Annotated in this window: 47 protein-coding genes and 1 pseudogene (2 of these 48 running past the window's edge); 26 read left to right on the top strand and 22 right to left on the bottom strand. The window is 74.0% G+C overall.

Translation table 11 applies throughout. The annotated features are described in order from the left end of the window. Window positions 1-1,824, top strand: partial view of a bifunctional [glutamine synthetase] adenylyltransferase/[glutamine synthetase]-adenylyl-L-tyrosine phosphorylase gene (locus tag ACSUPT_RS07475; protein ID WP_399217268.1) — the 3' portion only. Its footprint begins 1,164 nt before the window's first position; the window shows 1,824 of its 2,988 coding nt (coding positions 1,165-2,988); its start codon lies off the left edge, out of view; the stop codon is at window positions 1,822-1,824. 45 nt (window positions 1,825-1,869) lie between these two features. Here ACSUPT_RS07475 and ACSUPT_RS07470 read toward each other — a convergent pair whose 3' ends face one another. Genes ACSUPT_RS07470 through ACSUPT_RS07460 form a run of 3 tightly spaced genes read right to left on the bottom strand, consistent with a single transcriptional unit; the run spans window position 1,870 to window position 5,716 of the window. Then, the gene (locus ACSUPT_RS07470) at window positions 1,870-2,787 is read right to left on the bottom strand and encodes a phosphatase PAP2 family protein (protein WP_361660457.1); all 918 of its coding nucleotides are present in this window, start codon (window positions 2,785-2,787) and stop codon (window positions 1,870-1,872) included. A gap of 36 nt (window positions 2,788-2,823) precedes the next feature. After that, entirely contained in the window at window positions 2,824-3,894 is a 1,071-nt protein-coding gene (locus tag ACSUPT_RS07465; RefSeq protein ID WP_351967316.1) for a LacI family DNA-binding transcriptional regulator, read from the bottom strand. A gap of 25 nt (window positions 3,895-3,919) precedes the next feature. Then, window positions 3,920-5,716 (bottom strand): glycoside hydrolase family 13 protein, encoded by a 1,797-nt coding sequence (locus ACSUPT_RS07460; protein ID WP_436943793.1) that lies wholly within the window; start codon window positions 5,714-5,716, stop codon window positions 3,920-3,922. A gap of 350 nt (window positions 5,717-6,066) precedes the next feature. Here ACSUPT_RS07460 and ACSUPT_RS07455 point away from each other — a divergent pair, with 350 nt between their 5' ends. The 15 genes and pseudogenes from ACSUPT_RS07455 (at window position 6,067) to ACSUPT_RS07385 (ending at window position 25,422) form a co-directional block, all read left to right on the top strand. After that, window positions 6,067-7,347 carry an extracellular solute-binding protein gene (locus ACSUPT_RS07455; RefSeq protein WP_351967314.1) on the top strand — a complete coding sequence of 427 codons (1,281 nt, stop codon included), beginning with the start codon at window positions 6,067-6,069 and terminating at the stop codon, window positions 7,345-7,347. An 86-nt stretch (window positions 7,348-7,433) separates the two neighbouring features. Continuing rightward, window positions 7,434-8,420 (top strand): carbohydrate ABC transporter permease, encoded by a 987-nt coding sequence (locus ACSUPT_RS07450; protein WP_399217272.1) that lies wholly within the window; start codon window positions 7,434-7,436, stop codon window positions 8,418-8,420. Beyond that, window positions 8,417-9,358, top strand: a complete 942-nt coding sequence (locus tag ACSUPT_RS07445; protein ID WP_436943790.1) for a sugar ABC transporter permease — start codon at window positions 8,417-8,419, stop codon at window positions 9,356-9,358. Before ACSUPT_RS07450 ends, ACSUPT_RS07445 begins: the two co-directional genes overlap by 4 nt. Window positions 9,359-9,495: 137 nt before the next feature. Next, complete coding sequence (locus tag ACSUPT_RS07440) at window positions 9,496-11,148, top strand: glycoside hydrolase family 13 protein (protein WP_361660470.1); 1,653 nt, start codon at window positions 9,496-9,498, stop codon at window positions 11,146-11,148. Continuing rightward, a complete protein-coding gene (locus tag ACSUPT_RS07435; protein ID WP_436943788.1) occupies window positions 11,136-12,203 on the top strand; it encodes a LacI family DNA-binding transcriptional regulator in 1,068 nt (355 codons plus the stop codon). Before ACSUPT_RS07440 ends, ACSUPT_RS07435 begins: the two co-directional genes overlap by 13 nt. A 152-nt stretch (window positions 12,204-12,355) precedes the next feature. Continuing rightward, window positions 12,356-12,829 (top strand): hypothetical protein, encoded by a 474-nt coding sequence (locus tag ACSUPT_RS07430; RefSeq protein ID WP_399217275.1) that lies wholly within the window; start codon window positions 12,356-12,358, stop codon window positions 12,827-12,829. Between the two features lie 12 nt (window positions 12,830-12,841). Continuing rightward, entirely contained in the window at window positions 12,842-14,329 is a 1,488-nt protein-coding gene (locus ACSUPT_RS07425; protein ID WP_436943785.1) for a hypothetical protein, read from the top strand. Window positions 14,330-14,338: 9 nt separating this feature from the next. Beyond that, window positions 14,339-14,968, top strand: a complete 630-nt coding sequence (locus tag ACSUPT_RS07420; RefSeq protein ID WP_399217277.1) for a hypothetical protein — start codon at window positions 14,339-14,341, stop codon at window positions 14,966-14,968. A 43-nt stretch (window positions 14,969-15,011) separates the two neighbouring features. Further along, window positions 15,012-15,131, top strand: a pseudogene (locus ACSUPT_RS07415) (YdcF family protein); the annotation flags it as partial. Between the two features lie 74 nt (window positions 15,132-15,205). Next, window positions 15,206-15,526 (top strand): putative quinol monooxygenase, encoded by a 321-nt coding sequence (locus ACSUPT_RS07410; RefSeq protein ID WP_436943783.1) that lies wholly within the window; start codon window positions 15,206-15,208, stop codon window positions 15,524-15,526. A gap of 11 nt (window positions 15,527-15,537) precedes the next feature. Continuing rightward, window positions 15,538-16,092: a GNAT family N-acetyltransferase gene (locus ACSUPT_RS07405; protein ID WP_399217280.1), complete on the top strand. Its 555-nt coding sequence runs from the start codon at window positions 15,538-15,540 to the stop codon at window positions 16,090-16,092. A gap of 254 nt (window positions 16,093-16,346) precedes the next feature. Next, a complete protein-coding gene (locus ACSUPT_RS07400; protein WP_436943781.1) occupies window positions 16,347-17,051 on the top strand; it encodes a hypothetical protein in 705 nt (234 codons plus the stop codon). A 524-nt stretch (window positions 17,052-17,575) separates the two neighbouring features. After that, complete coding sequence (locus tag ACSUPT_RS07395) at window positions 17,576-19,288, top strand: carbohydrate-binding module family 20 domain-containing protein (protein WP_365727762.1); 1,713 nt, start codon at window positions 17,576-17,578, stop codon at window positions 19,286-19,288. A gap of 163 nt (window positions 19,289-19,451) precedes the next feature. Further along, on the top strand, window positions 19,452-24,872 hold the full coding sequence (gene pulA, locus ACSUPT_RS07390; protein WP_436946180.1) for a pullulanase-type alpha-1,6-glucosidase: 5,421 nt from the start codon (window positions 19,452-19,454) through the stop codon (window positions 24,870-24,872). Between the two features lie 199 nt (window positions 24,873-25,071). Continuing rightward, on the top strand, window positions 25,072-25,422 hold the full coding sequence (locus ACSUPT_RS07385) for a 5-carboxymethyl-2-hydroxymuconate Delta-isomerase (protein ID WP_351967913.1): 351 nt from the start codon (window positions 25,072-25,074) through the stop codon (window positions 25,420-25,422). On the opposite strand, the gene ACSUPT_RS07380 is transcribed toward ACSUPT_RS07385, so the two are convergent. Continuing rightward, on the bottom strand, window positions 25,407-26,180 hold the full coding sequence (locus ACSUPT_RS07380; RefSeq protein ID WP_351967914.1) for a TetR/AcrR family transcriptional regulator: 774 nt from the start codon (window positions 26,178-26,180) through the stop codon (window positions 25,407-25,409). The two genes, ACSUPT_RS07385 and ACSUPT_RS07380, sit on opposite strands and share 16 nt — an antisense overlap. Window positions 26,181-26,243: 63 nt before the next feature. Here ACSUPT_RS07380 and ACSUPT_RS07375 point away from each other — a divergent pair, with 63 nt between their 5' ends. After that, window positions 26,244-26,579, top strand: coding sequence for a hypothetical protein (locus ACSUPT_RS07375; protein WP_404142570.1), 336 nt, complete (start codon window positions 26,244-26,246; stop codon window positions 26,577-26,579). A 205-nt stretch (window positions 26,580-26,784) separates the two neighbouring features. Here the strand turns inward: ACSUPT_RS07375 and ACSUPT_RS07370 are convergent, their stop codons facing one another. Then, window positions 26,785-28,689: a hypothetical protein gene (locus tag ACSUPT_RS07370; protein ID WP_436946179.1), complete on the bottom strand. Its 1,905-nt coding sequence runs from the start codon at window positions 28,687-28,689 to the stop codon at window positions 26,785-26,787. A 136-nt stretch (window positions 28,690-28,825) separates the two neighbouring features. Further along, window positions 28,826-31,975, bottom strand: coding sequence for an alpha-N-acetylglucosaminidase (locus tag ACSUPT_RS07365; RefSeq protein ID WP_436943778.1), 3,150 nt, complete (start codon window positions 31,973-31,975; stop codon window positions 28,826-28,828). Window positions 31,976-32,053: 78 nt separating this feature from the next. On the opposite strand from ACSUPT_RS07365, the gene ACSUPT_RS07360 reads away from it, so the two are divergent. Then, window positions 32,054-32,518, top strand: a complete 465-nt coding sequence (locus ACSUPT_RS07360; protein ID WP_399217286.1) for a hypothetical protein — start codon at window positions 32,054-32,056, stop codon at window positions 32,516-32,518. A gap of 73 nt (window positions 32,519-32,591) precedes the next feature. Here ACSUPT_RS07360 and ACSUPT_RS07355 read toward each other — a convergent pair whose 3' ends face one another. The 5 genes from ACSUPT_RS07355 to ACSUPT_RS07335 form a co-directional block, all read right to left on the bottom strand. After that, complete coding sequence (locus ACSUPT_RS07355) at window positions 32,592-34,133, bottom strand: DUF1996 domain-containing protein (protein WP_404142564.1); 1,542 nt, start codon at window positions 34,131-34,133, stop codon at window positions 32,592-32,594. Window positions 34,134-34,299: 166 nt separating this feature from the next. Continuing rightward, entirely contained in the window at window positions 34,300-35,295 is a 996-nt protein-coding gene (locus tag ACSUPT_RS07350) for an NAD-dependent epimerase/dehydratase family protein (RefSeq protein WP_399217289.1), read from the bottom strand. Window positions 35,296-35,460: 165 nt separating this feature from the next. After that, entirely contained in the window at window positions 35,461-36,492 is a 1,032-nt protein-coding gene (gene glnII / locus ACSUPT_RS07345) for a glutamine synthetase (protein WP_351967920.1), read from the bottom strand. A 243-nt stretch (window positions 36,493-36,735) separates the two neighbouring features. Next, a complete protein-coding gene (locus ACSUPT_RS07340) occupies window positions 36,736-38,001 on the bottom strand; it encodes an ARPP-2 domain-containing protein (RefSeq protein ID WP_436943775.1) in 1,266 nt (421 codons plus the stop codon). Further along, window positions 37,998-39,413, bottom strand: coding sequence for a hypothetical protein (locus ACSUPT_RS07335; RefSeq protein ID WP_436943774.1), 1,416 nt, complete (start codon window positions 39,411-39,413; stop codon window positions 37,998-38,000). Before ACSUPT_RS07335 ends, ACSUPT_RS07340 begins: the two co-directional genes overlap by 4 nt. A gap of 205 nt (window positions 39,414-39,618) precedes the next feature. On the opposite strand from ACSUPT_RS07335, the gene ACSUPT_RS07330 reads away from it, so the two are divergent. The 3 genes from ACSUPT_RS07330 (at window position 39,619) to ACSUPT_RS07320 (ending at window position 43,458) form a co-directional block, all read left to right on the top strand. Then, a complete protein-coding gene (locus tag ACSUPT_RS07330; protein ID WP_436943773.1) occupies window positions 39,619-40,512 on the top strand; it encodes a Gfo/Idh/MocA family protein in 894 nt (297 codons plus the stop codon). 211 nt (window positions 40,513-40,723) lie between these two features. Further along, window positions 40,724-42,658 carry an aminotransferase class I/II-fold pyridoxal phosphate-dependent enzyme gene (locus ACSUPT_RS07325; protein WP_436943771.1) on the top strand — a complete coding sequence of 645 codons (1,935 nt, stop codon included), beginning with the start codon at window positions 40,724-40,726 and terminating at the stop codon, window positions 42,656-42,658. Continuing rightward, window positions 42,655-43,458, top strand: a complete 804-nt coding sequence (locus tag ACSUPT_RS07320; protein WP_436943770.1) for a phosphatidate cytidylyltransferase — start codon at window positions 42,655-42,657, stop codon at window positions 43,456-43,458. The genes ACSUPT_RS07325 and ACSUPT_RS07320 overlap by 4 nt, the downstream gene beginning before the upstream one ends. A gap of 161 nt (window positions 43,459-43,619) precedes the next feature. On the opposite strand, the gene ACSUPT_RS07315 is transcribed toward ACSUPT_RS07320, so the two are convergent. From ACSUPT_RS07315 to ACSUPT_RS07305, 3 genes are all read right to left on the bottom strand, one after another. Next, window positions 43,620-44,360, bottom strand: coding sequence for a class I SAM-dependent methyltransferase (locus ACSUPT_RS07315; RefSeq protein WP_436943769.1), 741 nt, complete (start codon window positions 44,358-44,360; stop codon window positions 43,620-43,622). A gap of 296 nt (window positions 44,361-44,656) precedes the next feature. Next, on the bottom strand, window positions 44,657-45,397 hold the full coding sequence (locus ACSUPT_RS07310) for a hypothetical protein (protein WP_436943768.1): 741 nt from the start codon (window positions 45,395-45,397) through the stop codon (window positions 44,657-44,659). Between the two features lie 133 nt (window positions 45,398-45,530). Further along, window positions 45,531-45,893 (bottom strand): arsenate reductase family protein, encoded by a 363-nt coding sequence (locus tag ACSUPT_RS07305; RefSeq protein ID WP_351967928.1) that lies wholly within the window; start codon window positions 45,891-45,893, stop codon window positions 45,531-45,533. 133 nt (window positions 45,894-46,026) lie between these two features. Between ACSUPT_RS07305 and ACSUPT_RS07300 the strand changes: the two genes are divergently transcribed. Continuing rightward, on the top strand, window positions 46,027-46,302 hold the full coding sequence (locus ACSUPT_RS07300) for a hypothetical protein (protein WP_351967929.1): 276 nt from the start codon (window positions 46,027-46,029) through the stop codon (window positions 46,300-46,302). A 133-nt stretch (window positions 46,303-46,435) separates the two neighbouring features. Next, on the top strand, window positions 46,436-46,957 hold the full coding sequence (locus tag ACSUPT_RS07295; protein ID WP_436943766.1) for a hypothetical protein: 522 nt from the start codon (window positions 46,436-46,438) through the stop codon (window positions 46,955-46,957). 1 nt (window position 46,958) lies between these two features. Here ACSUPT_RS07295 and ACSUPT_RS07290 read toward each other — a convergent pair whose 3' ends face one another. Continuing rightward, window positions 46,959-47,183: a hypothetical protein gene (locus ACSUPT_RS07290; protein WP_436943764.1), complete on the bottom strand. Its 225-nt coding sequence runs from the start codon at window positions 47,181-47,183 to the stop codon at window positions 46,959-46,961. A 158-nt stretch (window positions 47,184-47,341) separates the two neighbouring features. Beyond that, window positions 47,342-48,751: a type I glutamate--ammonia ligase gene (gene glnA / locus ACSUPT_RS07285; protein ID WP_361660532.1), complete on the bottom strand. Its 1,410-nt coding sequence runs from the start codon at window positions 48,749-48,751 to the stop codon at window positions 47,342-47,344. Window positions 48,752-48,991: 240 nt separating this feature from the next. On the opposite strand from glnA, the gene ACSUPT_RS07280 reads away from it, so the two are divergent. After that, window positions 48,992-49,462, top strand: a complete 471-nt coding sequence (locus ACSUPT_RS07280) for an RDD family protein (RefSeq protein ID WP_351967936.1) — start codon at window positions 48,992-48,994, stop codon at window positions 49,460-49,462. 112 nt (window positions 49,463-49,574) lie between these two features. Here the strand turns inward: ACSUPT_RS07280 and ACSUPT_RS07275 are convergent, their stop codons facing one another. The 4 genes from ACSUPT_RS07275 to lipB form a co-directional block, all read right to left on the bottom strand. After that, complete coding sequence (locus ACSUPT_RS07275) at window positions 49,575-50,282, bottom strand: DUF4191 domain-containing protein (RefSeq protein ID WP_351967937.1); 708 nt, start codon at window positions 50,280-50,282, stop codon at window positions 49,575-49,577. 10 nt (window positions 50,283-50,292) lie between these two features. Continuing rightward, entirely contained in the window at window positions 50,293-50,550 is a 258-nt protein-coding gene (locus ACSUPT_RS07270; RefSeq protein WP_351967938.1) for an SCO2195 family GlnR-regulated protein, read from the bottom strand. A gap of 241 nt (window positions 50,551-50,791) precedes the next feature. After that, the gene (gene lipA / locus ACSUPT_RS07265) at window positions 50,792-51,760 is read right to left on the bottom strand and encodes a lipoyl synthase (RefSeq protein WP_351967939.1); all 969 of its coding nucleotides are present in this window, start codon (window positions 51,758-51,760) and stop codon (window positions 50,792-50,794) included. A gap of 117 nt (window positions 51,761-51,877) precedes the next feature. Then, window positions 51,878-52,771: a lipoyl(octanoyl) transferase LipB gene (gene lipB / locus ACSUPT_RS07260; protein WP_351967940.1), complete on the bottom strand. Its 894-nt coding sequence runs from the start codon at window positions 52,769-52,771 to the stop codon at window positions 51,878-51,880. A gap of 290 nt (window positions 52,772-53,061) precedes the next feature. Between lipB and ACSUPT_RS07255 the strand changes: the two genes are divergently transcribed. Beyond that, window positions 53,062-54,852: a regulator gene (locus tag ACSUPT_RS07255; RefSeq protein ID WP_436943761.1), complete on the top strand. Its 1,791-nt coding sequence runs from the start codon at window positions 53,062-53,064 to the stop codon at window positions 54,850-54,852. A 150-nt stretch (window positions 54,853-55,002) separates the two neighbouring features. Here the strand turns inward: ACSUPT_RS07255 and ACSUPT_RS07250 are convergent, their stop codons facing one another. After that, complete coding sequence (locus tag ACSUPT_RS07250) at window positions 55,003-56,292, bottom strand: NAD(P)/FAD-dependent oxidoreductase (RefSeq protein ID WP_436943759.1); 1,290 nt, start codon at window positions 56,290-56,292, stop codon at window positions 55,003-55,005. Window positions 56,293-56,650: 358 nt separating this feature from the next. Continuing rightward, a complete protein-coding gene (locus ACSUPT_RS07245; RefSeq protein ID WP_351967943.1) occupies window positions 56,651-57,604 on the bottom strand; it encodes a TIGR01777 family oxidoreductase in 954 nt (317 codons plus the stop codon). Window positions 57,605-57,638: 34 nt separating this feature from the next. On the opposite strand from ACSUPT_RS07245, the gene ACSUPT_RS07240 reads away from it, so the two are divergent. Beyond that, window positions 57,639-57,671, top strand: the beginning of a protein-coding gene (locus ACSUPT_RS07240) for a GNAT family N-acetyltransferase (protein WP_361664462.1). 465 nt of this gene lie beyond the right edge of the window; 33 of the gene's 498 nt are visible here — the first part of the coding sequence; its start codon is at window positions 57,639-57,641; the stop codon falls past the right edge of the window.

Raw genomic sequence — 57,671 nt, 5'->3', positions numbered from 1 at the left:
GACGCGCTCGCCGCGCTCGCCGCCGGCGGGTACGTCGGCCGCGCCGACGCCGCGCAGCTGGACGCCGCCTACCGCTTCCTGCGGGCCATGGAGCACCGCATCCAGCTCCACCGGCTGCGCCGCACCCACCTCGTCCCGGAGGGCGAGGAGGACCTGCGCCGCCTCGGCCGGTCGCTCGGCATCCGCACCGACCCGGTCGCGGAGCTCAACCGGGAGTGGAAGCGGCACGCGTCGGTCGTGCGGCGCCTCCACGAGAAGCTGTTCTACCGGCCCCTCCTCGACGCCGTCGCCCAGCTCGCCCCCGGCGAGATCCGGCTCAGCCCCGAGGCGGCCTGGCAGCGGCTCGAAGCCCTCGGCTACGCCGACCCGGCCGCCGCCCTGCGCCACCTGGAGGCCCTGTCGTCCGGCGTCAGCCGCAAGGCCGCCATCCAGCGGACGCTGCTGCCGGTGCTGCTCGGCTGGTTCGCGGACTCCGCCGACCCCGACGCGGGGCTGCTCGGCTTCCGCAAGGTGTCCGACGCGCTCGGCGCGACCCCCTGGTACCTGCGGCTGCTGCGCGACGAGGGCGCCGCCGCCGAGAACCTGGCCCGCGTCCTGTCCGCCGGGCGCCTCGCCCCCGATCTGCTGCTGCGCGCCCCCGAGGCGGTCGCCATCCTGGGCGCGCGCGAGGGCCTGGAGCCGCGCGGGCGACGGCACCTGGAGCCGGAGATCCTCGCGGCGGTCGGCCGCGCCGACACCCCCGAGCAGGCCGTCGCCGCCGCCCGCGGGGTGCGCCGCCGCGAGCTGTTCCGCACCGCCGCGGCCGACATCATCGCCTCGTACGGCACCGAGGAGGAGCCCGCCCACGCCGACGCGGGCGCCCTCGTGGACCGGGTGGGGCAGGCGGTCACGGACCTGAACGCGGCGACCGTCGCGGGCGCCCTGCGGGCCGCCGTCCGCGCCGAGTGGGGCGAGACGCTCCCCACCCGCTTCGCCGTCATCGGCATGGGCCGCTTCGGCGGCCACGAGCTGGGCTACGGCTCCGACGCCGACGTGCTGTTCGTCCACGAGCCGCGCGACGGCGTGGACGAGCAGGAGGCCGCCCGCGCCGCGAACCGGGTCGTCGCCGAGATGCGCCGCCTGCTGCAGCTGCCGACCGCCGACCCGCCGCTGCTGATCGACGCCGACCTGCGCCCCGAGGGCCGCAGCGGACCCCTGGTGCGCACCCTCAAGTCGTACGAGGCGTACTACCGGCGCTGGTCCCACGGCTGGGAGAGCCAGGCCCTGCTGCGGGCCGAGCCAATGGCGGGCGACACCGACCTCGGCCGCCGGTTCATCGAACTGGTCGACCCGCTGCGGTACCCGGCGAAGGGCCTCGACGACGCCGCCGTACGGGAGATCCGCCGCCTCAAGGCCCGCATGGAGAACGAGCGGCTGCCCCGCGGCGCCGACCCGACCCTCCACACCAAACTGGGCCGCGGCGGCCTGTCCGACGTGGAGTGGACCGTGCAGCTGATGCAGCTGCGCCACGGCCACGAGGTGCCGGGCCTGCGCACCACCAGGACCCGCGCCGCGCTGGCCGCCGCGCGCGACGCCGGGCTGATCGGCGAGCACGACGCGCGGACCCTGGACGAGGCGTGGGTGCTCGCGACCCGCGTCCGCAACGGCGTGATGCTCGTACGGGGCCGGGCCGGCGACACCTTCCCCGCGGGCGCCCGCGAACTGGCCGCCGTCGGCCGCTACCTGGGGTACGGGCCCGGTCACGCGGGCGAGATGGTGGACGACTACCGCCGTACGACGCGCCGCGCCCGCGCCGTGGTGGAGGAGCTGTTCTACGGGGCGTGAACCCCACAGGACGTGAACGGCCCGTACATCGGCCTGAACTCGCCGTTACGGCACGCGTGCCGCGCCCGCCACCGGGGCCGCCGGGTCGGCCGCGCCCAGGGCGGGCACGGCGGCGGGCTCCGCCGCAGGACCGGCCGCGCCGGCCGCCGCGCCGTCCCGGGCGCCGCGCCCCAGCACGTACCGGGGCAGGTGGTGCGGGAGTCTGCCGTACCAGGCGCACACCAGGCCCGTGCCGAACGCCAGGCAGAGGATGCCGCCCACCGCGTCTAGCCAGAAGTGGTTGGCCGTCGCCACGATCACGACCAGGGTGGCCGCCGGGTACAGCAGTCCCAGGATCCGCGCCCACGGCGCCCTGGCCAGGGCGTAGATGGCGAGCCCGCACCACAGGGACCAGCCGATGTGCATCGACGGCATCGCGGCGTACTGGTTCGACATGTTCTTCAGGTCGCCCGACGCCATCGAGCCCCAGGTCTGGTGGACCAGCACCGTGTCGATGAAGTTCTCGCTCTCCATCAGCCGCGGGGGAGCGAGCGGATACAGGTAGTAGCCGAGCAGGGCCACGGCCGTCGTGGAGAACAGGATCATCCGGATCGCCGCGTAACGGCCCGGATGCCAGCGGTAGAGCCACACGAGCACGCCGATGGTGACGAGGAAGTGCAGTGTCGCGTAGTAATAGTTCATCGACACGATGAGCCATTCCACCGAGTGCGCCGCGTGGTTGACGGTCTTCTCGAAGGCGAGGCCCAGGCTGTGCTCGGCGCGCCAGATCCAGTCGGCGTTGCGCAGCGCCTGCGCCTTCTGCTCCGGCACCGCGTTGCGAATGAGCGAGTACACGCCGTAACTGACGGCGATGAGCAGGATCTCGAACCAGATACGCGGATGGCGCGGGGCCCGCAGCCGGTGCCACGTGGCCCGGCGTGGCGCCGAACGGCCTTCCGACGTGGTCAAAATCCTGTCACCCATGAGCGGAGAGTCTGCCAGAAAGGTGCTGCTGTTCGATCATCCTTCAATCGGATTCTCGCCGCCATTGGTCCGCCTTTCGGAGGACCGCTGACCCTGGGGTCCGGAGGCCGTCGAACCCCGCACCACGAGCTCCGGCATGAAGACGAACTCGCTGTGCGGGGCGGGCGTACCGCCGATCTCCTCCAGCAGCGCCCGGACCGCCGCCTGACCCATGGCCTGCACCGGCTGCCGGATCGTCGTCAGGGGCGGATCGGTGAACGCTATGAGCGGGGAGTCGTCGAAGCCGACGACGGACACGTCCCGCGGCACCGCGAGCCCCCGCTGCCGGGCCGCGCGGATCGCGCCGAGCGCCATCATGTCGCTGGCGCACACGATCGCCGTGCAGCCCCGCTCGATGAGCGCGCCCGCGGCCGCCTGACCGCCCTCCAGCGTGTACAGGGAGTGCTGGATCAGCTCCTCGACCTCCTCGGGGGCCAGACCCAGCCGCTCCCGCATCCCGGCGTGGAACCCCTCGATCTTCCGCAGCACGGGCACGAACCGCTTCGGGCCGACCGCGAGGCCGATCCGCGTGTGCCCGAGGGAGGCGAGGTGGGTGACCGCCAGCTTCATCGCCGCCCGGTCGTCGGGGGAGACGAACGGCGCCTGGATCTCCGGGGAGAAGCCGTTGATCAGGACGAACGGCACGCCCTTGCCGCGCAGCTGGTCGTAGCGCTGGGTGTCGGCGGTGGTGTCGGCGTGCAGCCCGGAGACGAAGATGATGCCGGAGACGCCGCGCTCGACGAGCATCTCGGTCAGCTCGTCCTCGGTGGACCCGCCGGGGGTCTGCGTGGCGAGGACGGGCGTGTATCCCTGCCGGGTGAGCGCCTGGCCGATGACCTGCGCGAGCGCGGGGAAGATCGGGTTGTCCAGCTCCGGGGTGATCAGCCCGACGAGTCCGGCGCTGCGCTGGCGGAGCCGTACGGGACGTTCGTAGCCGAGGACGTCGAGCGCGGCCAGCACGGACTGGCGGGTGGCAGCGGCCACACCCGGCTTGCCGTTGAGCACGCGGCTGACTGTGGCTTCACTGACCCCCGCCTGGGCTGCGATATCGGCTAGCCGCGCGGTCATGTGGTGGGACTGTACCGGGCGCACGTCAGATTGCCCACCAGGAGCAGGAGTCGGGGGCCACGGCGACCGTGCCGTCCGGGCCCTCCGGGGCGGGGTCCTCGCCCGCGGGGGAGCCCAGCAGGAGCCGCCCGCGCGGCCCGCCGGGGCGGGGGATCGCGACGGCCCGGCCCGTGGTGTTGGCCACGCACACCACACCCGCGCCCGGTCCATCCGCGTCGGCGCCGGCTACGGGGCCGCTGCCGTCTCCCGTCCCGCCCGCGCCCGCGCCGCCTACGGGGCCGCTGCCGTCTCCCGTCCCGCCCGCGCCCGCCCCGTCCGAGCCGGCGCCGCCCGCCGGGCCCTCCGCGGCGCGCCGGAACGCCAGCAGGCCGGGCGGTACCGGCAGCCACTCCACGGGGCCGCCCGCGCCCAGGGCCGGGTGCTCGCGCCGTACGCGCAGTGCCGCCCGGTACAGCTCCAGCGTGGACGCCGGGTCGCCGGTCTGCGCCTCGACCGACAGCGCGCCCCACCCCTCCGGCTGCGGCAGCCAGCTCCCGCCGGGCCCGAACCCGTACGACGAGCCGTCCCGGGTCCACGGGATCGGCACCCGGCAGCCGTCCCGCAGCCCGTCCTGGCCCTCACCGCGGTGGAACGCCGGGTCCTGGCGCAGCTCGTCCGGCAGGTCCGCCACCTCCGGCAGCCCCAGCTCCTCGCCCTGGTACAGATACGCCGAGCCCGGCAGCGCCAGCATCAGCAGCGCGGCCGCCCGCGCCCGCCGCGGTCCGCCGAGCCGGGTCGCGTGCCGGACGACGTCGTGGTTGGACAGCACCCAGGTCGCGGGCGCGCCGACCGACTCGGTCGCCCGCAGTGACTCGTCGATCACGCGCCGCAGCGCATCGGCCTCCCAGGGGCAGCGCAGATAGTGGAAGTTGAACGCCTGGTGCAGCTCGTCGGGGCGTACGTAGAGGGCGAGCCGCTCCGGCGTCGGGGCCCACGCCTCGGCCACCCCGATCCGCTCCCGGCCGCCGTCCCCTTCCCCGTACGCGTCCAGGAGGCGCCGCCACGCGCGGTGGATCTCGTGGACGCCGTCCTGGTCGAAGAACGGCAGCTGCTGCGCGCCGATCAGCCGGGCCTGCTCGCGGCGGCCGATGTCGGGCAGCCCCGGCGCCTTCACCATCCCGTGCGCCACGTCGATCCGGAACCCGTCGACGCCCAGATCCAGCCAGAACCGCAGCACGGACGCGAACTCGGCCCGCACCCGCTCGTTCTCCCAGTTCAGATCGGGCTGCTCGGGCGCGAACAGATGCAGGTACCAGGAGCCGTCCGCGACCCGCGTCCACGCCGGGCCGCCGAAGACGGACTCCCAGTCGTTGGGCGGCAGCGACCCGCCGGGGCCCCTGCCGGGGCGGAAGTGGTACCGGTCCCGGCCCTCGCCCGCCAGGGCCTCCTGGAACCACGGGTGCCGGTCCGAGGTGTGGTTCGGCACGATGTCCACGATGACCCGCAGGCCCAGCCGGTGCGCCTCCCGCACCAGCGCGTCGGCGTCCGCCAGGTCCCCGAAGACCGGGTCGACCGCGCGGTAGTCCGCGACGTCGTAGCCGCCGTCCGCCTGCGGTGAGGCGTAGAAGGGGGTGAGCCACACCGCGTCGGCGCCGAGCCGCGCCACGTGCGGCAGCCGCTCCCGCACGCCCCGCAGGTCGCCGATGCCGTCGCCGTCGCTGTCGGCGAACGAGCGGACGTACACCTGGTAGATGACGGCGTCCCGCCACCAGCCGGGGCGGGCGGGCGGCGCGGGCCGCCGGTCTCGCGGCGTCCGGGCGGGGGTGGTCAGCTCATGGGCCATGGCGCGAATGCCTCTCGTCCGGAACGCGACGTTCTGCAAGCGTTCTGAAAAGGCTTGCAGAGCTTTCGGCGGTCCCGCAAGGTCGTGGGCGGGGGCGCGTGGAAGCAGACGCGAGACGGGCGAGGAGCGGCTGTGCCTGCTGTGTCAAGCGATGCGTTGGCAACTGTAGGGACACGTGGATGTAACGATCCCCTGGCCTTGCAGAAATTTGCCGCAAGGTCTTTCGGCGCGTTTTCATCCCTGTTACGTTCCTGGCAACCCGGCGCGCCGCGAAGGAGCGGTCGGCAGGTGGCAAGTGATCGCGAGATCTTCCGCCTCGGTCTTCCCCGGGATCAGTTGAAGGAGTTCACATGCGGCGTGGCATAGCGGCCACCGCGCTGGTCGCGAGCCTGGCCCTCGCGGCGACGGCCTGCGGCGGCGGTAGTGAGGACAAGGCGGCGACCGGCGGCCCGGTCACCATCACGTGGTGGGACACCTCGGACGCCACGAACGAGGCTCCGACGTACAAGAAGCTGATCGAGAAGTTCGAGGCCGCCAACAAGGACATCAAGGTCAAGTACCAGAACGTCCCGTTCGCCGAGGCCGAGCAGAAGTACAAGACGGCCGCCCAGGCCGGCAACGCCCCCGACGTCCTGCGCGCCGACGTCGGCTGGACGGCCGGTCTCGCCGAGAACCAGTACCTCGCCCCGCTCGACGGCACCCCCGCCGTCAAGGAGATCGACTCCTTCAACCAGGGCCTGGTGGAAGGCGCCAAGGTCAACGGGAAGCTGTACGGCGTCCCGCAGGTCACCGACGCCCTCGCCCTCCTGTACAACAAGGAGGTCTTCGCGAAGGCCGGCGTCCAGCCGCCGAAGACCTGGGCCGAGCTGTCCGCCGCCGCCAAGACCATCAAGCAGAAGACCGGCGTCGAGGGCATCTACCTCAACCCGGACAGCTACTTCGCCCTGCCGTTCCTCTACGGCGAGGGCGGCACGATGGTCGACACCGACAAGAAGAAGATCACCGTCAACGACGCGGCCGGCAAGAAGGCCATCCAGACCGTCGTCGACATGATCAAGAGCGGTGTCGCCGTCAAGCCGGACTTCACCGACGGCTACAACAACATGCAGGCCGCCTTCAAGGACGGCAAGGTCGCCATGGTCATCAACGGCCCGTGGTCCACGGCCGACGACCTCACCGGCAAGGCCTTCAAGAAGAAGGAGAACCTGGGCGTCGCCCCGGTCCCGGCCGGCACCTCCGGCAAGGCCGGCACGCCCACCGGCGGCCACAACCTCGTCGTCTACAACGGCGCCGACGCCCCGCACAAGGCGGCCGCGCAGAAGTTCGTGGCGTTCATGACGTCCGCCGCGTCGCAGGAGTTCGCCGCCACCGAGACCGGCGTCCTGCCGACCCGTGACGACGCCTACACCGTCAAGGTCGTCGCCGACCCGATCCGCGCCTCCTTCAAGAACGTGCTGGCCGACTCCACCGCCCGCCCCGCCGTCGCCGGCGTGAGCGACATGTTCTCCGAGTGGACCAAGCAGTACGTCGAGACGCTCAAGGGCAGCACCACCGTCGAGAAGGGCCTCGACACCACCGCCCAGAAGTGGAAGACCAACATCAACTCCCTCAAGGAGTACTCGGTCGACTGAGCCCCCGCGGCCCGGACCGGCGCCCCCGCGAAGACGGGAAGCCGGTCCGGGCCGGACCCGTACAGACCCGAGGGAAAACACCTTCCATGAAGACAGCCACCGCAGACCCCGCCACGGCCGAGCGGCCGGCCCGGGCCGGGCTGCTCACCCGCATCAAGCGTTCGTACGACCGGCACTGGTACGCCTGGGCCATGGTGCTGCCGGTGGTGCTGGTCATCGGCGTGCTGATCGCCTACCCGCTGGGCCGGGGCGTCTACCTGTCCTTCACCGACGCCAACGAGCTCAACGTCGCCAAGCAGCTCGGCGCCACCGAGATCCCCGCCACCTACCAGTTCGTCGGCCTCGACAACTACTGGCGGGTGCTGTCCGGCGCCGACGGCGAGTTCTACCCCAAGCTCCTGTGGACCGTCGTGTGGACCGTGTCCTGCGTCTTCTTCCACTACACCATCGGCCTGGGCCTCGCCCTGCTGCTCAACCGCAAGGTCAAGGCCCGCTCCCTGTACCGGGTGCTGCTCATCCTGCCGTGGGCCGTGCCCGCCTTCGTCGCCACCTACATCTGGCGCATGATGTACAACTCCGAGTCCGGCATCTTCAACGCCGTCCTCGGCCAGCTCGGCATCGGACCCGTCGACTGGCTCGGCGACACCTTCATGCAGAAGGTCGCCGTCATCGGCGTCAACGTCTGGCTCGGCGTGCCCTTCATGATGGTCGCCGTGCTCGGCGGCCTCCAGGCCATCTCCAGCGAGCAGTACGAGGCCGCCGAGATGGACGGCGCCAGCCCCTGGCAGCGGTTCCGCCACGTCACCCTGCCCGGCCTGCGCCCGGTCAGCGCCACCGTGATCCTGCTCGGCACGATCTGGACGTTCAACATGTTCCCGATCATCTACCTGATGCTCGGTGAGGCGAACTCCCTGCACAGCGAGATCCTCGTGACGTACGCCTACCGCCTCGCCTTCGGCTCCGTCCGCGACTACGCGGGCGCCGCGACGTACGGCATCCTCATCCTCTCCATGCTGCTCGTCTTCGCCGTCTTCTACCGTCGGATGCTCAACCGTCAGGAGGTCGCCCGATGAGCACGGTGACCCAGCCCCGCAAGAACGCCCCGGCGGCCCACGCCGCCGCCGGCAGGCGCGGCACGGCGGGCGCCGGCGCGGGCTCCGGCCGCCGCCGCAAGGTCCGCGGCCGCGAGGAGCGCTCCCCGCTCGCCTCGATCGGACTGCACGGCGCGCTGATCATCGCCAGCCTCGTCGCCGTCTTCCCCATCGCGTACATGGTCTTCATCTCGCTGCGCGGACGGGACGGCTGGACCAAGCCCACCAGCGCCGAGGGCGGCCTGGAGATCAGCAACTACACGTACGTGTTCACGGAGACCGCGTTCCCGCAGTGGTTCGCCAACTCGGTGCTCGTCGCCGCCGGCACGACCGTGATCGGCGTCTTCGTCGCGGCCTCCACCGGCTACGCCATCTCCCGGATGCGCTTCCCCGGCCACAAGTCGCTGATGTGGGTGCTGCTCGTCACGCAGATGTTCCCCGTCGCCGTGCTGATCGTCGCCCTGTACAACATCCTCGGCAGCCTCGGCCTGCTCGACTCGTACCTCGGCCTGATCCTCACGTACTGCTCGGTGTCGGTGCCCTTCTGCGCGTGGATGATGAAGGGCTACTTCGACACGATCCCGCACGAGATCGACGAAGCCGGCCGCGTCGACGGGCTCACCCCGTTCGGCACCTTCTACCGGCTGATCCTGCCGCTGGCGAAGCCCGGCCTCGCCGTGACCGCGTTCTACTCCTTCCTCACCGCGTGGGGCGAGGTCGCCTTCGCCCGCGCGTTCCTGTCCACGGACTCGATGCTCACCCTCTCCGTCGGCCTGCAGAGCTTCATCGGCCAGCACAAGGCGGAGTGGGGCTACCTCACGGCCTCCGCGGTGATCATCACCGTGCCGGCGGGCCTCGTGTTCCTCCTGGTCCAGCGCAACCTCGTCGCCGGGCTCACGGCGGGCGGCACGAAGGGCTGACGGCCGGCCCCAGCGCCGTACACCCCTCGTCCCACGCCAGGCGCCCCGCGCGCCCCCAGACGGCGGTGCCGGTCCGGCCCGACAAGCCCCGTTGCCGGACCCGGCACCGCCCCCATTCCACTCCACCCAGGGAAGACATGACCCAGCACCTTGCCGCCCCCGCCGCCCCGACCACCGGCACGGACACCGGCTGGTGGAGAGAAGCGGTGATCTACCAGGTCTATCCGCGCAGCTTCGCCGACGGCAACGGCGACGGCATGGGCGACCTCCAGGGCATCCGCAGCCGCCTGCCGTACCTGAAGGACCTCGGCGTCGACGCCGTGTGGCTCAGCCCCTTCTACGCGTCGCCGCAGGCCGACGCCGGGTACGACGTCGCCGACTACCGGGCCATCGACCCCATGTTCGGCACCCTCCTCGACGCCGACGCCCTGGTGCGCGAGGCCCACGAACTGGGCCTGCGCATCATCGTCGACCTCGTCCCCAACCACTCCTCCGACCAGCACGAGTGGTTCCAGCGCGCCCTGCGCGAGGGCCCCGGCTCCCCGCTGCGCGAGCGCTACCACTTCCGCCCCGGCAAGGGCGTCGACGGCGAACTGCCGCCCAACGACTGGGAGTCCATCTTCGGCGGCCCCGCCTGGACCCGTGTCGCCGACGGAGAGTGGTACCTCCACCTGTTCGCGCCCGAGCAGCCCGACTTCAACTGGGACCACCCCGCCGTACGCGACGAGTTCCGCTCCATCCTGCGGTTCTGGCTCGACATGGGTGTCGACGGCTTCCGCGTGGACGTCGCCCACGGCCTGGTCAAGGCCCCGGGCCTGCCCGACATCGGCGCCCACGACCAGCTGAAGCTCCTCGGCAACGACGTGATGCCGTTCTTCGACCAGGACGGCGTCCACGAGATCTACCGCTCCTGGCGGCAGATCCTCGCCGAGTACGACGGCGACCGCATCCTCGTCGCCGAGGCGTGGACCCCCACCGTCGAGCGCACCGCCAACTACGTGCGCCCCGACGAGATGCACCAGGCGTTCAACTTCCAGTACCTGGGCACCCACTGGGACGCCGCCGAGCTCCGCAAGGTCATCGACGCGTCGCTCGCCGCGATGCGCCCCGTCGGCGCCCCCACCACCTGGGTGCTGTCCAACCACGACGTCACCCGCCACGCCACCCGCTTCGCCAACCCGCCGGGCCTCGGCACCCAGCTGCGCGAGGCCGGCGACCGCGAACTGGGCCTGCGCCGCGCCCGCGCCGCGACCCTGCTGATGCTGGCCCTGCCCGGCTCGGCCTACGTCTACCAGGGCGAGGAGCTCGGCCTGCCCGACGTCACCGACCTGCCGGACGAGGTGCGCCAGGACCCGTCGTTCTTCCGCGCCACCGGCCAGGACGGCTTCCGCGACGGCTGCCGGGTGCCGATCCCGTGGACGCGCGAGGGCTCCTCGTACGGCTTCGGCTCCGGCGGCAGCTGGCTCCCGCAGCCCGCGACGTGGGGCGACCTGTCCGTCGAGGCGCAGACCGGCGTGCCCGGCTCCACCCTGGAGCTGTACCGCGCCGCCCTGCGCGTCCGCCGCGAGCAGCCCGGCCTCGGCGCGGGCGAGGGCGTGGAGTGGCTGGACGCGCCCGAGGGCGTACTGGCGTTCCGCCGGGACGGGTTCGTGTGCACCGCGAACACCACCGGCGAGCCGGTCCGCATCGACGTGCCCGGCCGGATGCTGCTCTCCAACGAGCACGTCCGCACCAGCGTGGACGGCACCACGGAACTGCCCGCCGACACGACCGTCTGGTGGGCGGTGTGACCGTCCCCCTGTCGCGGGGCGCCGGCGACCTGACCGCCGGCGCCCCGCGCCTCTCGGACATCGCCGCGCAGGCGGGGGTGAGCGAGGCGACCGTCAGCCGGGTCCTGAACGGCAAGGCGGGCGTCGCGCCGAACACCCGCCACCGGGTGCTGGCCGCGCTGGACATGCTCGGCTACGAACGCCCCGTACGGCTGCGGCAGCGCAGCGCGGGCCTCGTCGGACTGCTCATCCCCGAGCTGACGAACCCGATCTTCCCGGCGTTCGCCCAGGTCATCGAGCAAGTCCTGGCCGGGCACGGCTACACGCCCGTGCTGTGCACGCAGATGCCGGGCGGCGCCACCGAGGACGAGCTGGTCGAGCAGCTGGAGGAGCGCGGCGTCACCGGCATCGTGTTCCTGTCCGGGCTGCACGCCGACACCACCGCGGACCCCTCGCGCTACGAGCGGCTGTCCGCGCGGGGCGTGCCGTACGTCCTGATCAACGGCTTCAACGAGCGGATCGACGCCCACTTCGTGTCCCCCGACGACCGGGCGGCCGCGCGCATGGCCGTGCGGCACCTGGTGGACCTGGGCCACGAGCGCATCGGCCTGGCCATCGGCCCCACCCGGTACGTGCCCTCACGCCGCAAGGCCGAGGGCTTCGTGTCGGCGCTGGGCCGCACGCTGGGCGTGGAGCGGCGCATCGCGGAGGGGTACGTCCAGTCGACCCTGTTCGGCGTGGAGGGCGGCCACGCGGCGGCGAGCGTCCTGCTGGACCAGGGCTGCACGGGCATCGTGTGCGGCAGCGACCTGATGGCCCTCGGCGCGATCCGCGCGGTCCGCGCCCGCGGCCTGGACGTGCCGGGCGACGTGTCGGTGGTCGGCTTCGACGACTCGCCGCTCATCGCCTTCACGGACCCGCCCCTGACGACGGTCCGCCAGCCGGTCCGCGCCATGGCCACGGCGGCGGTGGACGCCCTCCTGGAGGAGATCGAGGGCAACCCGGTCCAGCGCACGGAGTTCGTCTTCCAACCGGACCTGGTCGTCCGCGGCTCCACGGCGGCACCGCGACTGTAGGGGCGGGCTCGTCCACCAAGCGGGCCACGGTCCCTGGGCCTCCCGGGAACGGTGGCCCGCGCCCATTCCCGATGCCGCCCCCGCCGATCCGAAACCAAAGGGCCTTTTGCTTGTGCGGTGTTACTTTGGAGCCCTTCGGAATGGGGGGAGCCATGGCATTCGAGGACGAGTGGGAGCAACTGAAGGCTGATGCGCGGGACCGGCGCTCGTCGGCTCTGAGCCTTAATGGGACAGGGAACCAACCCCCTGGAGCCCAGGCCGATCTGGTGGTGCAGCAAGATGACCTGGGTGCCGTCGGAAGTGAGGCGTACAGGCTCCACGGAGAGCTGCGGGAGCGTGCTGACCTGGCGAGTGCCGGGAGCAACAAGGATGGTGCGGGAACGACGGCGCGCGCTGCGGCGGAGCTGCGGAGCAGGAACTTCAACTCGGGCGGCGAGTTGTACACCACGCTCGAGGTGTGGCAGGCGCAGGTACGGACGGTTCTGCAGATGTGCGCCCACATCTCCAACCATTTGGACTACTCGAAGAAGTCACACGCCAAGGATGATGCGGAGATCGCGGCCGATCTCAGGCGACGAGACGGATCAGCCGTGCCGGTGTCAGAGCTGTTGAAGTATGTGAAATGAGGAGGCAGCAGAGTGCTGTCGTTCACGGACCTCATTGAGGTAGACCTGCGCAAGTTAGGTGAGGCTGCCGATGACTGGGCGTCGGCTGCGGCTGGCCTGAAGGAGCTGAGGACCGACGCTTACAGTGGTCTGGTGAGACTGTCGGACGGAGCTGCCTGGGCCGGTCTCAACGCTACTGTCACAAAGGATTTCGTCCGCAAGGCGGCCAAGGAGATCGCGGACCTTGCCCGGGAAGCGCAGAGCATTGAGGCTGTCATACGGGATGCTCACGCTGAACTGTTGGGCATCCAGGCGCGGGCGCGCGAGCTGGCCGCGGAAGCCCGCAAGGGCGACCCTGACCGGGAAGCCGGCCCGGACCCCGGTTTGTTGGTCATGGACGGACCCGACGGCACCGTGAGGGTGATGGAAGCCGCATGCGGGCTGGAGGGGACCTCTCAACGAACCAAGGACCTGATGCAGTGGTACGCCGACACCCTGACGAGCCTTGTGGCACATGCGACAGAGGTTGACGCCGCCCTCACCCGGGCCCTGAAGCGCAGCCACGGAAGCGACCCACACAACGCAGGACACGCAACATATACCTCCCTGGACGAGGACCAGCTGCCACGTGCCATGAGACTGGCCTCTCTCGGAGCGGACGCGAACGCGGCCCAGCGGGCCGAGCTGCGGCGGCTATGGGAGTCGCTGAGCCCCCAAGCCCGTTCGGGACTGTGGACGGGGCAAAAGGACGGGCTTCTCGCGGCCGGCCTGTTGGCACCTGCGATCAAGCAAGCTGCCCCTGACCGAGGTTCCGGGCCCCATGGCGCCGAGAAACCGGGAGTTGATGAGCGCAGGACCCGGGAGATGATGAACGTGGTCGCCGAGGCGGCCGACTGGAAGGGCGACAATGACGCTGCCCGGCACATGGCGCACTACTTGGGGAACAGCGGGACCGACATGGAGCTCCCCGTCGACAAGATGATGACGGAGGTACCCGACTTCCGGGATCACGTGGAGTCCAGCATCAGAGTGCACATGGCCGAATGGCGGGACCAGGCACTCGCCGAGTTCAGAAACAACGGTGGACAACCCGTCGCGATGCGGGTGGAGACAGAGAACCGCGACTTCAGCTTCGGTAAGGACGTCAGCGAGAACTGGTTCTACGCGGTCGGTTCCACCAGGTCGAACGTCACCGGGGTGGTCACCGTCGTGCCGGACTCGAGTGGCCAGCCTCGGGTCAGCCTGGACTATCAGGTCAATGCGTGGGACCGCTACAACTGGGACGAGAACAAGGGGGTGACCATTGACCTTCCCTGGGGGCGGGAGATAAGCATCCCGGACGGACAGATGGCCCGTCTGCACACCACCGGCGTTGCTCGGGAGTTCGATATGGCGGGCAGCAGCTCCGTCAAACATTACGACCTCTCCACCGTGAACCAGGTCCCCCTGCCACCGCCGGATGAGCCCGGGCGCGACGGAGACCGCACGGATCCAGGGCGTGAGCAGCAGGAAGCGCGATAGGGACCACCGATGGACAACACCAGTGCGCCCCGTGGGGAGCGGCAGCCCACACGTCGGCGGCGCATGCCGATCGTATTCACCGTCCTTTTGACGCTTCTCGCTTGCACCGCCGCTGCGGTCGGCGTGGTGTCCTGGATCATTGAGGACGTCTCGTCCGACCTGACGGACAAGGAGATGACTTGCTGCTGGGAGGACGGGGCGACCCCTGCCTGGATGAGCGAACGGATCGGCATCCGCATTCCGGAGACCGCATCCGACCGCCGGGCCGGCTATAAGGTCGGCGAGCGCTACGACACCGGCCTGTTGTCCTTCGTCCTCCGAAGCGACGAGGCGGCGGCGTATACCGGCAGGCTTATTTCCCCGGGCACCACCATGATCGAGAACTTCCGTCCGAAGAAGAAGGGTTGGCGGCCCGCGGCCGCCTTCGGTCACCTCGGGCTGCCGGAGCCGGAGACCCTCGTGCAAGGGTTGCGGAAGACCAGCTTGTGCCCCGACGACCTCGAGACACCGGAAGGCCAGTACCTCCAGCGCTGCATCGACCTCTTCACCCACGAGTTCAAGTCCGGAACCACCCGCGTATACATCCGCTCGACGATCGAACCGTCCATGACGCCCCCTCCATCGAGCGATGCCTCGTAGACCAGGGATGACCGCCCTCCGCGACCGGGGACACCCAAGGGCCGAGACGGTGATCGAGTACCCGAAGCTGGGGTTCGCCGTCGAGCAGGACGTACCGGACGGCGTGCACGCCGCTTACGAGGCGTTGGTCCGGGACGGTTTCACCAGCCGCCTCATCGCGTGACGGCCAGGCACGTGCGGTGCGGATGCCGGGTAGATACGGGGCGTCGAGTGGGTCTTCAGCATGGGGGAGTGCACATGAGTGAGGGTTACGGTCTGGTCGTCCGCTTCACGCTGCGCGACGAGCGGGCGGCCGAGGCGTTCGACTCACTGTGCGCGCGCACCCTGGACGGGATCAGGACCAGTGAGCCGGGCACATTGGCGTACGTCGTGCATGAGCCTGAAGGGGAGCCGCTGGTGCGGGTGTTCTACGAGCTATACGCGGACCGGGCGGCGTTCGACGCGCACGAGGCGCAGCCGCACACCCAGCGCTTCCTGTCCGAGCGTGAGCAGTACCTTGCGGGTGTCGAGGTGACGTTCCTCGAGGTGATGGCGGGGAAGATCGCCGCGCAGCAGTAAGGGAGCGTTTCATGGCGCAGCAGGGCACTGTCGCCGTTGAGCGGATGGGTGGGGTGGGCGCTCGGCGGGTGGAGGGGGCGTTTCGGGAGGTGTACGCGGAGGCGTTCGCCGGGGCGCCGTACCACGAGGGGCCGGACGACGTGGCCGCGGCCTTCGCGCGGTTCCCCACCCTTACCCGGCGGGCCGGCTTCCGCGCCGCCCTCGCCCGCGACGAGGACGGCCAGCCCATCGGCATGGCGTACGGCTACTGCCTCGCGGCGGACGCTGTGTGGTGGGACCACCTCGTCACCCCCGTACCCGACGCCATGCGCCGCGAGGACGGGTACCGGACCTTCGGGCTCATCGAGCTGGCCGTACGGCCGTCCTGGCAGGGGCGGGGTGTCGCGCGGCTCCTGCACCGGACGCTGCTCGACGGCCTCACCGCCGAGCGGGTTTTGCTCAACGTCCACCCCGAGGGCTCGGCGGCCTCGGCCGCCTACCGCGCCTGGGGGTACCGCAAGGTGGGCGAGGCGATCCCGTGGGACGGCGCCGATCTCCACGACGTGATGCTGCTCGCACTGCGCTGACCCCCGCCGTACGGTGCCGGGGCGGCGGCCGCGGGGTGGCTCTCCGGGCGGTCAGAGGCCGTTCACGCCCCTGTAGGGCACCGGCATGCCCGTCTGGGCGTCCAACAGGACGCGGGTGCCCAGCTGGTGCGCCAGGCTCACCGTCAGCCGGCGCGGCATCGCCTGCTTGGTGCAGAACCCGCCGCGCTCTTGGAGATTGTGGCTGTGGTATCCCCGGTGGGACAGGTGCCGCGGGGAGCGAGAGGCAGGCGGACATGACGCGTCACGGGGAAGCGCCGGCCGTGCCCGTACTGGCGACGCGCGCCCTCGTCCGCGAAGCCGCGCGGGCCCGGCGGCTCCTGGACGCGGGGGAGTGGCGCCCCGCACCGGAGGATGCCGACGCGGCCGCCGCCGTCCTGGCCCGGCTCACCGCCCCGCTGCCCGGGGCCGCGCGGGTACGGGATGTCGACCGGGACCGGCGGCTCCAGCGGGTCTTCCGTACGACGCTGCACCACCTCGACGCGGGCGCCGTCACCCCGGCCGCGGCCGCCCTCCTCGCAGCCGTCGCCCGCGCCCTCCTGCCCTGGCACGCCCACCCGAACCCGCCGGTCGCGGCAGCCGCCCCCCGCTACGGGGCGCCGGGGCCCGCGCCGACCGCAGCGGGTGAGGCCCTGCTGCCCGGCCTGATCGCGCTGTTCACCGCCCTCGCCGCGACGAACCCGTCCGGCACCGTCCCACGTACGCCCCCCGCCGTGCCCTGGCAGGTCCCGTACACGGGCTCCTTCCGCCGCCACAGCAGGCCCGCGCCCGGCGTGTGGGCCGCCCGGGCCGTCGCCTGCCGCGGGTGCGGGGGCACCACGGGCCCGTGGACGGTGGTGTGCGACTGGCGGTTGAGCACCCTGTGCTGCCGGTGCGGGGCGGTCGACTGCGAGCACGGCCTCTCCCTGTCCGAGGTCTGGCTCCCGCTGCCGGACGCGTGACCGGGCCACCACGAGGCGGGGCGACCACCACGAGACCGGGGTCACCACGATGCCGGGTGACCGCATGAGTGGGGCAGCGCCGACGCCGTGCTGGTTCGCCCGGCTGCGCCTGACGGGTGACCACGGAGGACCCGCGAGGCTCACGGGCAGGACGCGCCAAGGTTCCCGTGTGGGGACCGGGCCGGCCGGGCGGGCGCGTGAGGGTCGGGTCGGGGCCGCGCCGGGGCGTGGCCCAGGCCGAGCCCTCCGACCGGCCGGACCGGCTTGGTTGAACGTAACACCGCTGCAATCCTTTGCGAAAGGCTTTGCAGAGCCGCGGACCCTGTGGGTTTCCGCCTGATGTCCCGCATGTGAGCGAAGTGTGTCGCAGGGGTTGACCTCGCGCCGGGCGGCTCGTACGGTCACGTCCGAAAACTGTTGCTGCCGTCTTGCAGCAAGAAGATTCATCGGCCTTGCGGGCATGGCGCGTTGCCGTACGAGGCTGCCCCCCACCGCATCCGCACCTCCCTTCCCCAGGAGGAAACATGGCCAGAAAGACCGTGGCAGCCGCACTCGCCCTCGTGGCGGGAGCCGCAGTCGGTGTCACGGCGCCCAGCCAGCCCGCACAGGCGGCCGCGCCCGGAGACAAGGACGTCACCGCCGTGATGTTCGAGTGGAAGTTCTCGTCGGTCGCCAAGGCCTGTACGGACACGCTCGGCCCCGCCGGGTACGGCTACGTGCAGGTCTCGCCCCCGCAGGAGCGCATCCAGGGCCCCACGTGGTGGACGGCGTACCAGCCCGTCAGCTACCGGATCGCCGGACCCCTCGGCGACCGCGCCGCCTTCAAGAGCATGATCGACACCTGCCACGCCGCCGGCGTCAAGGTCGTCGCCGACTCCGTCATCAACCACATGACGGCCGGCAGCGGCACGGGCACCGGCGGCTCGCCGTACACCAAGTACGACTACCCGGGCCTCTACTCCGCGCCCGACTTCGACAACTGCACCGCCCAGATCAGCAACTACCAGGACCGCGGCAACGTCCAGAACTGCGAGCTCGTCGGGCTCGCCGACCTGGACACGGGCGAGGAGTACGTGCGCGGGCGCATCGCCGCGTACCTCAACGACCTGCTGTCGCTCGGCGTCGACGGCTTCCGCATCGACGCCGCCAAGCACATGCCCGCCGCCGACCTGGCCGCCATCAAGGCGAAGCTCACCAACCCGAACGCCTACTGGAAGCAGGAGGCCATCTTCGGCGCGGGCGAGGCCGTGTCCCCCAGCGAGTACCTGGGCAACGGCGACGTGCAGGAGTTCCGCTACGCCCGCGACCTGAAGCGGGTCTTCAACGGCGAGAAGCTCGCGTACCTGAAGAACTTCGGCGAGGCCTGGGGCTACATGCCCTCCGGGCAGTCCGGGGTCTTCGTCGACAACCACGACACCGAGCGCGGCGGCGACACCCTCAACTACAAGGACGGCGCCAACTACACCCTGGCGAGCGTCTTCATGCTGGCCTGGCCGTACGGCTCGCCGGACGTCCACTCCGGCTACGAGTGGTCCGACAAGAACGCCGGCGCGCCGGGCGGCGGTCAGGTCAACGCCTGCTACACCGACGGCTGGAAGTGCCAGCACGACTGGCGCGAGATCAAGTCCATGGTGGCCTTCCGGAACGTGGCCCGCGGTCAGGGCGTCACGAACTGGTGGGACAACGGCAACAACGCCATAGCCTTCGGACGCGGCACCAAGGCGTACGTCGCCATCAACCACGAGGCAGGCTCGCTCACCCAGACGTTCCAGACCTCGCTGCCCGCCGGCACGTACTGCGACGTCCAGAGCAACAGGCCCGTCACGGTCGACGGCTCCGGCCGCTTCACCGCCACCCTCGCCTCCAACACGGCGCTCGCGCTCCACGTGGGCGCCCCGTCCTGCGGCTCCACCGGAGGCGGCGGCACCACCCCGGCGCCCGTCACCAGCGGCGCGTCGTTCAACGTCACCGCCACCACCAGCCCCGGCCAGAACATCTACGTCACCGGCAACCACGCCGCACTCGGCAACTGGAACACCGGAAGCGCCCTCAAGCTCGACCCGGCCGCGTACCCCGTGTGGAAGCTCGACGTGTCCCTGCCCGCCGGCACCACGTTCGAGTACAAGTACATCCGCAAGGACGCCGCCGGAAACACCACCTGGGAGAGCGGCGCCAACCGCGTCGCGACCGTCCCGGCCAGCGGCAAGGTGACGCTCGACGACACCTGGCGCAACTGACCGCACCCGCCCGGCGCCCCGCACCCGCCTCGTGCGGGGCCGGCACGGGCAGGGCCCCGCACCCGTCCCGCGCGGGGCCCCGAGCCCGCAGCACCGAGCCCCGCACCCGGCCCGGGTGCGGGGCCTCCTCTCGTACGACCCTCACCGAGGAGAACCCGCCTTGATACGCCTGAGTCCCCCGGCACGCCACCGGCGGCGGCGCCCGACGCGCAGAGCGGTGGCCGCCCTCGTGGCGGCGACGCTCACCGCGCTGGCCGTCCCCGCCGCCGTCCAGGCGAGCGCCGCGCCCCGGCCACCCGAGCCGCCGTCCGACCGGCGCCTGGCCGCCGAGCCGGCACGGCACGACCTGACCCGCGAGCAGTTCTACTTCGTGCTGCCCGACCGGTTCGCCAACGGCGACCGGGGCAACGACCGCGGCGGGCTCACCGGCACCCGGCTCGCCACCGGCTACGACCCCACCGACAAGGGCTTCTACCAGGGCGGCGACCTCAAGGGCCTCACCCAGCGGCTCGACTACATCAAGGGCCTGGGCACCACCGCGATCTGGCTCGCCCCGATCTTCAAGAACCAGCCCGTGCAGGGTCAGGGCGACAGCGCGTCCGCCGGCTACCACGGCTACTGGATCACCGACTTCACCCAGGTCGACCCGCACTTCGGCACCAACGCCGACCTGGAGCGGCTCATCGACCAGGCCCACGCCAAGGGCATGAAGGTCTTCTTCGACGTCATCACCAACCACACCGCCGACGTCGTGGACTACGAGGAGAAGTCGTACGAGTACCTCTCCAAGGGCGCCTTCCCGTACCTGACGAAGGACGGCCGGCCCTTCGACGACGCCGACTACGCCGACGGGAAGCGCCGCTTCCCGAAGACGGACCCCGACTCCTTCCCGCGCACGCCCGTCGTGCCCGCCGCGAAGAAGGACCTGAAGGTCCCGGCGTGGCTCAACGACCCGTCGATGTACCACAACCGGGGCGACTCCACCTTCGCCGGGGAGTCCTCCACGCACGGCGACTTCGTCGGCCTGGACGATCTGTGGACCGAGCGTCCCGAGGTCGTCGAGGGCATGGAGAAGATCTACCAGCGCTGGGTGCGCGACTTCGGCATCGACGGCTTCCGCATCGACACGGTCAAGCACGTCAACACCGAGTTCTGGACCCAGTGGGCCACCGCCCTCGACGAGTACGCCGCCGAGCGGGGCCGCGACGACTTCTTCATGTTCGGCGAGGTGTACTCCTCCGACACCTCCGTCACCTCGCACTACGTCCGCGAGGGCCGCCTCGACGCCACCCTGGACTTCCCGTTCCAGGAGGCCGCCCGCCAGTACGCCTCCCAGGGCGGCTCCGCCAGGAAGCTCGCCGCGCTCTTCGGCGACGACCACAAGTACACGACCGACAAGGCCAACGCGTACGAGACGGTCAACTTCCTCGGCAACCACGACATGGGCCGCTTCGGCGCGTTCCTCAAGCAGGACAACGCCGGCGCGTCCGACGCCGAACTCCTCAAGCGGTACGCCCTCGCCAACGAGCTGATGTTCCTCAGCCGCGGCAACACCGTCGTCTACGCGGGCGACGAGCAGGGCTTCACCGGCCCGGGCGGCGACAAGGACGCCCGCCAGACGCTCTTCGCCTCGAAGACCGCCGACTACCTGGACGACGACCAGATCGGGACCGACCGCACCCACGCCGACGACGCCTACGACACGCGGCACCCGCTGTACCGGCAGATCGCCGCGCTCGCGGGGCTCCGCAGGGCCCACCCGGCCCTCGCGGACGGCATCCAGATCGAGCGCCACGCCGACCAGGGCGCCGGGGTGTACGCGTTCTCCCGGATCGACGCGAAGGCCCGCACCGAGTACGTCGTCGCCGTCAACAACGCCACCGAGGCGAAGACCGCCGAACTGGCCACCGAGTCCGCCGGCACCGCCTTCCGCCCCGTCCACGGCGACGCCCGGGCCGTGACCAGCGGCGGCGACAAGAAGATCACCGTCACCGTCCCGGCCCTGTCCGCCGTCGTCCTCAAGGCCGACAAGCCCCTCGCCGCCCCCGCCACCGCGCCGTCCGTCGAGCTGAAGGCCCCCGCCGCGGGCGCCTCCGGCACCGTCCAGGTCACCGCGGACGTCGACGGAGGGCAGCTCAACCGGGTGGTCTTCGCCGCCCAGCAGGGCAACGGCAGGTGGCAGGTCCTCGGCACCGCCGACCACGCCCCCTACACGGTGACCCACAAGATCACCGCCCCGGCCGGCACGCCCGTCCGCTACAAGGCCGTCGCCGTCGACACGGCCGGCCGCACCGCGAGCGACCTCGCCGCCACCACCGCCGGCCAGGCCCCGGCCACCCCGGCGCCCACCGCCACCCAGCGCGACTACGCGATCGTCCACTACAAGCGCGCCGACGGCGACTACACCGACTGGCGGCTCTACGCCTGGGGCGACATCGCCGAGGGCGAGGCCACCGAGTGGCCCGAGGGCCACGCCTTCACCGGCCGCGACGCGTACGGCGCCTTCGCGTACGTCAAGCTGAAGCCGGGCGCGGCGAGCGTCGGCTACCTCGTCATCGACAAGAACGGCAACAAGGACGTCTCCGCCGACCGGACCATCGACCTGTCGAAGACCGGCGAGGTGTGGGTCGAGCAGGGCAAGGAGGCCGCGCTCGACCAGCCGCCCGCCGGCGCCTACCCGCCGCAGGACACCTCCAAGGCCGTCCTGCACTACCACCGCCCCGACGGCGCCTACGACGGCTGGGGCCTGCACGTGTGGACCGGCGCCGCGACGCCCACCGACTGGTCCAAGCCGCTGATGCCGGTCCGCACCGACGCGTACGGGGCCGTCTACGAGGTGCCGCTCGCCCAGGGCGCCACGTCGCTGAGCTACATCCTCCACAAGGGCGACGAGAAGGACCTGCCCGCCGACCAGTCGCTGAACCTCACGGCCGACGGCCACGAGGTGTGGATGCTCGCCGGACAGCCCAAGTACCTGCTGCCGCAGCCCAAGGGCGGCGGCGCGGCACTCGACCTCGCCAAGTCCACCGCCGTGTGGATCGACGAGACGACCGTCGCCTGGAACGCCTCGGCCGCCGCGGCCTCCAGCCAGCTCGTGTACTCGCCCACCGGCTCCCTCGCCGTGCGGGACGGCGCCCTCACCGGCGAGGACCGCGCCCACTGGCTGCGGCTGAACCGCACGGCGCTCACCGACGCGCAGAAGGCCGCCTTCCCGCACCTGGCGAAGTACACCGCGTACTCCGTCGACCCGCGCGACCGCGACCGGATCCGCACCGCCCTGCGCGGCCAGCTCGTCGCCACCCAGCGCGCCGCCAACGGCGCCCTGCTCACCGCGACCGGTGTGCAGACCGCCGGGGTCCTCGACGCCCTGTACGGCGAGAAGGCCAGGACGAAGGCGCTCGGCCCGGTCTTCCGGGGCGGCGCGCCCACCCTGTCCGTGTGGGCGCCGACCGCCCAGTCCGTCGCCCTCGAACTCGACGGCCGCACCGTCCGCATGAAGCGCGACGACACCACGGGCGTCTGGTCCGTGAAGGGCTCGAAGTCCTGGACGGGCAAGCCGTACCGGTACGTCGTCACGGTCTGGGCGCCCAGCGCCGGCAAGATCGTCACCAACCGGGTCACCGACCCGTACTCGACCGCCCTCACCACCGACTCGGCGCGCAGCCTCGTCGTCGACCTGTCCGCGCCCGAGCTGGCCCCCAAGGGCTGGGCGTCGCTGCGCAAGCCGGCCGCCGTCCCGCTGCGCGACGCGCAGATCCAGGAACTGCACGTCCGCGACTTCTCCGCCTCCGACCCCACGTCGAAGCACCCCGGCGGCTACCTCGCCTTCACCGACCGCGACTCGGCCGGCATGAAGCACCTGACGAAGCTCGCCCGCAGCGGCACCTCGTACGTGCACCTGCTCCCGGCCTTCGACATCGGCACCATCCCCGAGAAGAAGTCCGCGCAGACCACCCCCGACTGCGACCTGAAGGCGTACCCGGCCGACTCCGAGAAGCAGCAGGAGTGCGTCGCGAAGGCCGCCGCGAAGGACGCCTTCAACTGGGGCTACGACCCGCTGCACTACACCGTGCCCGAGGGCTCGTACGCCTCCGACCCGGAGGGCACCCGCCGGACCGTCGAGTTCCGGAAGATGGTCCAGTCCCTCAACGGCGCCGGACTGCGCACCGTCATGGACGTCGTCTACAACCACACCGTCGCCTCCGGCCAGGACGACAAGTCCGTCCTCGACCGGATCGTGCCCGGCTACTACCAGCGGCTCCTCGCCGACGGCTCCGTCGCCACCTCCACCTGCTGCGCCAACACGGCGCCCGAGAACACCATGATGGGCAAGCTCGTCGTGGACTCGGTCGTCACCTGGGCGAAGGAGTACAAGGTCGACGGCTTCCGCTTCGACCTGATGGGCCACCACCCGAAGGAGAACATCCTCGCCGTCCGCGCGGCGCTGGACGCCCTGACCGTCGAGAAGGACGGCGTCGACGGCAAGAAGATCATCCTGTACGGCGAGGGCTGGAACTTCGGCGAGGTCGCCGACGACGCCCGCTTCGTCCAGGCCACCCAGAAGAACATGGCCGGCACCGGCATCGCCACGTTCTCCGACCGGGCCCGCGACGCGGTGCGCGGCGGCGGCCCCTTCGACGCCGACCCCGGCGTCCAGGGCTTCGCCTCCGGCCTCTACACCGAGCCCAACGGCTCGGCCGCCAACGGCACCCCGGCCGAGCAGAAGGCCCGCCTCCTGCACTACCAGGACCTGATCAAGGTCGGCCTCTCCGGCAACCTGGCGGACTTCACCTTCACCGACACCTCCGGCAAGCGCGTCAAGGGCGCCGAGGTCGACTACAACGGCCAGCCCGCCGGGTACGCCGCCGCCCCCGGCGACGCCCTCGCCTACGCGGACGCCCACGACAACGAGACCCTGTACGACGCGCTGGCCTTCAAGCTCCCGGCGGGCACGTCCCCGGACGAGCGGGCCCGGATGCAGGTCCTCGCCATGGCCACCGCCGCGCTCTCCCAGGGCCCCGCCCTGTCGCAGGCCGGCACGGACCTGCTGCGCTCGAAGTCCCTGGACCGCAACTCGTACGACAGCGGCGACTGGTTCAACGCCCTCCACTGGGACTGCCGCCTCGGCAACGGCTTCGGGCGCGGACTGCCGCCCGCCGCCGACAACCGCGACAAGTGGCCGTACGCCAAGCCGCTGCTGGCCTCGCCCGGGCTGAAGGCGGGCTGCGCGCAGATCGACGGCGCCTCGGCCGCCTACCGGGACCTGCTGAGGATCCGCACCACCGAGCGGGCGTTCAGCCTCGCCACGGCGGAGCAGGTGCAGTCGGCGCTGTCGTTCCCGCTGTCCGGGCGGGACGAGACGCCGGGCGTGATCACCATGCGCCTCGGCGACCTGGTCGTCGTCTTCAACGCCACGCCCGAGCGGCAGGAGCAGACCGTTCCCGCCCTCGCCGGCAAGGGCCACGCCCTGCACCCGGTCCAGGCGGGCGGCTCGGACGCGACGGTGAAGACGGCCGCGTACGAGGAGGCCACCGGAACCTTCACGGTCCCGGCCCGCACGGTCGCGGTCTTCACCGCGAAGTAGCCCCGCCCCGCGGACACGGCGCCCCCTCCCCACCCGGGGAGGGGGCGCCTTCGCGTACGGGGTGCCTTCGCGTACGGGGTGCCGTGGCGCGCGGGGGGCCGGGTGCCTGCGCGTGCGGCGGGGTCCGGTGTCTTCGCGTGCGGCGGGGTCCGGTGGCGGTATTTGCGCGGGCGGCGGGCGAGGGGCGAGGGTGGGGGGCATGCCGCAGATCACCGTCGACTACTCCGCCGCCCTCCACGACAGCTTCGACCGGAGGGGCTACGCCGAGGCCCTCCACCCGGTCGTCGTGGAGACCGTCGCCGCCCGCACCGAGGCGTGCAAGACCCGCACCCGCGCCGTGGAGGACTACACCGTCGGCGACGGCACGGGCAGCGACGCCGTCGTCCACGTGGAGATCGCCCTGGCGGCGGGCCGCACCGACGAGGTGAAGGGCCGCCTCGCGGAGGCCGCCGCCGCGCTCGTACGGGGGTTCCTGAAGCCCGCCGACGCCCCGGTCGTGCACGTCTCGGCGGAGGTGCGGGACCTGGACCCGGCCTACCGCACCGCCTGAGCCGCCCCGGCGCCGGCGGAGCAGCCGCCCGCCGTGCCCGCGACCAGGGTGACGAGCCGGCCCAGCAGCTCCCCGAACGGCCCGTCGGCGGGCTCGTCCGCGAGCATCCCGGCCATGAAACCGGCCATCTCCCCGTCGTACGCGGCGCTCACCGCGACCAGCGCCCCGAAGTCGGCCACCAGTTGCCGCTCCAGTTCGGCGCGCGGGATGCGGCGCTGCCCGTCCAGCCAGATCAGCGCCGTCGACTCGGCCAGCGCCACCCAGGACCGCACCACCAGGTCAAGCCGCGCGGGCGGCCGGCCGCGCACCCCGAGGTGCGCCATGACGTGGTCGTACGCCGCCTGGCGCACCCCGTCGATCACCGCGTGCGTCGCGGACACCCCGCCGGCCGGGCGGGACGCGCCGGTGAGGAAGGCCGGGCCGCCGCGCATCAGCGCCGCGAAACCGGGCCCGTGCTCGTCCACGAAGTCGAAGAACCGGCCCAGCACCCGCAGCAGCCGCGCCCCGACCGGCCCCTCGTGGGGCTCCGCGAACCGGCCCGCCAGCTCGTCGGCGGCCCGCCGCAGCGCCGCCTCGTACAGGCTCTGCTTGCCGGGGAAGTAGTGGTAGACCAGCGGCCGGGAGATACCCGCCGCGGCGGCGATCTCGTCGATGGACACCTCGTCGGGCGAGCGGCGGCTGAACAGCTCCAGCGCGACCCCGATGAGTTGCTGCCTGCGCTCCTCGACGCCCATCCGTCGGCGCACCCCGGTCGTCATGCGAACAGACTAACGGCCGCCCTTCGAACAGCCGGGGCCGTACGGTCGGTTACGCTCCGGGGCATGACCACAGCGGACCAGGAGACCTCCGGCACGGCGCACACCGAGGACCCCGACGGCACGCCCGGGGAGCGGGAGTACGACGGGCTGACCCCGCGCCAGGCGCGGCGGCTGCGGGTCGTGGTGGCGACGGTCGTGCTGGTCACCCTCGCCGTGGTCCTCGCGCTGCGCCTGGCGAGCCGCACCTCCGTCCTGGTCGTCGGGGTGTACGGGCTGGCGATGATCCTGTGCGGCGTGGTGATCGAGCTGAGCCGCCACGGCCGCACCCGGCTCGGCACCTGGCTGCTGGGCACGGGTCTGCTCGCCGCCCTCGCCGCCGACTGGCTGCTGCTGCCGTAACCGGCCCACCGCGACAACGGGCGCGCTGCCGGAGCCGGGAGCGCCACCGGATCCCGGGGCGCCACCCGGGCGGCCGCCCCGGACACACCTGAGCGGCCGCCCCGGGCGCCGCCCACCGCACCGGCCGCCACGGCGACATGGCCGCGGCCAGCCCCCGCAGGGCCGTGTCGGCGACGGCAGCGCGCCGCCGCCGTCGCCGTGACCCTCAGCGCAGCGCGTCGATCCGCGCCCCGTCCTCCAGCTTCCCGGTCAGCTCCACCTGCGCGCCCTGCTCCGCCTCGACGGCCAGCAGCCGGTCGTCGGATTCCTCCTCGACCGCGCCGGACACGGCCAGCGAAGCGACGCCGGGGCTGCCGGCCGCGAGCACGTACCACTGGCCCGCCGGGTCCTTCCACAACACCCCCGCCAGCACCCGCGGTTCGCGCACCCCGCAGGCGGGGGAGTCCTCCGCCTTCGCGGCGAGCGCCCCGGCCGTGAGCGGCCTGCCGGGCCCGGCGTCCGGCGCGGGCGGCTGGAACTGCGCCAGGACCCTGCTGCCGGGGCCCCGCCAGGTCTCGGCGCGGGTGCACAGCCACGCCGCCTTGCCGCTGCCCGCGCCCGGCAGCCGCTGCTCGGCGAACCGCCACGAGTTGACCGTCCGCACGCCGAGCGCCCGCATCGACGGCAGCAGGCACGCCGTGCGCGCCCACTCGCGGCGCGCGCCCGCGCCCGCCACGTCCACCGGTTTGCCCGGGGCGCCCGACGTGAGCCGCACCGGCGTCAGCTCGCCCAGGTCCGTCAGGACCCGCGTGCCCTCGCCGTCCCGCACCTCCAGCACGTCCCAGGCGCGGCAGTCGCTCGCCGCGGCCGGCGTCTGCATCGGCGCGGTCACCCCGGACGCGTCCCGCTCCAGCTCCCGCGCCTTCCCGTCCGGCACCAGCAGGTCCCGTACGGCCACGCCCCGCACCCACGGCGCCGTCAGGTACCGCACGTTGGCGTGGGTGCGGCCGACCACCAGCGCCGCCGACGCCGCCGTGTCCGCCCCGTCCGTACGCGCGAAGTCCAGCGCCGCGACCTCCGTGCCGTCCGTCGGCTCGGCGTACCGCACGGCCCGCAGCCCGTCGTGGAACAGCACCACCCGCGCACCGTCCACCTCGCCGGCGAACAGCAGCTGCGGCGGGCCCATCGGCGGCCCCGGCAGCGTGCCCGGCGTCGCCGACGCCTGCACCCGCGTGCCCGGCCGCGCCCACACGGCGAGCGCCCGCCGCAGCAGCGCCTCGTCGTCCACGAGGCCGCCCCGCGCGGGCCACACCGAGAAGTCCGCGCGGGACGAGCGCTGCCACGCGGCCGGGGCGATCCGCCGCAGCTTCGCCGGGTCGAGCGCCGCCTCCGACGCCGGGTTGCGCGCGTACGGCGGTGCCGCCGCGCCGTCCCGGCCCCAGCCGTCACCGGGCAGCCCCAGCAGCGCCCCGCACACCACGAGGGCCGCGCCCGCCGCGAGCGCCGCCTTCATGTGCTGGCGGCGCCGCATCAGGTCCGTCGGCCGCGCCTGCAGCGAGCACGGGTCGAACTCCGGCGACTCCAGCAGCGCCGCGCCGCCCGCCGCCTCCGCCCGGTCGGCCTCCGCCAGCGCCGCCTTCGGGTCCTCGACGCCGACCGCCGCCAGGACCCGCCGCACCTCCGCGTCGCCCTGCCGCTCCAGGCAGCGCAGCACGTACGCGGCCCGGCCCGCGCCGGACAGGGCGGTCATCCGCTGGTCCAGCGCCAGTTCGTCGGCACCGCCCGACCGGGGGAACAGCCGCAGCCCCCACACCGCGGGCAGCAGCGGCGGCAGCTGCGCCCGCTTCGGCCACGCCAGGCGCCGCAGCGGCAGCCCGGCCTCCAGGGCCTGCCGCAGCACCCGCCCGCGCACATACGCGTAGCCGGGGTCCACGGCGTCCTCGGGGCGGCGCTGCGCGGGCATCGCCGCCTCGTCGCCGACCGAGGTGCGCCGCCGCGGCAGCGACCGCTGGACCAGGGCGTGGGCGGTGAGGACGCGCCGGTTGCGGCCGAGGGACGGCGGCAGCACCAGATAGGCGATGCGGACGAGCCGGGGGTAGTGCTCGACGAGCGCGGCCTCGGCCTGCTCCACGTCCACGGGAGCGGCGAAGGCCGCGACACGGGACTCGGCGGCTCTGCGGCTGTGCTGGGCTTCCTGGGTGCTCACGCCCAGCGCAACGAGCGACCCGCACGGGAAGTCACCTCGACGGACCAGGCCGCCCCTCGCGTCACACCGGGAACCCCCACCCCGCGAGCGCGTCGAACACGGCCGTGCCGCGCGCCCCGCTCCCGCCGTGCGCCGCCGTCATGAACACCCCCGCGTCCTGCGCGGCGGCGGCCCCCGGCACCTCGCGCACCGGAACCGTGGCGACCGTACGCCAGGTGGCGCCGCCGTCCGCCGAGCACGCCCCCGTGTAGGCGCCGTCCGCCCGGACGAGCCGCAGCAGCACGGGCGCCGCCACACCGAGGAGCTGCCGGTACGTGTCGAGGGCGCCGTCCCCGTCGGCGTCCCACGCGAGCGCCACGCCCCGCGCCGGGGTCACCGCCAGATACAGGAACCCGGGCGCCCCCGGCACGGCCAGGGAGTTGCGCACCACGATCCCGGCGCGCGCCCACGGCCCCGTCGCCGCCTGCGCCGCCACCCGCACCCGCGGCGCCCCGCCCTCCGCGAGGCAGCCCTCCCGGTAGAACGCGCCGAACTCCGCCGTGCGCCGCCACAGGTCCTTGCCGCCGCCGTTCACCGCGTACCGCCCGCCGAGCCGCCCGAACACCGCGCCGTTCGAGCTGTACGTCCGCCAGCCGGGGCCCAGGGGGCCCGCCGTGTACAGCTCGCCCCGCTCCGCGGCCGTCACCGGCTGCTCCCCCTCGGGGCCGTACGACGCGCGCACCGTGTACGGCAGGGGCTCGACCGGTTCGGCGGGCGGCCCGGCGGGAGCGGTCACCCGCCACACCGCCGAGGCCGCGCCCGCGGCGGGCACCGGCCCGACGCGGCGCGCCGGGAGCGGCCCGAACGCCGGGCAGTCCAGCTCCAGCCGGACCGGCCCGGTGCCGCGCAGCCCGCTGGTGTTCCGGAAGGCCACGGCCACCTCCGCGGCGCCGCCCGGCACGAGCGCGGGCGGATCGCTCACGACGGTCACGGCGCCCTGGTAGGGGGCGCGGGCCAGCACGTCCCGCACCCGCAGCGCGATCCGGTACGGGTCGCCCGACGGCCGCACCGCGTACGGCTCCGTGCCCCGGCTCCACGCCTCCTCGGCGGCGTACCAGTCGGCCTGCCGGGGCGCGCGGCCCCCGGCGAGCGCGTCCTCCGCCTCCTCCAGGTACGCCCGCCAGCGCGGCAGGTACACGTCGGAGACCAGCCCGGCCCAGTCCCGGTTGGCGTATCCGGCGAGCCGCCCGCCGTCCGCCGCCGCCCGGTCCGCCCACGAGGTCAGGAGCGTGCGGGCGGTGCGCTCCAGGCCCTCGCGGCGGGCGTCCGCCAGCCACGGGCCGAGCAGGAACGCCCGGTGCGCGCCCGCCACGTCGTCGGCCAGCCGCATCAGCCGCAGCCACAGCCCGGCCAGCCGCCGGAAGGAGTCCCGGTCCCGCGCCGCGTACGCCGCGTCCAGCGCGCCGATGAGCTGCCGGGACCGGTTGGCGAGCGCCTGCCGGGTCACGTCCGTCAGGTCGTACCGGTACGCCTGCGAGCCGCGCAGTTCCTCCCGTACGCCGAGCAGCGCGGCGAACGCCCCGTCGAACACGGCCGGGTCGAAGGCCGGGGAGCGGGTCGCGTAGTGGGCGCCCGAACGGGCCGCCAGGGACGGCCTCGCGGCGAACACCGAGTCGTGCGGCCGGGCGTCGCTGCTGGTCAGCCGGTACGCGGTGGCGGCCAGGGCGGTGAACGCGGCGCGGGCGGAGGCGTCCGGGGCGCCGTAGCGGGCGTCGGCCCAGTCGGCGAACCAGCGCTCCGGGTCCACCGGCTCGTCCCGCCAGGCCAGTTCGGAGAACAGCTCGAAGGCGGCCGGGTCCCGCTCGGCGGCCTCCGGCATGTACGCGGTGCCGGCGAGGGCGGAGCCGGGCCGGTCGCGCCAGGCCGTGAACCGCTCGGCCCACCGGTGCGCCGCCGCGCCGAGCGTGGTGCGGCCGCCGAAGTTCGGGATGGAGCCGAAGGCGTACGGCGTGCCGCCCCAGTCCCGCTCCCGGTCGGTGACCGCCTCCACGTCGGACAGCCCGTCCACGACGAGGACCCGCGACCGGTCGAGCGCGTCCAGCAGGTCCCGGCGGGGGTTGGCCTGCCAGCCGAGCATCACCCACACCGCGTCCGGCAGGGCGGCGCGCAGGGCCGCCTCGACGGCGCGGGCGGCCTCCGAGACCGGTACGTCGCCGGGGTCGCCGCCCTCGTGGAGCAGGTCCGTCTTCACGTACCGGACCTCGCCGAACAGCTCCCGCTGGTGCCGGTAGTAGGCGGCGGCGGCCCGGCGGAACGCCTCGCAGCGCGGGTCCAGCCAGTCGGGGCGGCGCATCCCGGCCCAGGTGCCCTGCGGGACGGTGCGGGCGCCGGGCACCCGGTCCGCGAAGCCGTCGGGGACGCCGCCGGAGTAGCCGGGCAGGACCGGGCGCATGCCCAGCTCCCGCAGCCGGTCGGCGATGCGGCGGCCGAGCGCGGCCCGGCGGTCGACGAGCCCGGGGGAGGGCGGCCCGCCGTAGCCGGCGAGGTTCTGGAGCAGCCACCACGGCTGGTGCGAGGGCGCCGGGATCCACGCCCGCGCCTCGGCGTCCGTGTAGCCGAACTCGCGCAGCACCCGGTGGTGGACCGCCTCGGCGCCGGTGGTGACGAGCACCTCGTTGCAGCCGTGCAGGGCCAGCAGGTCGATGAGCCGCTCCCAGCGCGGCCAGTCGGCGTAGGGCGCGGTGTACCCGTCGTGGGTGTCGTTGAGGGCGAACCGGTGCGGGACGGTGGCGCGGTGGGCCAGCGGCGCGGGCGGGGCGGGCAGGACGCGGGGCGGCTCGGGGCAGCTCCCGCACCAGGTGAGGGGCGCCCGGCACACGTACTTCAGGTACCAGTGGGCGCCGGTGAGCAGGGCCACGGCGCCGGTCCCGGCGACCTCGACGCGGCCGGGCGCGCCGGTGACGCGGAACCGCTCGGGACCGGAGGGGAGCCGTACGAGGCGGAACTGGTCCGCGCGGTCGGCGGGCAGCACCCGGTGCAGGGCGGTGCGCGCGGCGGCGACCGGGTCGGGCTCCGGCTCCGGACCGGGGAAGGGCGCGGCGGGCGCGGCGTCCGGTGCGGCAGCGGCGGCGGGGGCGTGCGCGGCGGCGGGGCGGACGGAGGCGGTGAGCGCGGCGGTGGCGGCGGTCGCACCGGCCGCTCCGGCGGCACCTAGCAGGACACGGCGGGACATTCGGGATGGTTCGGGCACCGCCGCAGGTTACCCGGGGTTCGCCCCCTGGACAGGGGTGCGAAACGGCACCATGGCCGGATGCGCACGGAACGAACTCGTACAGCCATATCCGCACTGACCGTGGCGGCCGTCGCCGCCCTGGCGTCCTGCACGGCGGACGGCGGGGGACAGGGCTCCGGGCACGGCTCGGGCCCCGCCCACACCGCGCCGCCGGTGGCGAGCGGGACCTTGGAGCAGCTGGCCGAGCGGGCCGGCTGCAAGCCCGACATCCAGACCGAGGCCGAGGAGCTGCGGCAGGCCAACTGCCGTACGGAGTACGGCCGGTACGTGCTGGCGACCTTCTCCACCGACCGGGGCCAGCGGGAGTGGCTCAACGGCGCGAAGGACTACGGCGGCAGCTACCTGGTCGGCGCCAAGTGGGTGGCGGTCGCGGAACCGGCGGTGCTCACGAAGCTGCGCGGCCGGCTCGGCGGCGACGTCGAGACCGCCGCCCCGCACCAGTCGGGGGGCGGGGAGGGGACCTCGGGTCACCACGGGAGCTGACCGCGCAGCGGGGGGGGTAGGGGGGTGGGGGGGATGGGGGGTGGGGTGCGGGGGGAATCCTCGCCGTGCGGGGTCAGGCGCAGCGGCGGCCGGTGTTGATGCAGTCCACCATCCGGTCCATCAGACGGCTGTCGAAGACGTTGATGAAGTCCCCGTGGTCGGTGATGGGCTTGTGGAGCTGCTCGGGGAACGAGTCCACCGCGAAGACGGTCCGCGGCGGCACGTCGTAGACGATCCGCTGCACCAGCTGCGGGATCGCGCGGAAGCCGTCCGGGCACCGCCCGTCATCGTCCGCGAACGCCACATGGGTGCGGTGGTTGGCGCTGTCGATGTTCCGGCCGTCCCAGCAGCTCTGGAAGTTGAAGGTCCGCACCACCTTGCTGCCCTGCGGGCACACCGGGTACTTGTCCTTCAGCTGCCGGTCCTCGAACCCGGTGCAGCTCCAGGAGGCGTTGGCGTTGGCGTCGCCGTTGGTGAACGCCTTGGCGTCGCCCGTGATGATCCGCAGGAACCTGGGCATGCCGGTGACCTTCGACACGGGGCTGCCGACGAAGTTCATGGTCACCGCGGCGGGGGTGAGGATGCGCCCGACGTTCCGGTCCTTGCCGCCGCCGTCCTCGTTGACGTCGTCGTCGTTCTGCCCGTTCTGGACGCGCAGCACGGGCCAGTAGTACGTGGACCGGTCGCCCTGGTTGCGGCAGGTCGTCCGCCCGTTCGCGAGGTCCCGGTTGTCGGAGAAGGCGTCCGTGGCCTGGTTGCCGACGTAGTCGTGCATGTGGTGGGCGCCGTTGGGGACTCCGGGCGCGACGATGACGTTGTCCGGGTTGAACTTCTTGTTCTCGTTGCGGCCGCACTGGGAGACGAAGGAGCCGGTGGACGCGTCGCCCTGCGCCCGGGGCCGCCGGACGTCGGGCTGGACGGTGCGGATGTCCACGAAGTCGCCCGCGACGGGGCCGTTGCCGGCCTGGCCGCCGTTGCCCCGGCCCTCGCCCTGACCGCCCTGGTCCTGATCCCCTTGCTCCTGGCCGCCGTCCTGTCCGTCCTGGTCCTGGCCGCCGTCCTGGTCCTGGCCGTCCTGGCCGTCCTGCCCGTCCTGGCCGCCGTCCTGTCCGTCCTGGTTCTGTTGCTCGTCGTCGCCGCGCAGGGTGCAGGGCGCCAATTCCTCCATGCCGTCGGGCCGCTGGCCGACGCGGTCGATGGCGTCGGCGATCCGCTGGATGCTCGCCAGCCGCTCGGAGCGCAGCGGGCCGAGGATGACGTTCTCCGCGAACGACGGGTCGCGCGCCATCTGCTCGCGCGACTGGGCGAGCCGCTGGTAGGCGTCGGTGACCCGGTTGTCGATCCGCGCCAGCTCCAGGTCCACCTCCCCGCGCGCCCGGTCGGGCATGTCCTGCGGCAGCCCGTCCGCGACCTCGGGACAGTCGATGGTGGACGCCCGCAGCGCGACGCTCCCGAACTGCTGCTGTTCCTGCTGGTCCTGCTGGCCGCCCGACCAGCCCTCTCCGGCCGACGCGTAGAAGTTGGCGGCCAGCAGTCCGCCCCCGCCCAGGACCAGTGCGGCCGTGGCGGCGATGGCCCGGTTGGCCAGCGTCGATCGTTTGCGTGTACGTCCCATGGAACTCCAATCCCGGCAGGGAATAGCTCCGTTCCATACGGACGGCGGACGCCCGGCGTTCAACGCGACGCCCGGGCGCCCCCCACGCCCCGGCCACGACGCCACGCCCCCCAAGCCCCCGCCGGACCGAGTCGCCCCACGCCCCGCCGGGCCGCCCCGCCCCGGCCTACAGGCCGAGGATCTTCGCCTCCACCTCCGGGCTGATGCCCACCGGGTCGCGGTCAGGCCGCTGCGGCGCCTCGCCGCCCAGGCCGCGCAGCCAGGCCCAGGTGTCGGCGACGGTCTCCCCGACGGGGCGGCAGCGCAGCCCGGAGGCGAGCGCCTTGGTCACGTCGGTGCCGTGCATCCCGTCGTGCAGCTCGCCCGGCGGGATCCACACGGGCAGCCCCGTCCACGGCTCGACGCCCGCCGCGAGGATCGGCTCCGGCGGCGTCCAGCGCAGCTCGGCGTCCGAGCCGGTGACCCGCACGCACGCCTCGAGCAGCTCGCCCATCGTCGTGTGCCCCGGCCTGCTGACCAGGTCGTACGGTCCGGCCAGCCCGCCCTCGGCGGCGTCCAGCATCCACCCGGCGAGGTCCCGCGCGTCGATGTACTGGAGCGGCAGGTCCCGCGGGCCCGGCGCGAGGACGGGGCCGCCGCGCGCGATCCGGTTCAGCCACCACGGCAGCCGGCCCACGTTCTCGCCGGGCCCCAGGATCAGCCCCGCCCGCGCCAGCAGGGTCCGCTCCGGGCCGAACGCCCCGATCGCCGCCAGCTCGCCGCCCCGCTTGGCCCGCGCGTACGGCACGTCGTCGCCGTCGTCCGGCGACGCCTCCACCACGGGCTTGTCCTCGCGCAGTTCGGCGACCAGCGGCCACTCGTACACCGAGCAGCTCGACACATAGACGTACCGGCCCGCCCGCCCGGCCAGCAGCCCGGCCGCGTCCCGCACCGCCGAGGGCGCGCCCGACCAGGTGTCGACCACCACGTCCCACTCGCCCTCGCGCAGCGCGTCCAGGCCGGCCCCGCCGGGCAGCGACCGGTCGCCGCGCAGGACCTCCACACCGCCGGGCGCCTCGTGCCGCCCCCGGTGGAACACCGTCACCCGCCACTCACGGGCGAGCGCGCTCTCCACGACGGCCCGCCCCACGAACTCCGTACCACCCAGGATCAGAAGCCTCATGCCTCCGACTGTGCCCCGGCAGGCGCGCCCCGCGCAGCGCTTCCGCTACCGGAGGAACTCCCGGAACCGGAAACTCCGCCCGCGCCCGGCACGCGGCGCGTGAAAGGGGGCGCCCCCGGCCGGACGTCTCCGGCCGGGGGCGCCCCGGGTGCCGTACGGGCGGGATCAGACCTGGCCGGCCTTCTCCAGCGCCGCGCAGCAGGTGTCCACCAGCAGGCGGGTCACGACGTACGGGTCGACGTTCGCGTTCGGGCGGCGGTCCTCGATGTAGCCCTTGCCGTCCTTCTCGACCTGCCACGGGATGCGCACCGACGCGCCGCGGTCGGACACGCCGTAGCTGTACTGGTCCCACGGAGCGGTCTCGTGCAGACCGGTCAGGCGCTCGTCCACGCCGGCGCCGTAGTTCTTGACGTGGTCCAGCGGCTTGGAGCCCTCGCCGAGCGCCTCGCACGCGGTGATGATCGCGTCGTAGCCCTCGCGCATCGCCTTGGTGGAGAAGTTGGTGTGCGCGCCCGCGCCGTTCCAGTCGCCCTTCACCGGCTTCGGGTGCAGCGTCGCGGAGACCTGGAAGTCCTCGGCCGTGCGGTACAGCAGCCAGCGGGCGATCCACAGCTGGTCGGCGACGGTGACCGGGTCGAGCGGGCCGACCTGGAACTCCCACTGGCCCGGCATGACCTCGGCGTTGATGCCGGAGATGCCCAGACCGGCCGCGAGGCAGTTGTCGAGGTGCGCCTCCACGATGTCGCGGCCGTGGATCTCGTCCGCGCCGACACCGCAGTAGTAGCCGCCCTGCGGGGCGGGGAAGCCGCCGTCGGGGAAGCCGAGCGGGCGGTGGCCCTTGAAGAACGTGTACTCCTGCTCGATGCCGAAGATCGGCTCCTGCGCGGCGTACCGCTCGGCGACCTCCACGAGCTCCGCGCGGGTGTTCGTGGAGTGCGGGGTCATGTCCGTGTTCAGGACCTCGCACAGGACCAGGATGTGCTCGCCGCCGCGGATCGGGTCCGGGCAGGAGTAGACCGGCTTCAGCACGCGGTCCGAGGCGTGGCCCTCGGCCTGGTTGGTGCTGGACCCGTCGAAGCCCCACAGCGGCAGCCCGGCGACGTCCGCGACCGCGGCGGTCAGGATCTTCGTCTTGGAGCGCAGCTTGGCGGTCGGCTCGGTGCCGTCGATCCAGATGTACTCAGCCTTGATGGTCACGGGGCCTCATCCTTTGCGGGTGCAGCGGTATGCCGCGCAGCTTGGCAACCGGGGATTTCCCGGTGGTTGCCCGTTTGTGAACCCCGTGTTACTCGGCCCGGCGCCACGGGGCCGGGCCCCGGCGCCCCTGACGCCGCCCCCCCGGCGCCCCCGCCCGACAGTCCCGGCGCCCGCGCCCGCAGCCGCCCCGCCTGGCAGTCCCGGCGCCCGCGCCCGCAGCCGCCCCGGCCGGCAGGCCGCCCCTCAGCCCTCCCGCAGCGCCTTCGCCCGCCTGGCCACCGCGTGGGCGTCCAGCAGCTCCCCGAACCCGGCGCGCCGGACGCGGGCGACGAGCTCCTCGTACCCGCTCCCCATCGCCTGCGCCGTACGGGCCAGGTCCCAGTCGCAGTCGGCGAGCCGCCGCAGGACGTAGCCGCGCCGCACCTGGTTCTCCGACAGGCGGAACGTCTTCAGGTACGCCGCGCGCCCCTTCCCGTCGGTGATCACCTCGCCGATGTGCTGCCCGCCCGTTCCCGCCTGGAACGGAGGCAGGAAGCGGTACAGCCGGAACGGCCCCGCGTCCCGGACCCGCTCCCACGCGTACGTCGTCTCCAGCAGCTCCCGCGCCATGATCCCGTCGTGCGCGGCCGTCCACGCCCGCTCCTGGGCGCGGGCGGCCGCCCGCAGGTCCGCGAGGGTGCGCACCCGGCCGTCCGCGTCGTCGATCCGGGCGGTGAACTCCGGCACCGGCCGCCCGTACAGCGCGTACTGGTGGACCAGCTCCCCGTACAGGTCCTGGACCAGCGTCGGATGCAGGGCCCGGTAGTCGTCGGGGTGCGGCACGGCGAACGCCGCGGCGAGGGCGTCCGCCGCGTACACGAGGACGCCGCACTGGCCGGGGTGGATTTCGAAGACCCGCAGCGCCTCGGCTAGCCCGCGCACCGACCGGCCCGCGTACGCGTCCTCCTCGCGCGGCGACAGGCCCCGCCGCACGGCCTGCCGCGACCACTCCTCCCACACGACGGACGGACCGCCGAAGTGCAGCGCCAGATACCCCTCCAGCGCCAGGTGCAGCGGCAGGAACCGCAGCCGCTTCGCGTTCCCGTCCGCGCCGCGCCCGCCGCCGTCCCCGCCCCGGCCGCGGACGCGCTTCACCATCCGGTGGTGGGTCCGCACCGGAACGCACGGCGGCACCCCGTCGCCCGGCACCCGCCCCCGTACGCGCTCCGGCCGCCCGCCGTCTGCGCCGAGCCGCGTCCCGTACGCCGCGCCCACCAGGCCCGGCCCGTCCGCACCGGCGCCGTCCAGGCCGGACCAGTCGGCGACGAAGCCGTGCGGGATGTACGAGGCGTACGTGTGCCGCCGGCCGAGCGCCACCCGCCCGTACGCGCCGTCCTCGCCGTCGCCGTACAGCTCGGCGTGCAGCCGCAGCCCCTCCACGGGCCGCTCCCGCAGCAGCGGCACCAGCCGGATGCCGCCCCACACCTGCGCGGGCCCGGCGGTCAGCCCGGCCAGGTCGATCCGGGTCACGCGTCCCCCAGGAAGAGTGCGATACGGCGGTCCAGGTACGCCCGCAGCTCGGCGAGCCCCGTACGGCCCTCCGCGAACTGGGCGATCTCCACCAGCGACGGCACGTCCTCGGCGTCCCGCACCCCGGCGGTCGGCACCGACGGCGCCAGGCGCCGCACGTCGAAGCGGTCGGCGTCGTACACCGGGTTCAGGTGCACCACGCTCGTCCGGCGCTCCGGGTCCAGCCGGGCCCGCCACACGCGCAGCACCTCACCGGCCAGGCCGGGCGGCGCGTTGTCCCACCCGTCCGACACGATCAGCAGCCGCTCCGGGCCCGTCTCCAGCGCGTCCAGCACCCGCGCCCCGAGCGGCGTCGCGCCCCGGGGCCGCACCATCAGCGGGTCCGTCGCGCCCGATGTCCACAGCGGCGCGTACCGGCCCGGCGCGGCCAGCACCTCCAGCAGGAAGTGGCAGCCCAGCGCCACCGCCAGCGGGCGGCGCCGCTTCACACCGGACCCGTACGACGAGTAGCTGTCGTCCAGCACCGCGGCGACCCGCCCCCACGTCCCCGCGTGCGGTCCGGCGGCCCGGCGCGCGGCCGCCCGCAGCCCGCCCTCCAGCTCCGCGCGGCGCGCCGCCCGCTCGTCGAAGCCGAGCGACAGCGCGTACAGCGCGAGCCGGGTCAGCGGCATCGCCGCCAGGTCCGCGTCGGGCGCCCCCTCCCGGCCCCGCGTGCGCAGCCGTTCCAGGCGGGTCATGCGGGGCGCCATCCGCTCCAGGAACACCGCGCGCGGCACGCCGTGCCGGGCGGCGAACCCCTCGGCGACGGTGAACGGCAGCTCGTACAGCGCGCCCTGCTCGTGGCGGGCGCGGCGGTGCGCGTCGAGGCGCGGGTCGTCGTAGCGGGTGCGGCGGCGCGGCGCGAACAGGAAGTCGCCGGTCTCGGCCGTGCCGGGGCGCAGATGGGCGTGACGGGCGGCGCGCTTCAGCCCGGCCCGGTACTTCACCGCGTCGTACGCGAGGTCGGGGCGGGCGGCCAGCCAGTCCCGCATCACCGCGCGCGTGCGCCGGTTGTTGACGCGGGCGGCGCGCAGCGCGGCGAACAGCCGGTACACGCGCGGCGGGGGCAGCGCGGCGAGCCGGGCCGCGATGAGCCGCCCCTCGAGCCGCTTCTCGTCCGCGGTCGCCTCGTCGGCGTGGCCCAGCAGGTTCTCCACGACGAGGGCGGCGTTGTGGTCGTTGATGTCGAGGGCGAGCGAAGCGGCGTACAGGGGGCGGTAGTTGACCCGTACGTACGCGTGGAGGAAGTCCAGGGACAGCCGCTGCTCGTCCGCCGCCGCGCGGAACTCCCGCTGCCCGGTCGCCGTGACGGCGGCGTTGACGAAGAGGAGCACGTCCTCGGCGGCGACGAGGTCGGAGAAGGTGTCGGCCATGATCCCCCCGTCGGCCCCCGCCTCCGGCGCTCGCTTGCTGTACCCGTGGGCGCCGGCCGGGGAATGGGGGCGTGAACAGCGAAAGCGTTGCTTTACAGAGCAGGTCTCGGAAGTCACGCCGGAGTCCCGCGGCCGGCTCCCGCACGGTAGCACCGGCCGCGCCGCTGTCCGGAATCCTTTTCGGATACAGGGCAGACTTGCGGACATGACGAAGGCGATGCGCATCGGACTGCTCGGCACCGGCCCCTGGGCCGCACGCACCCACGCCCCCGCGCTGGCGGCCCATCCGGAGGTGGAGTTCAGCGGCGTGTGGGGCAGGCGCCCCGACGCGGCGGCCGGGATCGCGGCGGAGTTCGGCACGCGCGAGTACGGGGACGTCGACGACCTGTTCGCGGCGAGCGACGCCGTGGCGGTGGCCCTGCCGCCCGACGTGCAGGCGCCGCTCGCGGTGCGGGCCGCGGCGGCCGGCTGCCATCTGCTGCTGGACAAGCCGGTGGCGACGAGCGTGGCGGGCGCCCGGGAGGTGGCGCTCGCGGCGGAGAAGGCGCAGGTGGCGTCGGTCGTGTTCTGCACGCTGCGGTTCGCGCGGGAGACCGCGCCGTGGGTGGAGGAGCAGGCGGCCGCGGGCGGCTGGTACCTGGCGCGGGCGCACTGGCTGGGCGCGCTGTTCTCGCCCGGCTCGTCGAGCGCGTACGCGGCGTCGCCGTGGCGGCGGGAGAAGGGCGCCCTGTGGGACGTGGGCCCGCACGTCCTGTCCGTGCTGCTGCCGGTGCTGGGCGATGTGACGGAGGTGGTGGCGGCCGCGGGCCCGGACGACACCCGGCAGCTGGCGCTGCGGCACACGGGCGGCGCGGCGAGCTCGTCGCTGCTGTCGCTGAGCACGCCGGTCGCGGGCGCGGACGTGGGGATCACGCTGCACGGCGACCGGGGCGTGGTGTCCCTGCCCCGCTGGGGCGACGCGGTGGCGTCGTTCGCGTCGGCGGTGACCGCCCTCCTGGCCGCCGCCCGCACGGGCACCCCGCACCCCTGCGACGCCCGCTTCGGCCTGCGGCTGACGGAGATCCTGGCCCGCGCGGAGAGCGGGGCGGCGGAGGCGTAGCGCGGGGCGCGGCACGCGGGCGGGGCGCGCGGCGCGGGCGGGGAGCGGGACCCGGCGGGTGCCGCTTTCCGCGTGGCCGGGGGCGCGCGGATGCCCGAAGGCGTCCGCGCGCATGAGTACGGATGCTCAAGACGGCTGTGTCGCCGTGCCCTGACCGTGCCGGGCCCCCGTTCCGGACGATGAGTGCCCTCCACGTCGAGAGAGGTGCTTGATGAGCCGTGACCAGCTGCAACTGCGCGCCGCCACCCCGGAGGACCTCGCATGGGTCCACGAACTGCGCCACCGGGTGTACGCGAGCGAGCTCGGCCAGCACGCGACGAACCGCGAGGGCAGGCTCCGCGACGGACTGGACGGTGACAACGCCTACCTCGTCGCGGCGCGGGGACCGGACCGCGTCGGCTTCGTCAGCCTGACCCCGCCCTGGCTTGGCAGGTACGCGCTCGACAAGTACGTCACCCGCGACGAGCTGCCGCTCCTGGACGAGGACGGTCTGTTCGAGGTGCGGCTCCTCACCGTCGAGCCGCACCGGCGGGCGTCCGCCGCGGCGCCGCTGCTGATGTACGGCGCGCTGCGCTGGATCGCCTCGCGGGGCGGCCGCCGCGTGGTCGCCATGGGCCGCACCGAACTGCTCGGCATGTACCGGGCAGCGGGCCTGCGCCCGGTCGGCCGCACCGTCCGCAGCGGCGCGTTGACGTTCGAGGTGCTGACCGCAGACGTGGCCGGGCTGGCGAAGGCCGCGACGACCCGTCACCGCCGCACACTGGAACGGCTGAGGGCCGAGGCGGACTGGCGTCTGGACGCTCCGTTCGCGCCCCGGCCGGACGGCTGCGAGCACGGCGGCGCCTCGTTCACGGCCATCGGCGCGGACTTCCGCGCGCTGCACCGGCGCCACCGGATCGTCGCCGCCGATGTGCTGGACGCCTGGTTCCCGCCCGCACCCGGCGTACGGGCCGTCCTCGCGGAGGACCCCGGCTGGATCGCCCGCACCTCGCCGCCCGCCGGCGCCGAGGGACTGATGGCGGAGATCGCCGCGGTCCGCGGGCTCCCGCCGGAGTCCCTCGCGGTCGGCGCCGGATCCTCCGACCTGATCTTCAGGGCGTTCGGCCGGTGGCTGACCCCGGAGAGCCGGGTGCTCCTGGTCGACCCCGGCTACGGCGAGTACGCCCACGTCACCGAGCGGGTGATCGGCTGCCGGGCGGACCGGTTCCCGCTGCGCCGCGAGGAGGGCTGGCGGATCGATCCCGCCCGCCTGTCCGCCGCCGTCGCGTCCGGCCGCTACGACCTGGTGGTGCTGGTCAACCCGAACAACCCGACCGGACGCCACGCGCCCGCCGGCGAGCTCCGCCCGGTGATCGCCGCCGCGCCCGCCCGCACCCGCTGGTGGATCGACGAGGCGTACCTCGGCTACGTCGGCATGGAGGAGTCGCTGGCCCCGCTCGCCGCGACCGACCCGCGGGTGGTCGTCTGCACCTCGCTGTCCAAGATGTACGCGCTGTCCGGCGTGCGGGCCGCGTACCTGGTGGCCGAGCCGGCCGTCGCGGCCGGGCTGCGGCGCTGGACGCCGCCCTGGCCGGTCGGCCTTCCGGCGCAGCTCGCCGCCGTGGCGGCCCTGCGCGACCCGGCGTACTACGAGGAGTGCCACCGCCGCACCCGCGCGCTGCGGCGGCGGCTCGCCGCCGACCTGACCGCCGGGCTGTCCGACGGCCCGGCGGGGGCGGGCGGGAGCGCGGTGGTCGAGGAGGGCGTGGCCAACTTCGTCACCGTGACCCTGCCGCCCGGCGGCCCGAGCGCCGCGCGACTGGTCCAGGAGTGCCGCCGCCACGACGTGTACCTGCGCGACCTGTCGCCCCTGTCGGCGCGCTACGAGGGGCGGACCGTGCGCATCGCGGTCAGGGACACCGAGGAGAACGCGCGCATCGTCGCCGCGTGCCGCACGGCCCTGCACGCCCTCGGCCCCCGCCCGGCGCCGCCCGCCCCCCTCCCAAGCGCCCCGCTCTCCAGCCCGCCCGCCCCCACGGCTCCGGCCGCTTCCGCCCCCACGGCTCCGGGCACTTCCGCTCCCACGGCTCCGGGCGCGGCGGCCCGTACGGCTCCGGGCACGCCCGCCCCCACGGCTGCGGGCGCGGCGGCCCGTACCGGCCGGTGACCACCGTCTCCACGCTGGCGCCCTGGCTCGGCGGCGCGCTGGTGGCGGGCGGCGTCGCGGTGGCGGCGTCCCGGCGCCGCGAGCTGATGGTCCGCTGGTGCGCCTGGGCGGTCGGAGTGCCGCTGATCACCCCCGCCTTCTGGTGCGGCCGCCCCGGCGCCGCGGCCGTCGCCCTCGTCGCCGGGGTGGTCGCCGCGATGGAGTTCGGCGGGCTCATGCGGCTCGGCCGCGTGGACCGGGTGGTCCTCGCCGGGGCGGTCGCGGGGGTGGTCCTGGCCGCCTGGCTGGCGCCCGGCCAGGTGCTGCGGGCCGCCGCGATCGGGGCGCTGGCGGTGGCGGCGGTACCGCTGCTGGAGGGTGACACCGAACACGGCGCCCACCGCGCCGCCTTCGGGGTGTTCGGGCTGGCCTGGCTGAGCGCGCTGGCCGCGCTGGTGCCGCTGGGGGCGGACGGGCTGGCCCTGTTCGTGGCGGTGTCGGTCGCCGACATCGCGGCGTACTTCGCGGGACGCGCGCTGGGCGGGCCCGGGCTGTCGCCGCTGTCCCCGGCGAAGCGGTGGAGCGGGACCCTGGCCGGGGCGGCGGCGGGGCTCGGCGTACTGGCCCTGCTGTCGGCGCAGACGTGGCCGATGGCGGTCGCGGTGGCGGTCGGCGGCCCGGCCGGCGACCTCCTCGAATCGATGGTGAAGAGAGGCGCGCGGGCGAAGGACGCGGGGAGCTGGCTGCCCGGTTCCGGCGGCCTCCTGGACCGCATCGACTCGCTGCTCGTCGCCCTGGCCGTCCTGCTGGTCCTGAGCTGATCCCGCCCCACGACCGGGAGCCGCCGCGCGGACGGCGGCCGCCGCGCGTGCGATGGCCACCGCGCGGACGGGGCCGTACGACGCCGGGCCGACCGCGCGGGAGGCCGGCCCCGCCGCCGAGGACCGGCCGCCCCGGGGGCCAGGCCCCGGCGCCCGGGGGGTCAGGCGCGGCAGCGCAGCATCTCCAGTGGCGGGTTGGCGTGGAAGTCGGCCCAGAAGTCGGCGCCGTACTCGCGCAGGCCCGCCTCCGACACCTCCACCGGAACCCAGGCCAGGTCGCGGAAGCCGGCCGCCCGCAGGCAGTCCTCGTACACCTCGCGGCGCGGCCGGTTGGCGACGAAGGACACCGGCGGGTCCAGCAGCGCCGTGGTCCTCACCTGCGGCCCGGTCCCGGCCTCCTCGCCGGTGAGCACGCTGCGGAAGCCGTACTTGTCCGGGGGCGGCCCGTCGAAGCGGAAGTCGGGCGACTGGTTGAGCAGGAACAGCTCGCCGCCGGGCCTCACGCTCCGGTGGATGTTGCGGCACATCAGCTCCACGGTGGCCACGTCGGGCGCGTAGTTGAGCAGCTGGACGGCCAGGGCGATGTCGAAGGGCCGCTCGAAGGCGCGCAGTCCGGCGGCGTCGCCCACCTCGTACCGCACGCCGAGCGGGCTGCTCTCCTCCAGTCGGCGCGCCACGGCGACCATCTCGCCGGAGATGTCGATGCCGAGCACATCCGAGGCGCCGCGCCGCCTCAGCTCCCGGCTGTAGAAGCCGGTACCGGACGCGAGGTCGAGGACCGACCTGCCGCGCACGTCCCCCACCAGGGCCAGGAAGCTGGGCACCACCGCGTACCGCTCCAGCGGCAGGGTCTTGAACCCCTCGTACGCCTCACCGATCTCGTCGTACTGCTGCACGCTCACCGCGCCGTCCTCCCGAAGCCTCGTCGCGAACGCCGCCGCGGCCCGGCCACCGAGGGGCGCGGGCGCGGCTTTTCGACGGGCAGTCTCTCCACATCCCGTCGGCCCGCCGTACTGGCAGAAGCCACAAAGAACCGGCCACGGCCCCGGCGCCCCGTACGGAAGGCCCGGCGGCCGGCGGGTGAACGCGCTGGTCACGGCTGCCCGACCGGGCACGCCCGGGGGGAGGCGGCAGCGTGTCACGGAAGCGGAAGCGTCCCCGCCGCGGCGGCGGGGACGCTCCGGAGCGTGACGGGCCGTCAGCCGACGCGCTCGATGCGGGCCTTGCGGATGAGGAACTTGCCCGGTTCGCGGACCTGCTCGAAGGCGGTGTTGTTGAGCAGGACGCAGCTGCCGGAGGCGGAGGTGACCTCGACGGTGACGGACTTGCCGTTGTCGAGGTTGGTGACCTTCAGGCGCGTACCGGCGGGGAACTGGTTGCTGGACGCGGCGGGGGCGCCGCCCTCGCCGGAGAGCGTGACGGTGGACCCGGCGCAGACGACGTCCCCGCCGCCCTGCCCGCCCTGCGCGGGCGGCTGGGCGCCCTGGTCCTGCCCGCCCCCGCCACCCCGGCCGCCCCCGGTCCCGCCGGCCGCACCGGCACCACCATCGGCACCAGCACCACCATCGGCACCGGCGCCACCGGCCGCACCGGCACCAGCACCAGCACCGCCACCACCGGCACCGGCCCCGGCCTGGCCGCCACCCTCACCGGCCTGGCCCCCGCCCCCGGCCTCGCACCCGCTGGCGGCCTGCTTCCGCCTGATCTCCTCGATGACGGCGAGCCGGTTGGCGATCCGGGCCTCCGACTGGGCGTCCGGGTTGGCGCGCTGCCCGGCGATGAACTGCTCGTTGTTCCGCAGGGCGGTGGCCAGCCCGTCGCAGGCGACGGACGCCTGGCTGGTGCCGGTCATGACGACGGCGGTCCCGCCCGCCAGTACGGCCGTACCGGCGAGCAGGGCCAGCTTCCTGCTGCGGCTGAGGGTCCTCTTGCGTGACACGTGGGGGCTCCTGTCCCCGGCCGCTCGGGGGCGGCGGCCGGATCGGTCTGCGTGTTGCCCGTACGTACGGACGAGACCCGCCCACGACTCACCCGCCCCGCCAACTGCCGTCAGCCGCAGGAGACTTGTCGGTCTAGGACCGGGACAGGGCGTCCCGCACGGCCTCCTCGGTGCGGCCGACGACCGCCGTGCCGTCGTCGGCGGTGATGATGGGCCGCTGGATGAGCTTGGGGTGCGCGGCGAGGGCGTCGATCCACCGCTGCCGGGAGGCGTCGTCTCGGGGCCAGTCCTTCAGGCCGAGCTCCTTGGCGTCGGCCTCCTGGGTGCGGGTGATGTCCCACGGCTCCAGGCCGAGCCGTTCGAGCACGGCGCGGATCTCGTCGGCGGAGGGGACGTCCTCCAGGTATCGGCGGACGGTGTAGTCGGCGCCCTCCTCGTCGAGGATGTGCAGCGCGCCACGGCACTTGGAACAGGCGGGATTGATCCAGATCTCCATGCCGCCCACCGTACCGCCGATAGCCCCTAAACCCCGTCTGGCCAGGGCCGATTGTCAGTGCCGGCCGGTAGAATCGAAGCAGTCAGTGAGGGTCCGGGGGAGGGCCTTCACACCCCGCACCAGGAGGTCGCCGATGGCCGTCGCCACCGTCACGCCACTGCCGCTCGAACCCTGGAAGCCCCTGCGGAAGAAGCCGCTCCCGGCCGGCCGCCCCCGCGAGTGGTACGTCTCCCACAACCGCCGTCTGAAGGCCATGCGCCTGGCGATAGCCCTGCTCGACTCGGGCGTGTACATCGCGTCGAAGGCCGACGACAAGACGATCCGCGCCACGGCCCACACCCTGGGCATCCACCCGCCGTCCACCACGACCTGCCGCATGGTCCGCGCCCTGATCCGCTCGACCCGCTGACGGGACGCGGGGCCCGGCGACGAGACGCCCGCCGGGCCCCGCACCCGCGGCCGAGGTGCCTCCCCCGCACGGGGGAGGCGCCCGGCCCCGCGGAACGACGTGGGAGGCTCCCGCCCGCACCAGCATGGAGCCCATGAGGACAACCCCCGCCGCACGCACCGCCACCCCGCCGGGACCCGCCGCCACACCGGCCCCCGCCCCGGCGCCCCGCTGGGCCCGTCTCGCGGCCCACACGATCGCCCTGTGCGCCCTGCCGTCCGGCCTCTGGCGCATCGCGATGGCGTCCGGCGTCTACGTCGGCTACAGCGACGAGACCCTGCGCGAGGTCTACGACATCCCGGGCTGGGGCATCGCGTACGTCGTCGGCCTCTCCGTCCTGGCGGAGCTGGCCGCGCTGTCCCCCCTGCTCCTGGTCACCGGCCGCCGCCTCCGCCTCGGCCCCCGCGCCCTGAGGCCCCTGGCCTGGACGGCGTCGGTCACCCTGAACCTCCTGGCGGTCTGGCAGCTGGTGGTCGCCGCGACGGTCGAGTCCCAGAGCCATCTGGCCCCCGGCACCCCGCGGACCGTCTGGGCCCTCACCTTCGCCCCCCTCCTCGCGATCCCGCCCCTCCTGACAGCGGTGACGGCCTCCTACACCCGCCGCCACCGCCGCTGACTCAGAACAGCACCGGCTCGTCCCCGTCCGTCTCCCTGTCCCCGTCGAACGGCAGGAACATCACCCCGCCCAGCTCCACCACCCGCTCCGACCCGTGGCACAACACCAGATCGAGCGCCCGCGCCCGGGGCTGGGGATGCTTGTGGTCGACGACCTTGCGGGTGTCGGGATGGACGGCGACGGAACGACGGCAGACAGGACAACTGATACGCGGCCACGCGGACATGCCCCCAGCTTCCCCCACCCCACTGACAACGCCGCGGGCAGTCCGCGAGGACCCCGCCGGGGCTGAACGCCGAGGGCCCCGCCGCTCTCCGGGGAGAGGGGCGGGGCCCTGGGTCAGGAGGGGCCGGGACACGGTGTCCCGGCGGCCTCCGGGGCTTCCTAGAGGTCGAAGTACAGCTCGAACTCGTGCGGGTGGGGGCGGAGCTGGATCGGGGCGATCTCGTTCGTGCGCTTGTAGTCGATCCACGTCTCGATCAGGTCGGACGTGAAGACGCCGCCCGCCTGGAGGTACTCGTTGTCCTCCTCCAGGGCGTCGAGGACCGCGGAGAGGTTCGTCGGGACCTGCGGGACGCCCGCGTGCTCCTCGGGAGCCAGCTCGTACAGGTCCTTGTCGATCGGCTCCGCCGGCTCGATCTTGTTCTTGATGCCGTCCAGGCCCGCGAGGAGGAGGGCCGAGAAGGCCAGGTACGGGTTGGAGGACGGGTCCGGGGCGCGGAACTCGACGCGCTTGGCCTTCGGGTTCGAGCCCGTGATCGGGATGCGCATCGCGGCCGAGCGGTTGCGCTGCGAGTACACCAGGTTCACCGGCGCCTCGAAGCCCGGCACCAGGCGGTGGTACGAGTTGACCGTCGGGTTGGTGAACGCCAGCAGCGACGGGGCGTGCTTCAGGATGCCGCCGATGTAGTAGCGCGCCGTGTCCGACAGGCCCGCGTAGCCCTGCTCGTCGTAGAACAGCGGCTCGCCGCCGGACCACAGCGACTGGTGGACGTGCATGCCCGAGCCGTTGTCACCGAAGATCGGCTTCGGCATGAAGGTCGCGGTCTTGCCGTTGCGCCAGGCGACGTTCTTCACGATGTACTTGAAGAGCATCAGGTCGTCGGCCGCGGCGAGCAGCGTGTTGAACTTGTAGTTGATCTCCGCCTGGCCGGCGGTGCCGACCTCGTGGTGCTGGCGCTCGACCTGCAGGCCGGCCTTCTCCAGCTCCAGGGAGATCTCCGCGCGCAGGTCCGCGAAGTGGTCCACCGGCGGGGCCGGGAAGTAGCCGCCCTTGTAGCGGACCTTGTAGCCGCGGTTGTCCTCGACCGCGCCGGTGTTCCAGGCGCCGGCCTCGGAGTCGATGTGGTAGAAGCCCTCGTTCGCGGAGGTGTTGAAGCGCACCGAGTCGAAGACGTAGAACTCCGCCTCGGGGCCGAAGAACGCCGTGTCGGCGATGCCGGTGGAGGCCAGGTACGCCTCCGCCTTCTTCGCGATGTTGCGCGGGTCGCGGCTGTACTGCTCGCCCGTGATCGGGTCGTGGATGAAGAAGTTGATGTTCAGCGTCTTGTCGCGGCGGAACGGGTCCAGGCGCGCCGTCGACAGGTCCGCGCGCAGCGCCATGTCCGACTCGTGGATGGCCTGGAAACCGCGGATCGACGAGCCGTCGAAGGCCAGCTCCTCAGTCGGGTCGAACGCCGTCGCCGGGATGGTGAAGTGCTGCATCACACCCGGGAGGTCGCAGAACCGGACATCGACCATTTTGACGTCGTTGTCCTTGATGAACTTGTTGGCCTCGTCGGCGTTCTGGAACATCCAACTCCTCCTACTCCCACCCGGGGGAGGGCGGGTTGCAGCTGTTCGTGCGGCCAGTGCGGTGACCCACGCTGGACCCGACCATAGGTACCCGGGATTTCTCAAGCATGACCCATTTGTTTCGCCGAAGTTAACCGGCGCGGCCGCCGGGCCCCCGGGACGCGGCCGCCGGGCCCCCGCGGCGGCGGGCCGGGCCGACCGGCCCGAGGTGATCGAAAACGGTCGCAGTACCGTGTACGGGTGGACAACAGGCAAGTAATCGGATCGTGGCTCTCCGGACCGCGCGCGGCGGCCGAGGAGATGGGCGCCGACTTCGGCTACCGGGGCGAACGGCTCGGTCTGCCGGAGCACGGGCCCGGCTCCATCGCCCCCCTCGGACGGCGGTTCGGCGCCCTCTTCGTCGACTGGTCCCTCTGCATGCTGATCGCATACGGACTGATCACCCGAGGTGACTGGAACGCGGCGGGCAACTGGGCCCTCGGCGTCCTGTTCCTCCTCGGCGCCCTCACCGTCGGCACCGTCGGCTGCACCCCCGGCAAGCGCCTCCTCGGCCTGCGCGTCATCGGAGAGGACGGCGAGCGGCTCAGCTTCCCCCGCGCCGTCGTCCGCACCGCCCTGCTGTGCCTCGCCGTCCCCGCGCTCATCTGGGACCGCGACGGCCGCGGCCTCCACGACCGGCTCGCCCGCGCCGTGCAGGTGCGCATGATGTGACGAGGCCGGTCCGGGGACCGGAGGCAGAGACGGGCGACCGGAGGCAGAAACGGGAGAGGGCGACCGCCGCGGCGGTCGCCCTCTCCCGTCTTCGCTCGAATCGTGTCAGCTGTCAGCGCAGCCTTCCGCCGCGCGGCATGCGCATGCCCTTGGGCATGGGGCCCTTCGGGATCGGCATGTTGCTCATCAGGTCGCCCATGGCCCGGAGCCGGTCGTTGACCGATGTCACCTGCGCGCCGGTCAGCACCCGCGGCAGCTTCAGCATCGTCGTGCGGACCTTCTTCAGCGGCACCTGGCCCTCGCCGTCACCGACGATGATGTCGTGCACCGGCGTGTCGACGACGATGCGGGCCATCCGCTTCTTCTCGGCCGCGAGCAGGCTCTTGAGCCGGTTCGGGTTGCCCTCGGCGACCAGGACGATGCCCGGACGGCCGACGGCGCGGTGGATCACGTCCTGGCTGCGGTTCATCGCCACCGCCGGAGTGGTCGTCCAGCCGCGCCCGATGTTCTGGAGCACCGCCGCGGCCGCGCCCGGCTGGCCCTCCATCTGCCCGAAGGCCGCCCGCTCGGCCCGCCGCCCGAAGACGATCGCCATCGCCAGGAAGGCCAGCAGGAAGCCCAGGATGCCCAGGTAGACCGGGTGCCCGATCAGGAAGCCGATCCCGAGGAGGGCGCCGAACACGACGATCCCCACGCCCGCGATGACAAGCCCGACCTTCGGGTCGCTCCGCCGGGTCATCTTGTACGTCAGAGCGATCTGCTTCAGTCGCCCGGGGTTCGCAGCGGCGTCACCGCTGTCTGAATTCGACTTCCTCGCCATGCTCTGAAGTTTACGTGTCCGACGGCGACCGGCTCGCCGCGGCCTCCAGTACGTGCTGCGCCTCCACCCGGGCGCGTGCCCTGCGGCGGTCCTCCAGCACCGACGTCCAGGCGTTGCGGCGCGCCGTGCGCTGCCCGCCGCCCAGCAGCAGCGCCTCCACGACGCGCAGGGCGCCCGTCACGGACGGCAGGGGGGCGAGGGGCGGCCGGGCGGGTCCGGGGGAGGCGGGGAGGGCTGGGGTGCGTACCTGCTGACGTGGGGTTCGCATGTCGGTGTCCCTCTGGAGCGGTGAGCGGTGCGGGCGGCGCCTGTACGGTCCGTGCGGACAGCGTCACCCACCGGTGTTACCAGCGCGTGTCCGGACGGTCAAACCACGACGACGGCCCGGCGCCGCCCGTGCCCCGCCCGGCAGGCGTCCACCTGCGGGGGAGCGTACGGGCGGGCGCCGGGCCGTGCCGGACATCACACCGTGCCGCGGGGCCGTACCGCCGTACCGGCCGCGGGCGGGGTCACACCGCCGGGGCGGCCTCCGCCGAGGCGCCGCGCGCCTCCATCGCCTGCTGGAACAGCCGGCCCGCGCGGTAGGAGGAGCGGACCAGCGGGCCCGACATCACACCGGAGTAGCCGATCTCCTCGGCCTCCTCCTTCAGCTCCACGAACTCCTGCGGCTTCACCCAGCGCTCCACCGGGTGGTGGCGCACGGAGGGCCGCAGGTACTGGGTGATGGTGATCAGCTCGCAGCCGGCCTCGTGCAGGTCGCGCAGGGCCTCGCTGACCTCCTCGCGGGTCTCGCCCATGCCGAGGATGAGGTTGGACTTGGTGACCAGGCCGGCCTCGCGGGCCCGCGTGATGACCTCCAGCGACCGCTCGTAGCGGAAGCCGGGGCGGATGCGCTTGAAGATGCGCGGCACCGTCTCGACGTTGTGCGCCAGCACCTCGGGGCGGGACGAGAAGACCTCGGCCAGCTGCGCGGGGACCGCGTTGAAGTCCGGGATCAGCAGCTCGACCTTGGTGTGGCCGCCCTCGCGGCCGGCGGTCATCGCGTGGATCTGCCGCACCGTCTCCGCGTACAGCCAGGCGCCGCCGTCCTCCAGGTCGTCGCGGGCGACGCCGGTGATCGTGGCGTAGTTCAGGTCCATCGCCACGACGGACTCGCCGACGCGGCGCGGCTCGTCGCGGTCGAGCTCCTGCGGCTTGCCCGTGTCGATCTGGCAGAAGTCGCAGCGCCGCGTGCACTGGTCGCCGCCGATGAGGAACGTCGCCTCGCGGTCCTCCCAGCACTCGAAGATGTTGGGACAGCCCGCCTCCTGGCAGACCGTGTGCAGCCCTTCGCTCTTGACGAGCTTCTGCAGCTGGTTGTACTCGGGGCCCATCTTCGCCCGAGTCTTGATCCACTCGGGCTTGCGCTCGATGGGGGTCTGGCTGTTCCGGACCTCCAGGCGCAGCATCTTGCGTCCGTCGGGTGCGACTGCGGACACGGCTGGCTCCTACGGCTTCGATTCTTCGGCGAACACCAGGGTACGCCCGTCAAAAGTGCGGCCTTACGTCTGGCCAACCCCCGGCCAGAGGGACGCATTCCCCCCAGGTCTGAGCGGTCAGGCGGTGGCCGCCCCCTCCGCCGCCGCCCCGGCCGGAACGGCACCGGCCGGCACGGAACCGGCCGCCGCGGAACCGGCCGGAACGGAACCTACCGGCTCCGGCGCCCGGTCGATCACGCGCGGCTTGGGCTCGGCGTTCTCCAGCACGTCCCGCAGATGGCGCTCCACCACCGGCAGGACCTCGGCGATCGTCACCTCGCGGCCCAGCTCGCCCGCGAGCGAGGTCACGCCGGCGTCCCGGATGCCGCAGGGGACGATCCGGTCGAACCAGGTGTTGTCCGGGTTCACGTTCAGCGCGAAGCCGTGCATCGTGACGCCCTTGGCGACGCGGATGCCGATGGCCGCGAGCTTGCGGTCCTCCCGGCGCTGGCCGGCGTTGGACGGGGCGTACTCCGGGCCGCTGAGGCGCGGGTCGAACTCCTCGTCCGTCAGCCGCGGGTCGAAGTCGAGCGAGAGCCCGCCGAAGGAGGGGCGCTCCTCCACCGGGTCGCCCAGCACCCACACGCCGCTGCGGCCCTCGACACGGGTCGTCTCCAGGCCGAACTCCGCCGCCGTGCGGATCAGCGCCTCCTCCAGACGGCGCACGTGCGCGACCACGTCCACCGGGCGGGGCAGCTTCAGGATCGGGTAGCCCACCAGCTGGCCGGGGCCGTGCCAGGTGATCTTGCCGCCGCGGTCGACGTCCACCACGGGGGTGCCGTCGAGCGGGCGCTCGCTGTCCTCGGTGCGCCGCCCCGCCGTGTAGACGGGCGGGTGCTCCAGCAGCAGGCAGGTGTCGGGCACCTCGTCCGCGAAGCGGGCCGCGTGGACCTCGCGCTGCTTCTCCCATGCGTCCAGGTAGTCCACGGCGTCCTCACCGAACCCCAGATGGACGAATCGCAGCTCACTCACGGCACCGTCTCCCTAGAAATGCGCGTCCCACGCCCCTGCCACTGTACGGCGGCCCGGCCGGAGCGTTCCGGGCGGGCCGCCGGCGCGGGGTCCGGCCCGGCGCGGGCGGCCGGGCGCGGCCCGCCCGAAAGCCGCTCGTCGGCGGCCTTCGGGCGTCACTGCCGGAATCGATCCTCACACGATCGGATGAATGTGGGGCGAAGCCGGTGGTATCGGCTGCGGGGGCAGTTAAATTCGCGCCGTTCCAAGGGGGGTGACCCCGGCCCGGAAGGCAGGAGACCGCACAGCTGATGACGGATCGACCCCCGCAGCGCACCCCCAACCGCCAGCTCGCCGCTCTCATCGCGGAAGCCGGGTTCTCCAACGCAGGTCTTGCCAGACGGGTGGATCAGCTCGGCCTCGAACACGGACTCGACCTCCGCTACGACAAGACCTCCGTCACCCGCTGGCTGCGCGGCCAGCAGCCGCGCGGCACCACACCGGCACTGATCGCCGAGGTGTTCACCCGGCGCCTCGGGCGGCGGCTGTCCGCCCAGGACCTCGGCCTCGACGCCTGCGCGCCGGTGTACGCCGGCCTGGAGTTCGCCGCCACGCCCGAGGAGGCCGTGGACATCGTCAGCGGACTGTGGCGCAAGGACTCCGGCAGCCACAGCGAGCTGCGGAAGATCGCCTTCACCCCGGCGGGTCTCGTCGTGCCGAGCCGCGACTGGCTGATCGGCCGCGCCGACGAGCACGTGGGGCGGGGCGAGCCGGAGGAGGGCGCCGACCCCGGCACGGGCGGCACGCCCCCCGGCCGCGTCCCCGCACAAGGGCGCCCGCCCGGCCGCGGCGGCCCCGGCACGCCGGCCGGCTACGGAGGCTCCGGCACGGGCGCGGGCTACGGAGGCTCCGGTACGGCCGCTGGCTACGGCGGCTCCGGTACGGGCACGGCCGGATACCGCACCGGCCAGGGCGCGCCCGGCGGCCAGGGCCCCGGCGGCGTACCCGGCCCGGCCCGTACCGCCGGGCCGCTGCGGGGCGCACCGGCGCGCCCCGGCGGCCCCGGGGGACCGGCGCCCGCCCGTACCGTGCCCGCCGCCAGGACCGGCGGCCTGCCGCACCACGACGGGAGCGCCGCGGAGCCGGCCGGCACCCTGCTCGGCGCCTCCCGCCGGCGCGGCACCGAGGGCGGCCCCGGGCAGCGGGTGACCGCCGGGGACATCGCCGCCCTCCGCTCGGTCGGGGAGCTGTTCCGGACGCTGGACCACGCGTACGGCGGCGGCCACGCCCGCCAGGCCCTCGTGCGCTACCTGGAGCACGAGGCCGAGCCCATGCTGCGCGGCACGTACGGCGAGGCGACCGGGCGGCGGCTGTTCGGCGCGGCGGCCGACCTGACGCGGCTGGCCGGCTGGACCTCGTACGACATCGCCGCGCACGGGCTGGCGCAGCGGTACTTCGTGCAGGCGCTGCGGCTGGCGCAGGCGGCGGGCGACCGGGCGTACGGCTCGTACGTCCTGGTCACCATGAGCCGGCAGGCCGTGTACCTGGGCCACGGGCGGGAGGCCGTGCAGCTGGCGCGCGTCGCGCAGCAGGGCGTCGGCTCGGCGGCGCCGCCGGCCGTCCAGTCGATGCTGCACGCGGCGGAGGCGCGCGGGCACGCCGTCCTGGGCGAGGCGCGGCCCTGCGCGGCGTCGCTGGCGCGGGCCGAACGGGCGCTGGAGGGCGCCCGGCCGGGCGAGGACGTCCCGGCCTGGGCGCGCTCCTTCGACGAGGCGCACCTGGCCGACGAGCTGGCGCACTGCCACCGGGACCTCCAGCAGCACCGGGCCGCCGCCCAGCACGCGGAGCGGGCGCTCCAGCTGTACCCGGCGGGGTACGCGCGCAGCCGTGCCTTCTGCCGGGTCGTGCTGGCCACGGCGCGGCTGGCGCTGGGCGAGCTGGAGCAGGCGTGCGCGCTGGGCGCGGAGGCGGCGCGGCAGGCCGCCGACATGCGCTCGGCGCGGGCGGTGGAGTACGTGCGGGACTTCGAGCGGCGCCTGGAGCCGCACCGGGACGCCCTGCCGGTGCGCGCGTACCGCGAACGGACGGCCGCGCACCACTGAACGCCCCGCGCGGCGCCCCCGCCCGGAGGCCGGGTCGTCGGGTGGGGCGTCCCGGACCCGGCGCCCCGGACCGGCCGCTCCCGGGCGGTCGGGCCCCGGGGCGTCAGGTCCGCCGGGGAGGCGGGCCGCCGGGGCCCCGCCTCCGGGGCGTCACGCCGCCTCCGCCTCGGTGGACGGTGTCGCCGGGGGGACGTTCAGGTCCTGGAGGATCGCCTGGGCGGCGCGGTGCCCCGAGTGGAGGGCGCCCTGCGGGGAGCTGACGTCCCGGTGGTCGCCGCACACGTACAGGCCCGCCAGCAGCCGCACCGGGCGGCGCAGGTCGTGCGGGGCGGGCATCGCCGGGACGGCCTCCGGGTCGTGCCGTACCGCCAGCAGCTCCCAGTCCGCCGTCCCCGTGCCGTACAGCGCCGCCAGGTGCCCGCGGACGCGGGCGTCCAGGTCGTCCGGCGGCGTCCCCAGCACCGTCGACGTGACCAGCACCCGGCCGTGCGGGGCCCGCGTCGGGTCCACCTCGCTCATCACCGCCGTGTGCGACACCGGGCCCGACCGGTCGGCGTCCAGCACCAGCGCGGGCGCCTCCAGCGGGGACTGCGGCGCGGTGTGGTGGAGCACCGTCACCGGGTGGAAGGACGGCACGCGCAGGCCCGGCAGCAGCTCCGCCGCGGCGCGCGCGCCCGTCGCCACCACCAGCGACCGGCAGGAGATCTCGCCGTGCTCCGCCGTCACCACCCGGCTGATCGACGCGTCCTTGACCCGCACCCCCGTGCGGACCGTCCCCTCCGGGAGCGCCGCCGCCATCCGCTCCGGCAGCCGCACCGCCCCGCCCGCCGGGACGCACAGCCGCCCCCGGGCGAAGCTCCGCAGCGCCAGATCGGCGCAGCGGCTGGACGTCGTCAGGTCCGGGTCGCTCAGCAGCGCGCTCAGCAGGGGCCGCAGGAACGACGTGACCGTCCTCGCCGGCAGGCCGCGCGCGGACAGCGCCTCCGCGGCGGTGCGCTCGCGCCGCGCCAGCAGCCGGTCCGTCGGTGTGCCCGCGAGCCGGGCCAGCGAGGCGCCGAGGCGCGCCTGGTCCAGCGGGCGGGGGCCGCTCGCCAGCGCCCGCGCCCGGGTCAGCGCCGAACGGGGCCCGCCGCGCACCTCCCCGGTGCGGTGCAGGCGCCCCGCGCTGTGCACCAGCACGCCCGGCTGGAACCGGCGCAGGGCCCCCGTGTCCACCCCGGCGACCCGGTGCAGCTCCGGGTACGAGGTGGTGAGCAGCGGCCCGACCCGGTCCAGGCGGAACCCGTCGACGTGGTCGGTGGCCATCCGCCCGCCGACGTGCGGGGCGGACTCCAGGACCCGTACGACCAATCCGGCACTGGTCAGATGGTGAGCCGCGGCCAGCCCCGCGAGCCCGGCTCCGACGATGACGACGTCCGCGTGATCTGCGGTACTGAGCACGTGACCCTCCCCGGGTGACGGTTCGGTGCGTGGGTGGCTCATGCCCTGGACGGGCCGCCGGAATGCCCGCGTACGGGTCCCGGCGAGCCGAGCGGCATCAGAGCGTAGGCCGCGACGCCGGCGAGGGGGAGTCGCGCGCGCGGGGGGTCACCGAAGCACGGAGGTCGCACACGCGTGCTGTTCCGGCCGCCCCCGTCGCACCTGCGGGCACGGGCCGTGCGCGGAGCGCGGGGTGCGGGTCCTCAGCCCGCCGCGCCCGCCGCCCGCGCGTCCCTCAGCCCGGCGTGCCCGCCGCCGTATCTCAGCCCGCGCGCCCGCCGCCCGCGCGCGTCCCTCAGCCCGTCGTGCTCACCGTCGCTCAGCGCGCCGTGCCGCCGCCTCCCGCCGCCGCGCGCACCGCCGACTCCACCGTCGGGAACGCGAAGCGGAAGCCGGACTCCAGCAGCCGGCGCGGCAGCACCCGCTGGCTGCCCAGCACGTCGCGGGCGAACTCCCCGAGGGCCAGGCGCAGGGCCGGGGCGGGGACGTGCAGCAGGGCGGGGCGGCGCAGGACGCGGGCCATCGCGGCGGTCACCTCCCGGTTGGTGACCGGCTCCGGGGCCGTCAGGTTCACCGGTCCGGCCAGGTCCGGGGTGTCCAGCAGATGGCGCAGCGCGGCCACCTCGTCGTGCAGGGCGATGAAGCTCCAGTACTGCCGGCCGTCCCCGAGCCGCCCGCCGAGGCCCGCGCGGAACAGCGGGAACAGCCGCCCCCACGCGCCGCCCCGCGCGGCCACCACCAGTCCCGTACGGGCGTACGCCACGCGGATCCCGGCCTCCTCGGCCGCCGCGGCCGCCTCCTCCCACTCCACGCACACCGACGGCAGGAACCCGTCGCCCGCCGGGGCGGACTCGTCCACCGCGCGCGTGCCCGTGTCGCCGTAGTAGCCGAGCGCCGTGCCGCACACCAGCACCTCCGGAGGCACGTCCAGCGACGCCACCGCCTCCGCGACGGCGGCCGTGCCCAGCACGCGGCTGTCGCGGATCTCCCGCTTGTACGCCTCCGACCAGCGCCGGTCGCCCACCCCCGCGCCCGCCAGGTGCACCACCGCGTCGCAGCCGGCGAGGCCCGCCACGTCCACGTACTGCCGCTTCGGGTCCCACTCCACCTCGTCCGCCCCGCGCGCGGGGCGCCGCACCAGCGTCACGACCTCGTGCCCGTCGGCCCGCAGGGAGCGCACCAGCGCGGAGCCGATCAGCCCGCCCGCACCGGTCACGGCGACCCTGCGGCGGACGTGGGGGAGGGGGGACGGGGAGCCAGGGATAAGTGACATGACCACATCCTGCCCGCGTGGCACAGTGACGGCCATGACCGCCTCCCCGATACGCCCCGCGCGCCCC

It is taken from the genome of Streptomyces sp. SudanB25_2051, from assembly GCF_964272635.1.
Classification (GTDB): Bacteria; Actinomycetota; Actinomycetes; order Streptomycetales; family Streptomycetaceae; genus Streptomyces.
The sequence above is the reverse complement of the archived record's forward strand: the minus strand, read 5'-3'. Positions and strand labels throughout refer to the sequence as shown.

Bases quoted from the DNA above. Each gene is read 5' to 3' on its own strand.
- ACSUPT_RS07470 (WP_361660457.1), bottom strand. From the start codon at position 2,787: ATGGGTGACAGGATTTTGACCACGTCGGAAGGCCGTTCGGCGCCACGC.
- ACSUPT_RS07465 (WP_351967316.1), bottom strand. From the start codon at position 3,894: ATGACCGCGCGGCTAGCCGATATCGCAGCCCAGGCGGGGGTCAGTGAA.
- ACSUPT_RS07460 (WP_436943793.1), bottom strand. From the start codon at position 5,716: ATGGCCCATGAGCTGACCACCCCCGCCCGGACGCCGCGAGACCGGCGG.
- ACSUPT_RS07455 (WP_351967314.1), top strand. From the start codon at position 6,067: ATGCGGCGTGGCATAGCGGCCACCGCGCTGGTCGCGAGCCTGGCCCTC.
- ACSUPT_RS07450 (WP_399217272.1), top strand. From the start codon at position 7,434: ATGAAGACAGCCACCGCAGACCCCGCCACGGCCGAGCGGCCGGCCCGG.
- ACSUPT_RS07445 (WP_436943790.1), top strand. From the start codon at position 8,417: ATGAGCACGGTGACCCAGCCCCGCAAGAACGCCCCGGCGGCCCACGCC.
- ACSUPT_RS07440 (WP_361660470.1), top strand. From the start codon at position 9,496: ATGACCCAGCACCTTGCCGCCCCCGCCGCCCCGACCACCGGCACGGAC.
- ACSUPT_RS07430 (WP_399217275.1), top strand. From the start codon at position 12,356: ATGGCATTCGAGGACGAGTGGGAGCAACTGAAGGCTGATGCGCGGGAC.
- ACSUPT_RS07420 (WP_399217277.1), top strand. From the start codon at position 14,339: ATGGACAACACCAGTGCGCCCCGTGGGGAGCGGCAGCCCACACGTCGG.
- ACSUPT_RS07410 (WP_436943783.1), top strand. From the start codon at position 15,206: ATGAGTGAGGGTTACGGTCTGGTCGTCCGCTTCACGCTGCGCGACGAG.
- ACSUPT_RS07405 (WP_399217280.1), top strand. From the start codon at position 15,538: ATGGCGCAGCAGGGCACTGTCGCCGTTGAGCGGATGGGTGGGGTGGGC.
- ACSUPT_RS07400 (WP_436943781.1), top strand. From the start codon at position 16,347: ATGACGCGTCACGGGGAAGCGCCGGCCGTGCCCGTACTGGCGACGCGC.
- ACSUPT_RS07395 (WP_365727762.1), top strand. From the start codon at position 17,576: ATGGCCAGAAAGACCGTGGCAGCCGCACTCGCCCTCGTGGCGGGAGCC.
- ACSUPT_RS07385 (WP_351967913.1), top strand. From the start codon at position 25,072: ATGCCGCAGATCACCGTCGACTACTCCGCCGCCCTCCACGACAGCTTC.
- ACSUPT_RS07380 (WP_351967914.1), bottom strand. From the start codon at position 26,180: ATGACGACCGGGGTGCGCCGACGGATGGGCGTCGAGGAGCGCAGGCAG.
- ACSUPT_RS07375 (WP_404142570.1), top strand. From the start codon at position 26,244: ATGACCACAGCGGACCAGGAGACCTCCGGCACGGCGCACACCGAGGAC.
- ACSUPT_RS07365 (WP_436943778.1), bottom strand. From the start codon at position 31,975: ATGTCCCGCCGTGTCCTGCTAGGTGCCGCCGGAGCGGCCGGTGCGACC.
- ACSUPT_RS07360 (WP_399217286.1), top strand. From the start codon at position 32,054: ATGCGCACGGAACGAACTCGTACAGCCATATCCGCACTGACCGTGGCG.
- ACSUPT_RS07355 (WP_404142564.1), bottom strand. From the start codon at position 34,133: ATGGGACGTACACGCAAACGATCGACGCTGGCCAACCGGGCCATCGCC.
- ACSUPT_RS07350 (WP_399217289.1), bottom strand. From the start codon at position 35,295: ATGAGGCTTCTGATCCTGGGTGGTACGGAGTTCGTGGGGCGGGCCGTC.
- ACSUPT_RS07335 (WP_436943774.1), bottom strand. From the start codon at position 39,413: ATGGCCGACACCTTCTCCGACCTCGTCGCCGCCGAGGACGTGCTCCTC.
- ACSUPT_RS07330 (WP_436943773.1), top strand. From the start codon at position 39,619: ATGACGAAGGCGATGCGCATCGGACTGCTCGGCACCGGCCCCTGGGCC.
- ACSUPT_RS07325 (WP_436943771.1), top strand. From the start codon at position 40,724: ATGAGCCGTGACCAGCTGCAACTGCGCGCCGCCACCCCGGAGGACCTC.
- ACSUPT_RS07305 (WP_351967928.1), bottom strand. From the start codon at position 45,893: ATGGAGATCTGGATCAATCCCGCCTGTTCCAAGTGCCGTGGCGCGCTG.
- ACSUPT_RS07300 (WP_351967929.1), top strand. From the start codon at position 46,027: ATGGCCGTCGCCACCGTCACGCCACTGCCGCTCGAACCCTGGAAGCCC.
- ACSUPT_RS07295 (WP_436943766.1), top strand. From the start codon at position 46,436: ATGAGGACAACCCCCGCCGCACGCACCGCCACCCCGCCGGGACCCGCC.
- ACSUPT_RS07290 (WP_436943764.1), bottom strand. From the start codon at position 47,183: ATGTCCGCGTGGCCGCGTATCAGTTGTCCTGTCTGCCGTCGTTCCGTC.
- glnA (WP_361660532.1), bottom strand. From the start codon at position 48,751: ATGTTCCAGAACGCCGACGAGGCCAACAAGTTCATCAAGGACAACGAC.
- ACSUPT_RS07275 (WP_351967937.1), bottom strand. From the start codon at position 50,282: ATGGCGAGGAAGTCGAATTCAGACAGCGGTGACGCCGCTGCGAACCCC.
- ACSUPT_RS07270 (WP_351967938.1), bottom strand. From the start codon at position 50,550: ATGCGAACCCCACGTCAGCAGGTACGCACCCCAGCCCTCCCCGCCTCC.
- ACSUPT_RS07255 (WP_436943761.1), top strand. From the start codon at position 53,062: ATGACGGATCGACCCCCGCAGCGCACCCCCAACCGCCAGCTCGCCGCT.
- ACSUPT_RS07245 (WP_351967943.1), bottom strand. From the start codon at position 57,604: ATGTCACTTATCCCTGGCTCCCCGTCCCCCCTCCCCCACGTCCGCCGC.